This is a genomic window from Anoxybacillus sp. EFIL (assembly GCF_013096955.1).
GTDB lineage: Bacteria > Bacillota > Bacilli > Bacillales > Anoxybacillaceae > Anoxybacillus > Anoxybacillus ayderensis.
On record NZ_SDLH01000009.1, the window covers coordinates 56,739 to 101,479 of the forward strand.

The 44,741-nt window shown below is 42.3% G+C and carries 47 protein-coding genes and 1 pseudogene (1 of these 48 only partly in view); 6 read left to right on the forward strand and 42 right to left on the reverse strand.

The annotated features are described in order from the left end of the window. On the reverse strand, positions 1-195 hold the start of the coding sequence (locus ES017_RS12715) for a M20/M25/M40 family metallo-hydrolase (protein WP_171335179.1). It extends 930 nt beyond the left edge of the window; the window shows 195 of its 1,125 coding nt (coding positions 1-195); the start codon lies at positions 193-195; its stop codon lies beyond the left edge, outside the window. Between the two features lie 164 nt (positions 196-359). Between ES017_RS12715 and ES017_RS12720 the strand changes: the two genes are divergently transcribed. Beyond that, positions 360-1,697, forward strand: coding sequence for a PepSY-associated TM helix domain-containing protein (locus tag ES017_RS12720; protein WP_246346316.1), 1,338 nt, complete (start codon positions 360-362; stop codon positions 1,695-1,697). 46 nt (positions 1,698-1,743) lie between these two features. On the opposite strand, the gene ES017_RS12725 is transcribed toward ES017_RS12720, so the two are convergent. Both ES017_RS12725 and mce read right to left on the reverse strand, forming a co-directional pair. Beyond that, positions 1,744-3,291 carry an acyl-CoA carboxylase subunit beta gene (locus ES017_RS12725; RefSeq protein ID WP_171335181.1) on the reverse strand — a complete coding sequence of 516 codons (1,548 nt, stop codon included), beginning with the start codon at positions 3,289-3,291 and terminating at the stop codon, positions 1,744-1,746. Continuing rightward, positions 3,291-3,704: a methylmalonyl-CoA epimerase gene (mce, locus tag ES017_RS12730; protein WP_035063622.1), complete on the reverse strand. Its 414-nt coding sequence runs from the start codon at positions 3,702-3,704 to the stop codon at positions 3,291-3,293. The genes ES017_RS12725 and mce overlap by 1 nt, the downstream gene beginning before the upstream one ends. A gap of 143 nt (positions 3,705-3,847) precedes the next feature. On the opposite strand from mce, the gene prli42 reads away from it, so the two are divergent. Then, complete coding sequence (gene prli42 / locus ES017_RS12735; RefSeq protein WP_009373849.1) at positions 3,848-3,943, forward strand: stressosome-associated protein Prli42; 96 nt, start codon at positions 3,848-3,850, stop codon at positions 3,941-3,943. A gap of 125 nt (positions 3,944-4,068) precedes the next feature. Here the strand turns inward: prli42 and ES017_RS12740 are convergent, their stop codons facing one another. The 14 genes and pseudogenes from ES017_RS12740 to ES017_RS12805 all read right to left on the reverse strand — a co-directional run bounded on the left by ES017_RS12740 (position 4,069) and on the right by ES017_RS12805 (position 22,523). Beyond that, the gene (locus ES017_RS12740) at positions 4,069-5,286 is read right to left on the reverse strand and encodes an RNA-guided endonuclease InsQ/TnpB family protein (protein ID WP_042534336.1); all 1,218 of its coding nucleotides are present in this window, start codon (positions 5,284-5,286) and stop codon (positions 4,069-4,071) included. 133 nt (positions 5,287-5,419) lie between these two features. After that, a pseudogene (locus ES017_RS12745) lies at positions 5,420-5,917 on the reverse strand (L,D-transpeptidase); the annotation flags it as partial. Between the two features lie 50 nt (positions 5,918-5,967). Beyond that, a complete protein-coding gene (locus ES017_RS12750; protein ID WP_075038963.1) occupies positions 5,968-6,906 on the reverse strand; it encodes an aromatic acid exporter family protein in 939 nt (312 codons plus the stop codon). Positions 6,907-6,971: 65 nt separating this feature from the next. Then, positions 6,972-8,072 (reverse strand): methylmalonyl Co-A mutase-associated GTPase MeaB, encoded by a 1,101-nt coding sequence (gene meaB / locus ES017_RS12755; protein WP_021095270.1) that lies wholly within the window; start codon positions 8,070-8,072, stop codon positions 6,972-6,974. Continuing rightward, positions 8,069-10,258 carry a methylmalonyl-CoA mutase gene (scpA, locus tag ES017_RS12760; RefSeq protein ID WP_021095269.1) on the reverse strand — a complete coding sequence of 730 codons (2,190 nt, stop codon included), beginning with the start codon at positions 10,256-10,258 and terminating at the stop codon, positions 8,069-8,071. Before scpA ends, meaB begins: the two co-directional genes overlap by 4 nt. Beyond that, entirely contained in the window at positions 10,245-12,227 is a 1,983-nt protein-coding gene (locus ES017_RS12765) for a methylmalonyl-CoA mutase family protein (protein WP_021095268.1), read from the reverse strand. The genes scpA and ES017_RS12765 overlap by 14 nt, the downstream gene beginning before the upstream one ends. A gap of 159 nt (positions 12,228-12,386) precedes the next feature. Continuing rightward, positions 12,387-13,697, reverse strand: coding sequence for a dihydrolipoamide acetyltransferase family protein (locus tag ES017_RS12770; protein ID WP_021095267.1), 1,311 nt, complete (start codon positions 13,695-13,697; stop codon positions 12,387-12,389). Positions 13,698-13,709: 12 nt separating this feature from the next. Beyond that, on the reverse strand, positions 13,710-14,693 hold the full coding sequence (locus ES017_RS12775; RefSeq protein ID WP_003394199.1) for an alpha-ketoacid dehydrogenase subunit beta: 984 nt from the start codon (positions 14,691-14,693) through the stop codon (positions 13,710-13,712). A 2-nt stretch (positions 14,694-14,695) separates the two neighbouring features. Then, a complete protein-coding gene (locus ES017_RS12780; protein WP_021095266.1) occupies positions 14,696-15,694 on the reverse strand; it encodes a thiamine pyrophosphate-dependent dehydrogenase E1 component subunit alpha in 999 nt (332 codons plus the stop codon). A 14-nt stretch (positions 15,695-15,708) separates the two neighbouring features. Beyond that, a complete protein-coding gene (lpdA, locus tag ES017_RS12785) occupies positions 15,709-17,130 on the reverse strand; it encodes a dihydrolipoyl dehydrogenase (RefSeq protein WP_021095265.1) in 1,422 nt (473 codons plus the stop codon). 12 nt (positions 17,131-17,142) lie between these two features. Beyond that, positions 17,143-18,243 (reverse strand): butyrate kinase, encoded by a 1,101-nt coding sequence (buk, locus tag ES017_RS12790; protein ID WP_021095264.1) that lies wholly within the window; start codon positions 18,241-18,243, stop codon positions 17,143-17,145. Positions 18,244-18,305: 62 nt separating this feature from the next. Next, positions 18,306-19,409, reverse strand: coding sequence for a branched-chain amino acid dehydrogenase (gene bcd / locus ES017_RS12795; RefSeq protein ID WP_009373861.1), 1,104 nt, complete (start codon positions 19,407-19,409; stop codon positions 18,306-18,308). Between the two features lie 16 nt (positions 19,410-19,425). After that, positions 19,426-20,328 carry a phosphate butyryltransferase gene (gene yqiS, locus ES017_RS12800; protein WP_021095263.1) on the reverse strand — a complete coding sequence of 301 codons (903 nt, stop codon included), beginning with the start codon at positions 20,326-20,328 and terminating at the stop codon, positions 19,426-19,428. Positions 20,329-20,456: 128 nt separating this feature from the next. Continuing rightward, positions 20,457-22,523, reverse strand: a complete 2,067-nt coding sequence (locus ES017_RS12805; protein WP_021095262.1) for a sigma 54-interacting transcriptional regulator — start codon at positions 22,521-22,523, stop codon at positions 20,457-20,459. Between the two features lie 123 nt (positions 22,524-22,646). Between ES017_RS12805 and ES017_RS12810 the strand changes: the two genes are divergently transcribed. Then, entirely contained in the window at positions 22,647-22,901 is a 255-nt protein-coding gene (locus tag ES017_RS12810) for a DUF2627 domain-containing protein (RefSeq protein ID WP_021095261.1), read from the forward strand. Here ES017_RS12810 and ES017_RS12815 read toward each other — a convergent pair. Then, the gene (locus ES017_RS12815; protein ID WP_021095260.1) at positions 22,893-23,627 is read right to left on the reverse strand and encodes a glycerophosphodiester phosphodiesterase; all 735 of its coding nucleotides are present in this window, start codon (positions 23,625-23,627) and stop codon (positions 22,893-22,895) included. The two genes, ES017_RS12810 and ES017_RS12815, sit on opposite strands and share 9 nt — an antisense overlap. Before the next feature lie 55 nt (positions 23,628-23,682). On the opposite strand from ES017_RS12815, the gene ES017_RS12820 reads away from it, so the two are divergent. Then, positions 23,683-23,829, forward strand: coding sequence for a YycC family protein (locus ES017_RS12820; RefSeq protein WP_021095259.1), 147 nt, complete (start codon positions 23,683-23,685; stop codon positions 23,827-23,829). A 17-nt stretch (positions 23,830-23,846) separates the two neighbouring features. Here the strand turns inward: ES017_RS12820 and spo0A are convergent, their stop codons facing one another. The 23 genes from spo0A to ES017_RS12935 all read right to left on the reverse strand — a co-directional run bounded on the left by spo0A (position 23,847) and on the right by ES017_RS12935 (position 42,995). Further along, positions 23,847-24,626, reverse strand: coding sequence for a sporulation transcription factor Spo0A (gene spo0A, locus ES017_RS12825; RefSeq protein ID WP_009373870.1), 780 nt, complete (start codon positions 24,624-24,626; stop codon positions 23,847-23,849). A gap of 216 nt (positions 24,627-24,842) precedes the next feature. Continuing rightward, a complete protein-coding gene (spoIVB, locus tag ES017_RS12830; RefSeq protein ID WP_035063304.1) occupies positions 24,843-26,120 on the reverse strand; it encodes a SpoIVB peptidase in 1,278 nt (425 codons plus the stop codon). A gap of 113 nt (positions 26,121-26,233) precedes the next feature. Then, a complete protein-coding gene (gene recN / locus ES017_RS12835; protein WP_021095257.1) occupies positions 26,234-27,964 on the reverse strand; it encodes a DNA repair protein RecN in 1,731 nt (576 codons plus the stop codon). Between the two features lie 18 nt (positions 27,965-27,982). Further along, positions 27,983-28,432 carry a transcriptional regulator AhrC/ArgR gene (gene ahrC, locus ES017_RS12840; RefSeq protein WP_021095256.1) on the reverse strand — a complete coding sequence of 150 codons (450 nt, stop codon included), beginning with the start codon at positions 28,430-28,432 and terminating at the stop codon, positions 27,983-27,985. Positions 28,433-28,525: 93 nt separating this feature from the next. After that, the gene (locus tag ES017_RS12845) at positions 28,526-29,368 is read right to left on the reverse strand and encodes a TlyA family RNA methyltransferase (protein ID WP_021095255.1); all 843 of its coding nucleotides are present in this window, start codon (positions 29,366-29,368) and stop codon (positions 28,526-28,528) included. A 3-nt stretch (positions 29,369-29,371) separates the two neighbouring features. Beyond that, on the reverse strand, positions 29,372-31,264 hold the full coding sequence (gene dxs, locus ES017_RS12850) for a 1-deoxy-D-xylulose-5-phosphate synthase (protein WP_171335182.1): 1,893 nt from the start codon (positions 31,262-31,264) through the stop codon (positions 29,372-29,374). Between the two features lie 173 nt (positions 31,265-31,437). Next, positions 31,438-32,310, reverse strand: a complete 873-nt coding sequence (locus tag ES017_RS12855) for a polyprenyl synthetase family protein (protein ID WP_019416955.1) — start codon at positions 32,308-32,310, stop codon at positions 31,438-31,440. A gap of 3 nt (positions 32,311-32,313) precedes the next feature. Further along, positions 32,314-32,526: an exodeoxyribonuclease VII small subunit gene (locus ES017_RS12860; protein ID WP_009373880.1), complete on the reverse strand. Its 213-nt coding sequence runs from the start codon at positions 32,524-32,526 to the stop codon at positions 32,314-32,316. Beyond that, the gene (gene xseA / locus ES017_RS12865) at positions 32,523-33,872 is read right to left on the reverse strand and encodes an exodeoxyribonuclease VII large subunit (protein WP_019416954.1); all 1,350 of its coding nucleotides are present in this window, start codon (positions 33,870-33,872) and stop codon (positions 32,523-32,525) included. The genes ES017_RS12860 and xseA overlap by 4 nt, the downstream gene beginning before the upstream one ends. Before the next feature lie 14 nt (positions 33,873-33,886). Continuing rightward, complete coding sequence (folD, locus tag ES017_RS12870; protein ID WP_021095251.1) at positions 33,887-34,738, reverse strand: bifunctional methylenetetrahydrofolate dehydrogenase/methenyltetrahydrofolate cyclohydrolase FolD; 852 nt, start codon at positions 34,736-34,738, stop codon at positions 33,887-33,889. A 23-nt stretch (positions 34,739-34,761) separates the two neighbouring features. Further along, positions 34,762-35,148: a transcription antitermination factor NusB gene (nusB, locus tag ES017_RS12875; protein ID WP_021095250.1), complete on the reverse strand. Its 387-nt coding sequence runs from the start codon at positions 35,146-35,148 to the stop codon at positions 34,762-34,764. A 121-nt stretch (positions 35,149-35,269) separates the two neighbouring features. Then, positions 35,270-35,665: an Asp23/Gls24 family envelope stress response protein gene (locus ES017_RS12880; RefSeq protein WP_021095249.1), complete on the reverse strand. Its 396-nt coding sequence runs from the start codon at positions 35,663-35,665 to the stop codon at positions 35,270-35,272. 21 nt (positions 35,666-35,686) lie between these two features. After that, complete coding sequence (gene accC, locus ES017_RS12885) at positions 35,687-37,039, reverse strand: acetyl-CoA carboxylase biotin carboxylase subunit (protein WP_171335183.1); 1,353 nt, start codon at positions 37,037-37,039, stop codon at positions 35,687-35,689. 13 nt (positions 37,040-37,052) lie between these two features. Then, positions 37,053-37,553, reverse strand: a complete 501-nt coding sequence (accB, locus tag ES017_RS12890) for an acetyl-CoA carboxylase biotin carboxyl carrier protein (RefSeq protein ID WP_171335184.1) — start codon at positions 37,551-37,553, stop codon at positions 37,053-37,055. A gap of 190 nt (positions 37,554-37,743) precedes the next feature. Next, positions 37,744-38,307 carry a SpoIIIAH-like family protein gene (locus tag ES017_RS12895; protein ID WP_009373892.1) on the reverse strand — a complete coding sequence of 188 codons (564 nt, stop codon included), beginning with the start codon at positions 38,305-38,307 and terminating at the stop codon, positions 37,744-37,746. A 12-nt stretch (positions 38,308-38,319) separates the two neighbouring features. Then, positions 38,320-38,886 (reverse strand): stage III sporulation protein AG, encoded by a 567-nt coding sequence (spoIIIAG, locus tag ES017_RS12900; protein ID WP_171335185.1) that lies wholly within the window; start codon positions 38,884-38,886, stop codon positions 38,320-38,322. A gap of 6 nt (positions 38,887-38,892) precedes the next feature. Continuing rightward, complete coding sequence (gene spoIIIAF, locus ES017_RS12905) at positions 38,893-39,462, reverse strand: stage III sporulation protein AF (RefSeq protein ID WP_003394123.1); 570 nt, start codon at positions 39,460-39,462, stop codon at positions 38,893-38,895. Positions 39,463-39,477: 15 nt separating this feature from the next. Further along, positions 39,478-40,638 (reverse strand): stage III sporulation protein AE, encoded by a 1,161-nt coding sequence (gene spoIIIAE / locus ES017_RS12910; protein ID WP_003394121.1) that lies wholly within the window; start codon positions 40,636-40,638, stop codon positions 39,478-39,480. Between the two features lie 4 nt (positions 40,639-40,642). After that, a complete protein-coding gene (gene spoIIIAD, locus ES017_RS12915; protein ID WP_171335196.1) occupies positions 40,643-41,044 on the reverse strand; it encodes a stage III sporulation protein AD in 402 nt (133 codons plus the stop codon). 6 nt (positions 41,045-41,050) lie between these two features. Further along, the gene (spoIIIAC, locus tag ES017_RS12920; RefSeq protein ID WP_003394116.1) at positions 41,051-41,257 is read right to left on the reverse strand and encodes a stage III sporulation protein AC; all 207 of its coding nucleotides are present in this window, start codon (positions 41,255-41,257) and stop codon (positions 41,051-41,053) included. Between the two features lie 15 nt (positions 41,258-41,272). After that, positions 41,273-41,785, reverse strand: a complete 513-nt coding sequence (spoIIIAB, locus tag ES017_RS12925) for a stage III sporulation protein SpoIIIAB (protein ID WP_003394114.1) — start codon at positions 41,783-41,785, stop codon at positions 41,273-41,275. Further along, on the reverse strand, positions 41,786-42,709 hold the full coding sequence (gene spoIIIAA / locus ES017_RS12930; protein WP_171335186.1) for a stage III sporulation protein AA: 924 nt from the start codon (positions 42,707-42,709) through the stop codon (positions 41,786-41,788). It lies immediately after the preceding gene. A 13-nt stretch (positions 42,710-42,722) separates the two neighbouring features. Further along, positions 42,723-42,995 carry a YqhV family protein gene (locus ES017_RS12935; protein ID WP_009373908.1) on the reverse strand — a complete coding sequence of 91 codons (273 nt, stop codon included), beginning with the start codon at positions 42,993-42,995 and terminating at the stop codon, positions 42,723-42,725. Between the two features lie 199 nt (positions 42,996-43,194). On the opposite strand from ES017_RS12935, the gene ES017_RS12940 reads away from it, so the two are divergent. Together ES017_RS12940 and ES017_RS12945 are read left to right on the forward strand one after the other, a co-directional pair. Then, positions 43,195-43,500: a hypothetical protein gene (locus ES017_RS12940; protein WP_171335187.1), complete on the forward strand. Its 306-nt coding sequence runs from the start codon at positions 43,195-43,197 to the stop codon at positions 43,498-43,500. 311 nt (positions 43,501-43,811) lie between these two features. Continuing rightward, positions 43,812-44,477, forward strand: a complete 666-nt coding sequence (locus ES017_RS12945; protein ID WP_171335188.1) for a hypothetical protein — start codon at positions 43,812-43,814, stop codon at positions 44,475-44,477. Between the two features lie 150 nt (positions 44,478-44,627). On the opposite strand, the gene ES017_RS12950 is transcribed toward ES017_RS12945, so the two are convergent. Further along, positions 44,628-44,741 (reverse strand): transposase (locus tag ES017_RS12950; RefSeq protein ID WP_171334972.1); only part of this gene is annotated, 114 nt, incomplete at its 5' end.

Genomic DNA, 44,741 nt, shown 5'->3' on the forward strand with positions numbered 1-44,741 from the left:
TGTCGCTGGCAATGTGCAAATTAAATTTCCTGCTCCATGCCCTGTTTGCGCAGTCGTATCATCTTCAATGACGTGCAAACCGAGCGCTTCAAACTTCGCTTTCAACACATCCGCAATGTCGCGCTCATATTTCGTCTCTGAATCAATTTGCACAAGCTCTAAAAATTCTTCGACTAAACGCTGTTCGTTTACCATCTCGCATCCTCCTATGTATGTACTCATCTTTAAGTATAACGAATTTTCCTTCATATGGCGATGAACACATGCACATAATTTTTTTCTTCCGCTTCACACATTTGTCACAATTTCGTTATATCATTCACATTGAACTTCATTTCATAGTAAAACAGGAGGTTTTTATGAATTCATTATCAAACAAAGATTTATACAAGGCTATATGGCGTTGGCACTTTTATGCCGGAATTATTTTCGCACCTTTTTTAATTATTCTTTCCATCACCGGAGCTATCTACTTATTTAAACCACAAATTGAATCGTTTTTATACAAAGACTACTATTATATTGAAGAAGGGGAACATGAGTTGGCACCGAGTACCCTCATTGAAAAAGTTACAAATACGTATGAACATGCTACAGTCGTCAGCTATCGGCCAAGCGATGCTCCACACCGTTCGACTGAAGTTGGCGTCGTTTTAGATGGTGAAACATATATCGTTTTTGTTAACCCATATACCGGCGATATTCTTGGTAAAATCGCAAAAGAAGACAAACTCATGAATATCATTGTCAAGCTGCATGGTGAATTAATGGTAGGAACAATTGGCGACAGAATTGTTGAACTTGCTGCATGCTGGGCTGTCATTTTATTAATAACAGGATTATATTTATGGTGGCCAAGAAATCGTTCTTTATATGGCATTGTGAAAATTCGCTTTAATGAAGGAAAGCGCGTCATGTGGAAAGACATTCATTCCGTGATTGCCATTTGGCTGTCAGTCTTTATTTTATTACTTATTTTCACTGGTTTACCTTGGGCTGGGTTTATGGGCGATAAAATTAATCGTATTGCCACGGCAACACACACCGGCTACCCCCCTGGCTTATGGGACGGTCAAATTCCAGAATCCGTTATTCCAACGAAATCAGTAGCAGACGTGCCATGGGCGGCGGAAAACATGCCTGTACCTGAATCGAATCAAAACGGAACAATGACCATTCCAGTTGAATCAGTTATTCAAATTGCAAAAGAGCGACATGTTCATCAAGGTTTTTCCATTTACTTCCCTGAAGGAGAAAAAGGAGTGTATACCGTTTCGGTCTTTCCAAACTTGCCGCAAGATCAAGCTACATTGCATATTGATCAATATAGCGGCAAAGTGTTAGCCGATTTGCGCTTTAAAGATTATGGTTGGCTAGCTAAAGTAATCGAAATTGGTATTGCCCTTCACGAAGGTCGATATTTCGGCTTATTTAATCAAATGATCGGCCTTATCACTTGCCTCGGTCTCATATTCATTTCGTATAGCGGTGTTGTGATGTGGTGGAAGCGACGCCCAAAAGGATCGTTAGGTGTCCCATCTGCTCCACAAAACAAAAAAGCGATGCAAATCGTCACACTCATCATTATCATATTAGGGCTTATGATGCCTTTAGTCGCTCTTTCATTGGCCATCGCTTTTGTTCTCGATTGGATTGTTATTCGTCGCATTCCAAAATTACAAACATGGTTCTCATAAGAAAAAGCGAGCAGTACATGTACTGTTCGCTTTTTCATTGAACAATTTATAACGGAATATTCCCATGTTTCTTTTTTGGACGCTCTTCCTGCTTATGACGAAGCATATCGAGCGCTTGAATGAGCTTGATTCTCGTATCGCGCGGATCGATGACGTCATCAACCATACCGTATTTTGCGGCAACATACGGATTTGCAAATTTATCGCGGTATTCTTCAATTTTTTGCGTTCTTGTTTCTTCTGGGTTCGGACTATTTTCGATGTCGCTTGCGAAAATAATGTTTGCTGCCCCTTGTGGTCCCATAACGGCAATTTCTGCATTTGGCCATGCGTATACGACATCTGCTCCGATCGATTTACTGTTTAATGCAACGTATGCTCCACCATACGCTTTCCGTAAAATGACCGTTATTTTCGGCACCGTCGCTTCCGAATACGCATATAAAATTTTCGCCCCATGTCGAATGATGCCCCCGTGTTCTTGTTTGACTCCTGGGAAAAATCCCGTCACATCTTCAAATGTAATAATTGGGATATTAAACGAGTCGCAAAAGCGAATAAAGCGCGCCGCTTTATCCGATGAGTCAATATCAAGCCCCCCGGCCATAAACTTCGGCTGGTTGCATACAAGTCCGACAACTTCCCCTTTGATGCGGGCAAAACCGATGACAATATTTTTCGCAAAATCTTTTTGTACTTCCATAAACGAACCTTCGTCAACGACTTGCAACACGACGTTTCGCACATCGTATGGACGCACCGCATCAATAGGAATGGCATCCGCTAAATCGGGACGGTAATCGCTTTCCTTTTGTGCAGGTGCAACAGGCGGCTTTTCTTGACAATTTTGTGGAAGATAGCTTAATAGCCGTCGTACTTGCGCAAGCACCTCTTCTTCTGTCGCTCCTGAAAAATGAGCATTTCCGCTAATCGTATTATGAACGCGCGCGCCACCTAAATCTTCTGCGCTAATTTTTTCGCCTGTCACCGTTTCAATCACTTTCGGTCCGGTAATAAACATTTGGCTCGTTTTTTCGACCATAAATACAAAATCAGTAATGGCTGGTGAATAGACAGCCCCTCCTGCACATGGCCCCATAATGACGGAAATTTGTGGAACGACGCCCGAATAAATCGAGTTCCGATAAAAAATATGGCCGTATCCATCAAGCGACAACACGCCTTCTTGAATGCGCGCGCCACCAGAATCGTTTAATCCGATGATTGGAGCTCCTGTTTTCGCCGCTAAATCCATAATATTCGCAATTTTTTTCGCATGCATCTCCCCAAGCGCTCCACCGAATACAGTAAAGTCTTGCGAAAAGACAAATACTGTCCGCCCATCGATTTTACCGTATCCTGTGACAACTCCGTCACCTGGTCCTTTTTTTCCCGCTAATCCAAAATCGGTGCAACGATGTTCAATAAACGGATTTAACTCAACGAACGTCCCTTCATCTAATAAAAGATCGATGCGCTCTCTTGCTGTTAATTTTCCCTTTTCATGCTGCTTTGCAATTTTATCGTCGCCACCGCCTAACTCAATTTCTCGGCGGCGGTCATATAGCTCGTTGATTTTATCGTACATGTCCATTACTGCCCACCGACCTTTTCACAAAGCTCATATAACACGCCTCGGGCTGACTTCGGATGCATAAAAGCGATGTGTGCACCGCCTGCACCGCGCTTCGGTTGCTCGTGAATCATGCGAATGCCGTTATTTTTTAACTCTTCGATGCGCTGTTCGATATGATCAACCCCAAGAGCGACATGATGAATGCCTTCGCCTCGCTTTTCAATAAAAGAAGCAATCGGGCTATGTTCAGAGAGCGGCTCAAGCAGTTCAAGCTTGACATCGCCAACTTTTAAAAATGCTACCCGGACTTGTTCTGATTCGACTGTTTCAATGCCAATGCACGATAAGCCAAGCGTATCCGTATAAAACGGAAGCGCCTCGTCTAACGATTTGACTGCAATACCAATATGATCGACTTTTTTTACTTCCATAAACCCCAACCCCTTTGTTGTTCTCGGTTGCAAACCATCTATGTATTTCGACATCCTTTCTCTTTTTTCCTTCTTTTTTTGCATTTTTCCTGCTTGTTTGCCGCACAGCATGTTTGTACAATAGGAAGCAAGAGGTGAAGAACATGCATTCAAAAAAAGTGCAAAAAATTGTTGTTTATTTAATGCTCGGCTCGATGCTTTTAACTTCTTTGCTCGCTGGATTAAGCATGTGGATATAGAACAAGCTGACCATATTCGGTCAGCTTGTTCTTTGTTTTATTTCAGCGCCCCAGGTTATCAATTTTATTAAAATCATAGAATAATGATAAAGATTTTAACAAAATTGTTTATCCGTCCACGTCGTTTAAGCGACATGTACTCGGATCGGGTGTAACCCCACACCCGCTATCCCATTGGCAAACGCCTTTGGGAATACTTTTCTCATGATGTTGTATGCCCCATTGACATCTGCGTGGATAAGCGTTCCGTTTTCAGATTGAAACAGTCCACGCTTGATTCGTTTTCCTTTGTATTGTTTTTGCTTTTTGATTTCTTCCATGTCTAAAAAACTGCATTTGGATGTATAGCTTTCTTCTGTCACGATGACGCGAATCCCATGCTGTTTTGCTTTGTACTGCAACTGATGAAGAAACGTTTGATACGGAATGTGAACGAATGCTTGATTTGTGCGCTTTCCGAGATGGACTTCACGCTTCCAATCTTTATTCATCCCCACCACAATCGTATCGCAGTCTAAAGACAGCGCATGTTTCATGACAAAGGCACTCGCTTGGTGCATAAAGTTTTCTACGATGCGGTTTCGTTTTTCTGTCATTTTGCTCATTCGTTTTGTCCAATCGAGTCCATTCATCTGTTTCGCTACTTTGCGGTAGTGGCTCATTTGTTTGTTGTAGTATTGATTGACGGATTTTAGACCTTTACCATTGATCACGATTGGTTGTTTGCCCACATTGTTTACAATGGTTGCGAAGTTATCTAAACCCAAATCAATACTGATGTATCTGTTGTAATCTTGTTTTTGCGGTGGAATAGGGATTTTGTAAACGACTTCGACGATGATATGGCGGTGTTTTGGAATGAATCGGACTTGTTGTAGATTTCCTTTCATGTTTGTTTTTAACCGAAACCCTTGAAAACAGGCAGGAAACGTGATGTGTTCATCGACGACTTTACATGATTGATTCGTTAGCACAAGTACATATCGTCCGTCTTTTTTGAGATATTTGGGCGGTTTCGGTCTGCCTGTATATTTGTCTTTGTTTTTTGTCCAATCTTTTATCGACTTAAAAAATGATTGCCAATTTTGATGCAACATTCTTAACGTTTGTTGGGCACATTGAGCCATTGGCATCGCTCGATAGTCTGCATCCATCCCTTCTGTTTTCAGCAGTTTGTCTAGCTTGTTGTAAGAAAGATACGTGCCGTGCTGAAAAAACGTTTGCCTCACTTGATAGTTGGCGAAGTTGTACAAGTTTTTTGACCGAAAACAATACTCATCGATCATCGGATAATACGGATGGTTTGGATAAATGATGTGCCTTTCCACTCGATTCGCCATCATGATCGTTGTTCACCTCGCTTTCTCTTTTACTATATATGTTCATCAGAGAGCCATGCAATAAGATGTAAAAATAATCACGAAAGAAGTGTGATCTCAAATATATTTTATCAAAATTTTTACGATTGAATGAAAAAACAGAACCATACTTTTTACCGAGCTGTTGGAACGATTCATTTGTTTTTACAATCGCTACTTTCGTTCCTAGTGGCACGTTCGGATATAACGCCTCGACATCGCGATTGTGCATGCGCACACATCCTTCTGTTATATAACGTCCAATCGATGACGGTCGATTCGTTCCATGAATCCCATACGTTCGTCCATCTGTCCCGCGCGCATCAAATCCGATCCATCTTGTACCGAGCGGATTGTTCGGGGCGCCGCCTGGAATATTTTTCTTTCGATAGTACGGATTGACCGCCTTCACCGTAACGGTAAATAATCCTTCTGGCGTGAGCGCATTCGTTTTTCCTGTAGCAACACGATATATACGTTCAATTTTTCCATGGCGAATAAAAGCAAGTTGATTCGTTTGTTTGTTAACAATAATCATCGGATCACCAACACGCGGATTGTCTCCAAGCGGCCAAAGCGGTGAAAGAAAAAGAAAGAAAGCAAAAAGAAGCGGCATCATCTCACCCTTTTTCAATTATTGTGCGTAAAAAAAGGGCAACCATACCGCTACAATTGACTTTTGATAATTAAATATTGTTCCATCTCTTTCACAAAATGCAAAAGAGCCGCACGTTGTTCAAACTCCTCGCGCGTTTTTGGTAACGGCATTTGTTGAAACTGTTTTTTCATCTCCTCAAGTTGCCGAATAAAACGATCCGCTGTATTTCCCGGGTGAATCGCATCGCTTAGTTCATCGATAAAATCAGCAATCATATTGCGTTGCTCGACCGTATATGTCATGGAACTAATAAGCGGCAACATCCGCTCAATAATTTCAAATTGCCGTTCGCGCATACGAAAATATCGGTAATAATAATCTTCATTGCGCAAAAAATGATTTTCAATATTTTGCAACGCAAGCGCCTTTGCTTGCTTTAACGTATCGCTCGCTAACGCAATTTCTTTTCCGTCCCATAAACTTTCATTCGTCCGTAAATAATGAACAATTTCTTTAAAAATGATGCGAAATAAGTCTTCTACGATGCGTTGATATTCTTTTAAATCTTTTTCCACGCTCGGCATGTACATATTGACGAGCAAAGCGATGCCGATGCCGATGATCATTAACATCACTTCATTATATACGAGATGCCACGTCATCGCTTTCGCCATATATACATGCAAAATAATGACCGCACTTGTCGCAATTCCTTCCGTCACTTTCAACGAAACGGTCGTCGGAATAAAAAATAACAGCAATAAACCGATCGAAATCGGATGATAACGAAGCCCTTCAAAAAAGAAAAACGAAAACAACAAACCAACTAAACCAGCAACAAACCGAGCGCGCGCTGTTTGCAATGATTTTTTTTTCGTCACTTGAACGCAAAGTAATGTAATAATGCCAGCAGAAGCAAAATTTTCAAGATGTAACGATTGGGCAATCGCAATCGCGCTCGCCGTTCCGATCGCCGTTTTCGTCGTTCGATAACCAATTTTTAGCATAGCTATCACACTCCGCCCCTATTATAACACATTCAAATGTAAAAGGTGCCCATCACGGACACCTTTTACATTTGTTCATATAAACGAATTAATTGCTCGGCAGCCATCGTGACAGGCTGTTTTCCTGCCATCACCTCTTGTTCAATAGCCGGCAACTGTTGTTGTACAACTGGATGATGAAAAAAGCGGTTGTGTAAATAATCTTTAATCATCGCATGCAGCCAATCTTTCATCTGTTCTCTTCTTCTTTCCTCAAACACACCCGATTGTTTTGTCGTTTGCACAAACTGTTCGATCACTTCCCAAATTTGTTCAATTCCTTCTCCGTAAAGAGAAGAACATGTATAGGCTTTCGTTTCCCAACCTTTCGTTGCATGGCGCAAGTAGTGTAAAATTTGATTATATTCTTCTTTCGCTACTTCTGCTTTCTTTTTATTGTCGCCATCTGCTTTATTAATGACGATCGCATCGACGAGTTCCATCATTCCTTTTTTCATTCCTTGCAATTCATCACCAGCGCCCGTTAAAGCGAGCAATAAGAAAAAATCAACCATACCGCGCACCGCCACTTCGCTTTGACCAACACCGACCGTTTCCACAAGAATTACATCATATCCAGCTGCTTCACAAAGCAACATCGTCTCGCGCGTTTTGCGATGCACGCCACCGAGCGTCCCGCCTGATGGGGAGGGACGAATAAACGCACGAGGATGGCGCGCTAAATGTTCCATGCGCGTTTTATCGCCAAGAATGCTTCCTCCTGTAATTGAACTGCTCGGATCGACAGCTAATACGGCAACACGATGTCCTTTCTCACATAAAAATTGTCCAAACGCTTCAATAAACGTACTTTTTCCTGCTCCCGGCACACCGGTGATACCAATGCGAATGGAGCGCCCGACATATGGAAGAAGTTCATGCAAAATGCGCTGAGCTTTTTCGGTATGTTTTGCTGCATTGCTTTCAATAAGCGTGATCGCTTGCGCTAAAATGGTGCGATCATGATTCAATACACCTGCAACATATTCCTCAACGGAACGTTCTTTTCGTTTGACCGATCGGTTTTCTTTCGCTAAATGGGCACGATCGTTTCCTTTCACATACGACGTTGCAAACATCTTGCCGTCATCAGCCCATTCAGGCCGAGATGTCCGTTCTTCGCTCATTCACTCACTTCCTCGTAACCGAGTCGCCGATAAATTTCATGCAATACTTTTTGTGCTGCTACCGGGATGATTGTACCTGGTCCAAAAATTGCAGCTGCACCATGTTCATATAAAAATTCGTAGTCTTGTGGTGGAATGACTCCACCAACGACAACGATAATATCTTCACGACCTAATTTTCGCAACTCTTCAACAAGTTGTGGCAACAACGTTTTATGCCCCGCAGCAAGCGAGCTCATGCCGACGACATGGACATCGTTTTCAACCGCTTGCCGAGCTGTTTCTTCTGGTGTTTGAAAGAGAGGACCGATATCGACATCAAACCCTAAATCAGCAAATGCCGTCGCAATCACTTTTGCTCCGCGGTCATGTCCATCTTGTCCCATTTTTGCGATTAAAATGCGTGGTCGTCTTCCTTCTAGCTCGTAAAATTCATCCGTCATTTTTTTGACGCGGGCAATTTCTTCTTCGTTTGTAAACTCGGAACTATATACGCCGCTAACGGAACGAATGACGGCTTTATGCCTGCCTGCTACTTTTTCAATCGCATCAGATATTTCTCCTAACGTCGCCCGAGCGCGCGCTGCCTCTACCGCCAATTCAAGCAAGTTTCCTTCACCTGTTTCTGCTGCTTTCGTAATCGCACGTAGCGTTTGTTGAACGCGTTCTTCATCACGAGAAGCGCGCAACTGTTTTAATTTTTCAATTTGCCGCTCTCTAACGGCCGTATTATCCACTTCTAAAATATCGATCGGTTGTTCTTTTTCTGGACGATATTTATTCACGCCGATAATCGTCTCCGCACCGGAGTCAATTTTTGCTTGCCTTCTTGCCGCAGCTTCTTCGATGCGCATTTTTGGCAAACCTGTTTCAATCGCTTTCGCCATTCCGCCGAGATTTTCGATTTCTTCAATATGAGCCCATGCACGCTTCATTAATTCGTTCGTTAACGTTTCCACATAATACGAACCTGCCCATGGGTCAATGACTTGGCAAATGCCTGTTTCTTCTTGTAAATAAAGCTGCGTGTTGCGTGCGATGCGAGCGGAAAAGTCCGTCGGTAATGCAATTGCCTCATCAAGCGCATTTGTATGAAGCGACTGCGTATGTCCCATCGCTGCGGCATGCGCTTCTAAACATGTGCGCACGACATTATTAAACGGATCTTGTTCAGTTAAGCTCCATCCCGATGTTTGCGAATGCGTGCGAAGGGCGAGCGATTTTTGGTTTTTCGGGTTAAATGTTTTCATCATTTTCGCCCAAATGATTCGCGCTGCCCGCATTTTTGCTACTTCCATAAAATAGTTCATCCCAATCGCCCAGAAAAACGATAGGCGCGGAGCAAATGAATCGATGTCAATGCCTGCTTTTAGTCCTGTGCGCACATACTCTAATCCATCCGCAAGCGTATAAGCGAGTTCAATATCTGCAGGTGCTCCTGCTTCTTGCATATGGTAACCTGAAATGCTTATGCTGTTGAATTTCGGCATATGTTTGGACGTATACGCAAAAATGTCTGCAATAATACGCATGGACATTTCTGGTGGATAAATGTACGTATTCCGCACCATATATTCCTTTAAAATGTCATTTTGAATCGTTCCAGATAGCTGTTCTTGTTTTACTCCTTGTTCTTCAGCCGTCACAATGTAAAACGCCATAATTGGCAATACGGCACCGTTCATCGTCATCGACACCGACATTTGGTCAAGCGGGATGCCTTCAAATAACGTTTTCATATCTAACACAGAATCAATGGCGACCCCTGCCTTGCCGACATCCCCGATAACGCGCGGATGGTCGGAGTCGTATCCTCGATGTGTTGCAAGATCAAAAGCGACAGACAGCCCTTTTTGACCCATCGCTAAGTTGCGACGATAAAATGCATTACTTTCTTCCGCTGTCGAAAAGCCAGCGTATTGACGAATCGTCCATGGGCGATTGACGTACATCGATGGATATGGTCCACGAACGTATGGCGGAATGCCCGGCATATAGTCAAGAAAATCGAGGTCTGCTATATCTTCTTTCGTATATAGCGGTTTGATCGCAATATGTTCGTTTGTTTGGAATACGAGTTCATCGAATGTTGCTCTTACTTTTTGTTCGATCGCTTTTTTCCACGTTTGTTCATCAACTGGCTTTCCATATTGTAACGATCGATTGGCAAAATTAATTTTCCCCATCCACGTTCACTCCCATATCTTTCATAAATGCGAAAATCGTATCGTAGCAGTTCGAACCGATATGAATGAATCCATTGACGCCCGCTTCTATAAACGTTGCTTCAATATGTGATGGTAGCTTTCCTGCGACATATATGCGAACATCGCTTTTTTCCGTTTTTACTTGACGCACAATATGCGGAACGGCATCTACATAATCATCATCTGTCCCGCAAATGATATAATGCGTTCCGTTTGCTTCAAGTATGCCGTTGACGGCTTCCTCTATCGTCATATAACCGTCATTTTTTACGACCGTAAATCCTCCCGCTTCAAAAAAGCCTGTCATAAAATCAGCGCGCGCTTTATGTTTTGGAATGGAACCGAGATTTACAAGATGCACAGTTGGACGCTGACCGCTTGTTTCTGCATGGCGTTCCGATGCTTTGCGAAGCTGTTCAAACGGCTCAGATAAACGCCATTGTCGAATCGGTGACACAATCACGGCTGAACTTTCCTTTTCATGTATAACATGTTGAGCGATCGCTCGACGTTTAACAAGCGAAAGCGCCTCTTCCATTGTTTTTATATCGATATACATATGATTGCTTCCGTAAGCAGTGTACGTATGTTTCGGTGCTGACGGCTCAGCGATGTTTGCATATACGTTCGTTCCGACGATCTTTTCTTTTCTTTCTTTCACATGTTGTTCACGTTGTTTTGCTACGTTTTCAATTTCCTTTTGCACAAATCCACATTGAAGCGCTTTTGTCATCCCGCCTTGCGCTTCGATTTGTTGAAATAATTTCCAAGCTTCTTCTGCTATTTGTGCTGTCAACGTTTCTACATAATACGATCCGCCAGCTGGGTCAATCACTTTTCCGATATGGGCTTCTTCTAACAAAATAAGTTGTGTGTTTCTAGCGATGCGCTCTGCAAATTCATCTTCTGTTGCAAACGGTTCGTTAAATGGTGAAACATGAAGGCTGTTTGCTCCACCGACGATCGCAGCAAACGCTTCTGTCGTTGCGCGAAGCATGTTGACGTACGGATCGTATACCGTTTTCGTAAAATACGACGTACGCGCATGAATGGATAGTTTTTGCGCTTGTTCGCTTCCTCCGAACGCTTGCACAATGTTTGACCAAATGAGCCGCGCAGCACGTAGCTTCGCAATTTCTATAAAGAAATGTGAGCCAACTGGGAAAGAAAAATCGATACGGTTGGATACGTCATCAATCGTTAATCCACGCCCGAGACATTCGTTTACATACTCTACGGCTGAGGCAAAAGTAAATGCAAGCTGTTGAATCGCATGCCCTCCCCCATTATGATACGGATCGGCATGAACGAGAATTGTTTTCACATGTGGCATATGTGTTTTCGCCCATTTCGTCACATCTGCCATGACATCGTATAAAGTAGAAAGCGACATAGGAAGCTTTCCTGTGATCGTCAATGAATGAAGTGGATCCATTCCGATCGTCCCGCGCATGCGACTAAGCGGCTGTTCACTTTCCTCAATATATGCGACAAAAAGCGGAAGAAACGGAAATGCACATGCCCCTGTATCGATGCGAAGCGAGTAATTTTCTAAAGAAATGTTTGAAAACATCGTTTTTATTTGTTCTATCGTTTCAATAACAAATTTTAGCTTCGGCAATACGACATGAATTTCTGTCTGTCCACGTTCAAGTTGATGTTTCATCAGCTCATTCCATCGTTCAGGTGTCGAAGCCTCGCACTGTTGACTGACTTCCCACCCTTTTTTTATATATCCTTCTACTTCTGTTCCGCGCACATATGAAGGAAAACCTGGATATTGTTCAATAGGCAACCCCTCTACATCAGCGCGTGTATAAATCGGTTTTAATTGAATTTGCTCATATGTTGTGGCGTATAATCGATCAAATGGCTTCCCTTTTAGCGATTTTTCCACTTCTTGTTTCCATTCGTCGTAGCTTGGAATCGGAAACGATATTTGTTTCATTGTGGCACCCCATCCCCCTTTTTTGTTAAAACGCTTTCTTTTCTTATTTTTGAAAATATTCGTTACATTTTTTATTGTAGTACATCGTCGAAAGGAAGAAAAGAGAAATCGTTGATATAAGAAGAAGAGGATAACTATTCGTTACCCTCCTCATCATCATTAGTAAATTGGTGTGTTTTCTTTTGTGACATGCTCTAAAATTTCTTTGACACGCGCTAAAAAGCGACCGCAAATTAAACCATCGAGCACGCGATGATCTAGCGATAAGCAAAGGTTAACCATATCGCGAACCGCAATCATACCGTCTTTGACAATCGGGCGTTTCACGATCGATTCAACTTGTAAAATCGCTGCTTGCGGGTAGTTAATGATTCCCATCGATTGCACCGAACCGAACGAACCTGTGTTATTGACTGTAAATGTGCCCCCTTGCATATCTTCCGGACGGAGCTTACCTGCGCGCACTTTTGCGGCTAATTCAGCAATTTCACGCGCAATTCCTTTAATTGATTTTTCATCAGCATGTTTAATGACTGGAACGAATAAGGCGTCATCTGTTGCTACGGCAATTGAAATGTTAATATCTTTCTTTTGAACAATTTTATCTCCTGCCCACATCGAGTTCATTTGTGGGAATTCTTTTAATGCTTGAGCCACCGCTTTTACAAAAAACGCAAAATACGTTAAGTTAAAGCCTTCGCGCTTTTTAAATTCGTCTTTAATCGAATCGCGATAAGCAACTAAGTTTGTTACATCGACTTCAACCATCGTCCATGCGTGCGGTGCTTCATGTTTGCTACGAAGCATATTTGTCGCAATCGCTTTTCGAACTGGTGTCACTGGAATTTCAATATCGCCTGGTTGAAGCGGTACGTTAGGCGCAGCGGCTTGTTTCGGTGCTGCCGCAACTGAAGCTTCCGCTTTTGGCGCTTCTTGTACCGACTGCACAGGCGCTTGAACCGGAGCGGTTGGCGTTTGACTTGGCGTTGGAATGTTGCCGGATTCGATCAATTTCAACAAGTCTTTGCGCGTAATGCGTCCGCCCATGCCTGTTCCTTGTACTTGTTCAAGGTCGATGTTGTGCTCTTGGGCAAGGCGAAGAACGGCTGGCGAATAGCGGCCTCTTTCTCCCGCCGGTTTTTTCGGCGCTGCTGCTTGTGCTGGCGCTGCCGGAGCTTCCGCTTTCGGTGCTTCTTCTTGTTTCGTTTCCGCCGTTTCTATGCCTTCTCCTTCGACTTCAATCGTACAAATGACGGCGCCAACTGGCAACGTTTCCCCTTCTTTTGCGATAATTTCTTTAATGACACCAGCAAATGAAGATGGAATTTCTGCATTCACTTTATCTGTCATCACTTCGGCAAGCGGATCATATTTGTTGACACGAGTCCCAACAGATACGAGCCATTGACTAATCGTCCCTTCCGTTACACTTTCCCCAAGCTGTGGCATCGTAATTTTCTCAATCGCCATCGTGACTCCTCCTTAAAACTGCGCCAATTCGCGCATCGCCTTTTCGACTTTATCTGGGTTGACCATAAAGAATTTTTCCATCGTTGGCGCATATGGCATAGCTGGAACGTCTGGACCAGCTAGTCGCATAATTGGTGCGTCTAAATCGAATAAGCAATGTTCTGCAATAATCGCCGCTACTTCGCTCATGACGCTTCCTTCTTTGTTGTCCTCTGTCACAAGCAATACTTTTCCTGTTTTGCTTGCTGCTTCAATAATCGCTTCTTTATCGAGCGGATAGACGGTACGCAAATCTAAAATGTGAGCGGAAATGCCTTCTTGCGCCAATTTTTCAGCAGCTTGCAGAGCAAAATGAACGCATAAGCCGTACGTAATAACTGTAATGTCTTCTCCTTCACGTTTGACATCTGCTTTACCGATCGGCAGCACATAGTCGTCTGTTGGAACTTCTCCTTTAATGAGACGATATGCTCTCTTATGCTCAAAGAACAACACTGGATCTTCATCACGAATCGCCGCTTTTAATAATCCTTTCACATCGTACGGTGTAGACGGCATAACGATTTTTAATCCCGGCTGATTTGCAAAAATCGCTTCAACAGATTGAGAATGATATAACGCTCCGTGAACACCGCCACCATATGGAGCACGAATAACAATCGGACAATTCCAATCGTTATTCGAACGATAACGAATGCGCGCCGCTTCCGAAATAATTTGGTTGACAGCAGGCATAATAAAATCCGCAAATTGAATTTCAGCAATTGGGCGTAATCCGTACATCGCTGCACCGATCCCGACACCAACAATCGCAGATTCCGCTAACGGCGTATCAATGACTCGCTCTTCCCCAAATTGATCATAAAGCCCTTGCGTCGCTTTAAATACGCCCCCTTTTTTTCCAACATCTTCTCCAAGTACGAATACGCGCGGGTCACGTTCCATTTCTTCGCGAATGGCCATCGTAACGGCATCGATATATGAAATGACAGGCATGTTTATTCCTCCTCTGCGTACACGTATTTCAACGCATGTTCTGGTTGTGCGTATGGTGCTTTTTCGGCGTAGTCTGTCGCTTCGTTCACTTGTTTCATCACGCGATCAACAATTTCTTTTTCCAGCTCATCCGTTAATACGCCTACTTCTTTTAAGTAGTTCGCAAATAAATAAATTGGATCTTTTGATTTTGCTTCTGCAATTTCTTCTGGCGTACGATATGCACGATCGTCATCGTCTGATGAATGCGCTGTTAAACGATAAGCAACCGTTTCAATTAATGTTGGTCCTTCACCACGGCGCGCACGATCTGCTGCTTCTTTTACGACGCGATATACTTCAAGCGGATCTGTACCGTCTACTGTATATCCTGGCATGCCATAGCCGATCGCACGGTCTGACACTTTTTCGCATGCTAATTGTTTTTCAATTGGAACAGAGATGGCATATTTATTGTTTTCGCACATAAAGATGACCGGCAGCTTATGAACGCCTGCAAAGTTTGCTCCTTCGTGGAAGTCACCTTGGTTCGAAGACCCTTCTCCAAATGTAACGAACGATACGAAATCTTTTTTCTCCATTTTTGCTGCTAACGCAATGCCAACCGCATGTGGCACTTGTGTTGTAACAGGGGAAGAACCTGTGACGATTCGGTTTTTCTTTTTCCCGAAATGCCCTGGCATTTGGCGACCGCCAGAGTTTGGATCTTCCGCTTTCGCAAATGCTGAAAGCATCAATTCTGTCGGTGTCATACCGAACGTTAATACAACACCCATGTCACGATAATACGGCAAGATGTAATCTTTCGTGCGATCTAAAGCGAATGCCGCCCCTACTTGCGCCGCTTCTTGTCCTTGGCAAGAGATAACGAACGGAATTTTACCTGCGCGGTTTAACAACCACATCCGCTCGTCAATTTTACGCGCTAACACCATCGTTTCATACATTTGTAAAACGGTTTCATCGCTTAAACCGAGTTGTTTATGACGATTTTCCGCCATCATTCATTCCTCCTTTAAAAATGAATCGCTTTTCCGTCAACAGCAAGCGCCGCTTCCATCATCGCTTCTGACAGCGTCGGATGCGGATGAATCGTGTGGGCAATTTCCCAAGGTGTTGCATTGAGCACACGCGCTAATCCAGCTTCAGAAATCATATCCGTTACATGTGGGCCAACCATATGCACACCGAGTACATCATCTGTTTTTGCATCGGCGACGATTTTTACAAATCCTTCAGCTTCCCCATACACAAGCGCTTTGCCGATCGCTTTAAACGGAAATTTGCCGACTTTCACGTCATATCCTTTTGTTTTCGCTTCTTCTTCTGTTAAACCAACGCTTGCCGCTTCAGGACGACTGTAAATACATTTTGGCACCATCGTATAATCGAGTGGATGAACAGTATTTCCAGCAAGATGTTCAATCGCGATGATTCCTTCATGTGAAGCGACATGGGCAAGTTGCAAACCGCCGATCACATCGCCAATCGCATAAATATGTTTTTCTTTCGTTTGATAATACTCGTTTGTTTGAATAAATCCTTTTTCAATAACAACATCGGTATTTTCCAATCCGATTCCTTCAACGTTCGCTTGACGTCCGACGGAAACGAGCATTTTTTCAGCTGTAAACGTTTCGTTTTGTCCATTGATCTCTGCTTCAATGCGTACACCGTTCTCAACAACGAGCGTGTCAGGCAATACTTTTGCCTTCGTAACGATGCGTACACCACGTTGTTTTAATATTTTTTCTATTTCTTTTGATACGTCGCGATCTTCCGTTGGTAAAATGCGATCAGCATATTCAACGACGGTGACATCTACGCCAAAATCGTTTAACATTGACGCCCATTCAATTCCAATGACTCCGCCACCGACGATGATAATGGAAGCTGGCAACGTTTCCATGCGCAACGCTTCATCGGACGTCATAACGAATTGTCCATCAATGGTTAACCCCGGTAACGTGCGCGGACGAGATCCTGTTGCAATCACGACATATTTTGGTACGAGCATTTCATTTTCCGTTCCATCATTCATCTCAACAGAAATCGTTCCAGGCATCGGTGAAAAGATGGAAGGTCCTAAAATGCGTCCTGTTCCTTCATATACATCGATTTTTCCTTTTTTCATTAACATGTGGATCCCTTTATGCAGTTGATCAATGATCGCCTGTTTGCGCGCTTGTACTTGAGCAAAATCTAAACGCACTTCCCTAGCAAACACGCCAAACGTTTCGCTTTGTTTCGTTTGAGCATACACTTCTGCGCTGCGCAATAACGCTTTGCTCGGGATACATCCTGCATGCAAACACGTTCCCCCAAGCTTTCCTTTTTCAACAACCGCTGTTTTTAAACCGAGTTGGGCCGCACGAATAGCGGCAACATATCCGCCCGTTCCACCGCCAAGTATCACGACATCGTACTCTTTAGCCATCGTTTCATCCCCTTAAACTGTTGTTTTGACCGCTTGTGGATATTGTTTCGCTTCTTCTTCTCCACGCAACACGCGAAGTGCCCCTTCAGCAAGTGCCTGCAATTCATTTTCCCCTGGTTGCACGATGACATCGGCAATCCATTGTACCCGATCAGCAATTTCTTTCACAAACTGTTTTCCGTATGCTAAACCACCCGTTAAAATGATGGCATCCACTTTCCCGGCTAACACTGCGCTTGCAGCTCCAATTTCTTTCGCTACTTGGTATGCCATCGCGCTATAAACGAGTTTCGCTTTTTCATCACCATTTTCAATCATTTTTTCAACTTTCACCGCATCATTCGTCCCTAAATACCCAACAAGACCTCCTCCTCCAACGAGCATGCGCATCACTTCTTCACGATAATACTCACCAGAGAAACAAAGGGAGACGAGATCGCCAGCTGGAACAGTCCCAGCACGTTCCGGGCTAAACGGACCTTCCCCATCTAATCCGTTATTGACATCAATGACGCGCCCACATTTATGCGCGCCAACAGTAATTCCACCGCCCATATGTGCGACGATGAAATTGACTTCTTCATACGCTTTCCCCATCTGTTTGGCGACGCGACGAGCAACCGCTTTTTGATTTAATGCATGGAAAATGCTGCGACGCTCGATTAACGAGAAACCGGAAATGCGAGCGATCGGGTCCAGTTCGTCTACAACGACTGGGTCGACAATAAATGCTGGGATATTTAATGCAGAAGCAATTTCGTGAGCTAAAATGCCCCCGAGATTTGACGCGTGCTGACCAGAGTATCCACGTCTTAAGTCTTGTAACATTATCTCGTTGACAGCATACGTACCGCCTTCGATCGGGCGAAGTAAGCCTCCGCGTCCGCATACCGCATCGAGCTTTGAAATATTTATCCCTTCATGATCAAGCGTTTCTAAAATCGTTTGTTTACGAAATTCATATTGGTCAATGATTTTTTTATACGCTCGTAACGCCTCTGTATCATGACGAATCGTTTTTTCAAAAATGGAGCGTTCATTATGAAAAACGCCAATTTTTGTTGACGTCGATCCCGGATTAATGACTAAGATGCGAAATGAATGTTCCTGCAATGTTTGCCCCTCCATTTTTTATCATCGACAAAGCGAGAACGAACGTCCTCGCTTTGTTATGTTTAACGTGTGCGACGACGGCTTAAAATGTGTTGACCGTTTTGTAAAAATTGGCTGCGTGATTGACGCATTTTTGCAATGCGCTCTTCAGCTAAACGGTCTGCTGCTTGGTATGTCGGAATGCCGTCACGCTTCGCAATTTCGATGACTTTTTCAATATTGTTATAAATTTGTTCAACTTTTTTCATCGCGCGTTCGCGGTTATATCCGTATAGCTCATCCGCTACGTTAATGACACCGCCCGCGTTAATCACATAGTCTGGCGCATAAACGATACCCATTTCATGAATGATATCGCCATGTCTTGCTTCGCGCAATTGGTTGTTCGCAGCGCCTGCAATGACTTTCGCTTTTAATTGAGGAATCGTTTGATCGTTAATCACACCGCCAAGGGCACACGGAGCGAAAATGTCGCAGTCTACGCTGTAAATATCGTTCGGGTCAACGGCTTGTGCGCCAAACTCTTCAACAACGCGTTGCACCGCTTCTTTATTAATGTCTGTAACGATAAGCTTCGCCCCTTCTTCATGAAGATGACGACATAAATTGTAAGCGACATTACCGACTCCTTGTACCGCGATCACTTTTCCTTCAAGTGAATCGCTACCGAAAGCCTCTTTCGCTGCTGCTTTCATGCCACGATAAACGCCGTACGCAGTAACCGGAGAAGGGTTTCCAGACGAACCGAATGCTGGTGAAATCCCTGTTACATAGTCTGTTTCCTCGTAAATAATATCCATATCAGCAACGGTTGTACCAACATCCTCCGCTGTAATGTAGCGACCGTTTAACCCTTGAATAAAGCGACCGAACGCACGGAACATCGCTTCGTTTTTATCTTTCCGCGGATCCCCAATGATGACCGCTTTTCCACCGCCAAGATTTAACCCAGCTGCTGCGTTTTTATACGTCATCCCACGCGCTAAACGAAGCGCATCTTCAATCGCTGCATCTTCTGATTCATACATCCACATGCGCGTGCCGCCTAATGCTGGTCCAAGTGTTGTATCATGAATAGCGATAATCGCTTTCAATCCTGATTCTTTATCTTGGCAAAATACTAATTGCTCATAGTCGTATTGCTCCATATATTTGAAAATCTCCATCTTTCGTTCCCCCTTGTTATTCGTTCGTTGCACAAATGGCTAATGCTAATGAATACAATTTACTTTCTGCTGAATCCGCGCGCGATGTTAATACAATTGGTGCTTTCGCGCCAGCAATGATCGCTCCGACTTGCGCGCGGGCAAAATAGACGAGCGATTTATATAGCACATTCCCTGTTTCAATGTTCGGTACAACTAAAATATCAGCATGTCCTGCCACCGAACTTTCAATGCCTTTATGTTGGGCAGATTCAACGGAAATGGCATTATCTAAAGCGAGCGGGCCATCGACGATGCAATCTTTTAGCTGTCCGCGTTGATTCATAAGCGACAACGCTGCTGCATCAATCGTAGCTGGCATCGCTGGATTCACAACTTCAACAGCGGCGAGCGGCGCAACTTTCGGTGTATGAATACCAATCGCTTTCGCCACTTGTACCGCATTCATAATGATTTCTGTTTTTTGTTGCAAATCAGGCGCAATGTTCATCGCGGCATCTGTAACGAGAATCGGCCGTCCATAATGTGGCACATCAAACAAAGCAACATGTGATAACACACGGCCTGTGCGAAGTCCATATTCTTTATTGAGCACTACTTTTAAAATCGTTGCTGTCGGTACGTTCCCTTTCATTAAGACGCTTGCTTCTTTTCCATGTACCGCTTTGACGGCCATGTGAGCTGATTCTTCTTTTGTCGAAGCATGAACGATGCGGATGGCATCGCGATTTTCGTCTTGAACATATTCGGGAACAAGACGCGATAAAACGGATTCATCGCCATATAAAATAAATCGCCCGAATCCTGCTTGTAACGCTTGTGCGACTGCTTTTAACACCTCTTCGTCTTCAGCTGCCGCAACAGCTATGGTTGCTTCAGGAAATTGGGTTGCTTTGGTGATTAACGATTGTAGCTTCATCTCATCTGCTCAACCCCTTTGTTTTTTCGTCACTTTTTATTCTTGCAAAAAGCATGCCAACTTTTTTGTTATTGAAAACGCTTTATTTTATTTATTTTTTCATTGCAACTTTTTGCATACTATGAATATTATTGCATGCTTTTTTTATCAAGTCCATACTTTTCAAGCTTGTAGTATAAATTTCGAATCGAAATGCCTAGTTGTTTGGCAGCTGCGGTTTTATTTCCTTGGCACGCTTGTAAAACGTTCTCAATGACTTTCGCTTCGTATTGCTCCACGAGCTCGTTTAGCGGTTTACGCCCATAAGACAATTCATGGGACGAAAGATGTTCTGGCTCTTTCGATTTGTGCAACAATGAAATATGCTTTCGTTCAATGATCACTTCATTATATTTCATAAAAATCATCGCGCGTCCTAGTACGTTTTCTAGTTCACGTACATTTCCCGGCCAATCGTACGACAGTAAATAAGCAAGGGCATCATCCGTAATTCCCTCCACATTGCGCCCGTAATCTTGATTTAGTTTTTGTATGAGCCGTTCACATAACGCAGGAATATCTTGCTTTCGTGCACGCAACGGAGGAATGTAAATCGGCATGCGATTGAGCCGATAATATAAGTCTTCACGAAATGTCCCGTCGGCAATCGCTTTTTCCAAGTGAACATTCGTCGCAGCAATGACGCGCACATTAATTGGAATTGGCTTCGTGCCACCGACGCGCACAATTTCTTTTTCTTGTAACACACGCAACAATTTCGCTTGCATATTGGCGGATAATTCGCCAATCTCATCTAAAAAAATGCTTCCGTTGTTCGCTTCCTCAAACAATCCTTTTTTCCCTCCGCGCCTTGCGCCTGAGAACGCTCCTTCCTCGTAGCCGAACAATTCACTTTCAAGCAACGATTCGGAAATGGCGGCACAGTTTACACGAACAAATTTATGATATTTTCGATCACTAGCATTATGAATGGCGTGGGCAAACAGTTCTTTCCCTGTTCCCGACTCCCCGCGAAGCAAAATCGTTGCAGGTGTTTTCGCCGCTAATTTTGCTTGTTCAATCGCTAACATCATCTCTTCTGATGTGCCGACAATATCATCAAATGAGTATTTTGCTTCTAATGTACGAATAATTTGGCGGGCGCGTTGTAACTCAGAAGTCAACTGTTCAATTTCTGATACATCATGAATGACACCGACGCTTCCTTTTAACGTGCCGTCGACGATAATTGGCGCAACATTAACAACGACATCGCGCTTTTTCGGACCGACTTTCATGCGCACTCCTCTGACCGGCCGCCGCGTTTTCAACACTTTCATATGCATGCTTTCTCCTTCAGAAATGTCCGCTGTCGCCGGTTTTCCGATCACTTCTTCTTCTGTTAACCCTGTTAATTTTGTATATGCAGGATTAATTAAAATGCCGTTACCGTATTCATCAACAACAGAAATCGCTTCTTCTGAAGAGTGAATAATCGCTTCTAACATCGTGCGAATTTCTTTTAAATTCGTTACTTCTTCTGCTAGATGGACAACTTCTGTAATGTCTTTAAATACAGCGAAAGCACCAAATAATTTTCCAGTTTCATCAATAAGCGGGATGCGTGTCGTAATCATTTTTTTTCCGTTTTCTAATATTAATTCTTGATTCAACTCAACTTCTCTCGTTTGTAATACACGCGGCAATCCGCTAGCTGGAATAACACGCAAAATATGCGTGCCAATGACTTCTTTTTTTCTTTTTCCAATCATTTTTTCTGCGCTCGGATTCATATGAGTGACAAAACCACGTTCGTCAATGACGATCATTCCGTCATGCGTAGAATGAAAAATTAAATCGTGTTTCGTTGTTGCTGTTTTTAACGTCGCAATGAGTTGCTCTTTTTCTTCCACAAGCTGCGCAATAATGTAAGCGATATCACCAGGAATAACGACCGTATGCCCCGGACTTTCTTTGCGCAACGCAGTAAACACTTCATCATCTCCTGTGACCTCAACGATAATGTCAAGATCATCTGTTAACACATCGCGCCAATGTTTGCTCGTTTGGATCCCCATTTCGCGCGCAGCTTTTATCCCAGGGGCATCTTCGTTTCGATCCACAATCGCCACGACATCCATCAATTTCGTTTCATGAAACATTTTTAATAATGCACTTCCACCTTTGCCTGCCCCAACAATTAATACTTTTTTCATTCCCATCACCTATTCGTTTGCAATTTTTTGCAGACGCTTTCATCATACATTGTTTTTCCCTTCTTGACAAACAAACAAAAACATTTATGATGAAAACAGAACGAATGGAAAGGGTTTTGTTTTATGCAACGAATGATTGCCCTACTCATTTTACTTATTCCAGGATTTATCGCAGCGCTAGGGATTAAATGGATGCGCGATACGGTGTTTGGTATTTTGCACGCACCGATCCCTTCACTTGTCATTCAATTTTTGCTCGGTTTATTTTGTTTTATCATCGGTCTTAGCTTTATTGCAGGATTTATTTTGCACCGCGATCGAAAACGAAACAAAGTGCAACCACGTTTTCAAAAAAAGAAACGCTTCGATTCACAATGATCGAAGCGTTTTTTCGCGCACGTTTTTTGCTTTTTCAGGAAAATCTGTAAATATCCCATCAACTTCATATTGAAACATCGTTTTCATCTGTTCTTCTTTATTGATTGTAAAAGGACGAATGAGCAATTGATTGGCATGAGCTGCTTCAACAAACAATCGATCTACAGCGCGATGATACGGATGAAGCGCCAAAGCGTGTAAAGTATGGGCATAATCCCACGGCTGATGCAATTTTTCCATATATAGCAGCGCTGTTTCAATATGAGGAGCTAATTGATGACATGTTGCCATACTTTCATGGTTAAACGATGAAAAAATGACGCGCGATGCTAAACGATATTGCTCGACAAGTTCAATTGTTTTTTCTTCTAGTCGTTCGTAAGGTACAAGATTGTTTTTTAATTCTATATTAATAAGCAACGATGTGTGTTGTGCCCACTCAAGCACTTCTTGTAACGACGGAATCGGACAAAACCCGTATTGTTTAAATTTATAGTTGGCGTTTAATTTTCGCAATTGCCGATACGTCATTTGTCCAACCCATCCTGTTCCGTCTGTCGTCCGATTGACTGTTTCATCATGAATGACGACGACGACTCCGTCTTTTGAAAGTTGTACATCAAGTTCAATCCCGTCCGCATGAACACGTGCTGCTTCTATAAAAGAGGCCATTGTATTCTCTGGATGCGTCCCAGCTGAACCGCGATGAGCAAAAATATGTGTCATCCTTTTCCCACCTTTAAAAACGTTTTATACTTAACATATGAAAGGAGTGGAACTCATGCGACCGTTACAAATTTCGTTAGAAACAGCGCAAAAGCTCGCTAAAGCATTGAACGTGCCGCTAGAACAAATTATGCACATGCCTCAGCACATATTAGTCCAAAAATTGCTTGAAGTCGAAAAAAACGAGCAACAAAAAAGGTAGTCGCCCGACTACCTTTTTTAACTTGCTTTATGTTCAAGTCTTAACCGATCTGCAACCATCGCAATAAATTCTGAGTTTGTCGGTTTCGCTTTTGACATGCTGACCGTATGGCCGAACAAAGAAGAAATGGATTCTAAGTTTCCGCGGCTCCATGCCACTTCAATTGCATGACGAATCGCTCGCTCTACGCGACTAGCTGTCGTATTATATTTTTTCGCAATGTCTGGATAAAGAACTTTTGTAATCGATCCGAGCAACTCGACGTCGTTATACACCATCGCAATCGCCTCGCGTAAATATAAATATCCTTTAATGTGGGCTGGGACACCAATTTCGTGAATGATGTTTGTAATGCTCGCGTCTAAATTTTTCGGCTTGCCGTCGCGAATTGGCGAAAGAAGCGGTCGTTTGAATACGGCTGGTTTTTTGCCACATACTTGACGAATTTGATTCACTAAATGTTCGATGTCAAACGGCTTTAAAATAAAGTAAGAAGCGCCGAGTTCAACCGCTTTTTTCGTTACATCCTCCTGTCCAAACGCCGTTAACATAATGACGTTTGGCAATGGCTGTTTCATCATGCGCAACTTTTCTAGCACAGCTAAACCGTCTAAATGCGGCATAATAATGTCGAGAACGAGAACATCTGGATCGCGATCGCGAAGCAATTGCAAGCAATCTTGCCCGTTATATGCAACGCCAATGACTTCCATATCCCCTTGGCTTGTAATGTATTCTTCAAGCAAATGCACTAATTCTCGGTTATCATCTACAATGCAAACTTTTATTGTACTCACGAAATCTTCCTCCCTAAAGCAATGATCTTTTGTCACATACGTGCTTAATTCGACGCAATGGACAAAAATCCTTTTTTCTTTGCAAAATTAGTCAAATAATTTGTATTTTTCATAAAACATATGTGCACGTTTTTTCTTTCATTTTACACTACATGTTTACGCCGTGTCATGATAAAATATGACAAATTGCGTGGAAAAACAAAAAGCAAGCCAATATTAGCTCGCTTTTTGTTCGCTTTTATCATAAATGTTAATTCCGGCTTCGTGCAACATCCATTCAATGTGCACACCATACCCAGATGTCGGATCGTTGACAAATACATGCGTCACAGCCCCAACGAGTTTTCCGTTTTGAATAATCGGGCTCCCACTCATCCCTTGAACGATGCCACCTGTTTTTTCTAACAAACGTGGATCCGTCACTTTAATGACCATTCCTTTTGTCGCAGGGAATTTTTGCGGAGTGACACTCACGATTTCAACATCAAACGCCTCGACACGATCTTGTTCGACGACGGTTAATATTTTTGCCGGTCCTTTTTTCACATCTGTCGATAAAGCAATCGGCATCGGTTTATCAAAAATACCGTTTTGAATCGGCTGTGAAAGCTTACCGAAAATACCGAACGGGCTGTTTGTTTTAATGTCACCAATCACTTGTTTATCGCTTGAAAATCTCGCTAATTTTTCACCTGGACTTCCATTTCTCCCTTTATCAATGGCCGTTACCGTCGATTTGACGATCGTTCCACCACGAACGACGATCGGCTTTCTCGTATCCATATCAGAAATGACATGTCCGAGCGCCCCGTATATATTTGATTTCGGATCAAAAAACGTCATCGTTCCAATTCCTGCCGCTGAATCGCGAATGTACAATCCGATGCGATACACTTGATCATGTTTATCTTTTAATGGGGTCAAGGTCGTTTCAAACGTATGACGATCACGCGCAACAGTGAGTCGTAAAGGCTTGCCTGTTTTTCCCGCTTCTTCAATAAACGGAGAGACATCTGTCATCTTTTCGATTTTTTTTCCATTAATATGTGTAATGGCGTCTCCGACTTGAATGCCAGCCGTTTCACCGGGGGATTGTTTTCCTTGTTCTGTCTCCACTAAATGATGGCCGACGACAAGAACTCCAACTGTATTTAATTTCACACCAATCGATTGACCGCCAGGAACGACTTTAAAATCCGGTAATACTTTTACGTTTACTTGTTTAATCGGGAATCCTGCCATTTGTAAAATGACATCGCTTTCTCCGACATGTTCCCCGCTAATCGCTAATTTTTCTTTTTGCTGAACAGAAACAGCGCCTGTCGTTATCGTTTGAACAGAACCAAATACAGGTACATGCGCCGTTTGTCCTTGAAATAACATAAGTTGTTTCGGAATGTTTACATATTTTTGAAATGGTGTTGTCATACTTAGAACGATAAAAGAAACAAGGAGAAATGCACCTATTCCTTTTCTTAATTTGTCAAAATCCAAAGTCTTCACTCTCCTCGTTCCTACGTACACACCGAATCCTACACTATTTAATGTTGCCTGAAACAAATGAAATATAACCGAATAAAACGAAAAAACAATGCCAATGTTGGTATTCATACTGTTTCATTTTTGATTTTTTCCGCTAATTGTAACAACTCACGTGCATGCTGTTTCGTCAGTTCTGTAATTTCCACCCCAGAAATCATCCGGCTTATTTCGTTAATTTTTTCTTCTTCGTTTAACGCCTCGACAGTCGTCTTCGTCCGTCCATCGATCGTTTCTTTTTCGATAAATAAATGCGTATCTGCCATCGCTGCAACTTGCGGCAAGTGCGAAATGCATAATACTTGAGAATGACGTGCGACGCGATAAATTTTTTCCGCAATGGCTTGAGCGACGCGCCCACTTACTCCTGTATCTACTTCATCAAAAATAATGGATGTCACACCTTGATGTTTAGAAAAAATACTTTTCAAAGCAAGCATCATGCGCGATAACTCCCCACCCGATGCCACTTTCGCAAGCGGCTTTAACGGTTCTCCAGGGTTTGTCGAAATGTAAAACTCAACTTCATCCATTCCGTTCGCCTGCAACTTGACAGGTGTTCCATCGAGCAGCGGATCATCGTACGATCCTTGACGTTTTCGAAAAACGACATCAAACGTCGTTTTTTCCATGTATAAATCTTTTAGCTCTTGATGAATGTCATCGATGAGTTGTTTCGCATATTGCATGCGCAATTCGCTAATATGTTTCGCTTCAACGAGCAAATCAGCCGTAATGGATTGAAGTTCAGTCTGTAATTTATGAATATGATCGTCGCGATGCTGAATCGTTTCGATTTCCTCTTCTACTTTTGCGGCATATTCTAAAATGTCGCGCACCGTTTGACCGTATTTTCGTTTTAAATGATTAATTTCATTTAAGCGACTTTCAATTTCGTCAAGTCGAAGCGGATCGTATTCTAACTGATCTAACTGTTCACGTAGTTGGTGAGCGACTTCTTCTAACAAGTAATAACAATTCGATACGACTTCTTGAGCTTGTTTCACTGATGCATCGATATCGCTCACATGATCTAAATGGTTCATCGCTAATCCAATCCAATCTAGTCCACGTTGCTCCCCATAAAGCGCCTCATAACTGCTTTGTAACGCCTCGTATATTTTTTGGAAGTTAACGATTTTTCGGCGTTCTTCCATCAGCCGTTCATCTTCATCTATTTGCAAATCTGCTTTTTGAATTTCATCTAACTGAAATGTTAACAAATCTAATCGATGTGCCATTTGTTGCTCATTTTCATTTAATTTTTGCAGTTGACGCTTCACTCGTTCATATGTAGCATATAATGCTCCGTATTCTTCTAACGCGTCACGAATATGCTCGCCCCCATATTCGTCTAATAAGTGTAAGTGTTTACTTTCATCGAGCAACTCTTGATGCTCATGTTGCCCGTGAATATCCACGAGCGTTGAACCAATTTCGCGCAACGTCGCAATCGTTACTAATTTTCCATTGACCCGGCAAACACTTTTTCCGTTTACTGTTAGCTCTCGTCGAAGCACAATCATGCCGTCGCTTATATCGATGCCGAGCTCCGCACATTTGCTATAACACGGATGGTCATCTTGTTCAAGCAAAAACAATCCTTCAATTTCCGCTTTTGTTTCCCCGTATCGAACAAACTCTGCGGAACCTCGTCCGCCAATTAATAAATGAATCGCATCAATAATAATCGATTTTCCCGCTCCCGTTTCCCCTGTTAAAACCGTTAATCCTTTTTCAAACGAAAGCGAGAGCGATTCAATAATCGCAAAATTTTTAATGGATAACTCTGCTAACATGTCACATTCACACCTTTATTACAGCATGTCCAACAATCGTTTAGAAATGACTTCTGTATCTTCTGGCGTGCGGCAAATAATTAAACACGTATCATCGCCACAAATCGTTCCAACAATTTCATCCCACTCTAAATGATCAAGAAGCACACCAATGGCATGTGCATTGCCCGGCAACGTCTTCATGACAAGCAAATGACCAGCTCCATCAATTTTCACAAACGCATCCATCAGCGCTCGCTTTAATTTTTGCAGCGGATTAAATCGTTGATCAGCAGGTAGGCTATATTTATACCGCCCATCCATCATTGGGACTTTCACTAAATGAAGTTCTTTAATGTCTCGAGACACGGTTGCTTGTGTCACGTTAAAGCCTTCTTTGCGCAACATATCCACAAGTTCATCTTGTGTTTCAATCTCATGATTTGAAATAATTTCACGAATTTTAATATGACGTTGTCCTTTATTCAACGAAAACACCTCTTTCGCATGTATAACATATGCATATTTATACTTCTATGTTACCGAACGATAGACGGGCAAACAAGAGGGAATAACCGATCGTTATTCCCCCGCATGTTCTTTATTTTCTTTCAGTTCATCATGCGCCCTAGCAACAACTTCTTCTGGAGAAACCGTCAAGCGATTTTCTCCTACTTCTTTGCCTTCCCAACGTAAATGAAGTAAAAATTCAATATTGCCATCACCGCCTGTGATCGGCGAGTGCGTTAATCCGATGATATCGTACCCTTCTTGTTGAGCAAATGCCGTAATCGTATGCAGCACGTGGACGTGAATGCGCGCATCGCGAACGATTCCTTTTTTTCCAACGAACTCTTTTCCCGCTTCAAACTGTGGCTTGACTAAAGCGACAACATCGCTATGCGGCACTAAAATCGTCTTTAAAACAGGGAGAATGAGCTTTAATGAGATAAACGACACGTCAATTGTTGCAAAGGTTGGCAAGCCGTGCTGAAAGTCGCTCGGCGTCACGTAGCGGAAGTTTGTCCGCTCCATGACAACAACACGCTCATCTTGACGCAGTTTCCACGCAAGCTGATTGTATCCGACGTCAAGAGCGTACGACAACTTCACCCCGTTTTGCAACGCACAGTCTGTAAACCCGCCGGTCGATGCACCAATATCGAGCATCACTTTATCTTCGACATGAAGCGAAAACGCTCGTAACGCTTTCTCGAGTTTCAGTCCCCCGCGACTGACATATGGGATCGCATGTCCTTTCACCGTTAGCGGAATGTCAACAGGTACTTTTTCTCCCGGTTTATCAAGCCGCATTTCATTCGAATATACAAGACCGGCCATAATCGTCCGTTTCGCTTTTTCACGCGTTTCAGCTAATCCACGTTCGACAAGCAATACATCTAAACGTTCTTTCTTCCCTTTCATCTCTCATGCCCTTTTTCTTTTTTTCGGAGTTAATAAATAAATGCGTTCCATTACATGTTCTGTCGTCAATCCAATTTCTTCTAGAAGTTGTGACACGCCACCATGTTCAATAAAACGGTCCGGAATGCCCATTCGATCGATAATCGCTCCATGATATCCATGATCATGAGCAAATTCAAGTACCGCGCTACCAAATCCACCTTGCAACACCGCTTCTTCAATCGTGAGTAACGGCATATTTTTTTGTAGCAACGTGTGCAACATTTGTTCATCTAGCGGCTTAATAAAACGAGCATTCACAACTTGCACAGAAATGCCGTCATTCGCCAAGCGCTCAGCCGCTTGAAGCGCCATCGGAATCGTCGTACCAAACGTTAAAATGGAAACATCTGTTCCTTCACGCAACACTTCCCATGTGCCAATCGGAATGTTTTTTAATTGTTTATCCATCGGCACACCGAAACCGTTTCCGCGCGGAAAACGCATCGCAATCGGGCCATCATCGTATTGAATGGCTGTATATACCATATGTTGCCCTTCATTTTCATCTTTTGGCATCATTAATACGATGTTTGGAATGTGACGTAAAAAGGCGATATCAAACACACCTTGGTGCGTTTCCCCGTCAGCACCAACAAGCCCCGCTCGGTCGATTCCAAGAAACACGTTTAAGTTTTGGCGACAAATATCGTGAACGACTTGGTCATATGCGCGTTGTAAAAAGGTTGAGTAAATCGCTAAAAACGGTTTCATCCCTTGCGTGGCTAAACCGGCAGCCATCGTCGCCGCATGTTGTTCAGCGATACCGACGTCATACATACGCTCCGGAAATTCACTTGCAAACCCTTCTAATTTTGATCCAACCGGCATCGCAGGCGTGATGGCAACGATGCGGCGATCTTCGCGCGCTAATTTACGTACCGTTTCACTAACGAGCGCACTCCAAGAAGGAGCAGATTGCTTTGATTGGATGAAATCACCTGTTTCAATTTTATACGGTCCCGTTCCGTGCCACGTTCCCACTTTATCGTTTTCTGCTGGATGATATCCTTTTCCTTTTTTCGTAATGACATGAACAAGAACAGGTCCTTTCGTCTTTTTCGCATAATGTAAGTTTTCAAATAAATCTTCAAAATCATGGCCATCTACCGGTCCGAAATACGTAAAGCCTAACTCTTCAAAAAACACACCTGAAACGAGCAAATATTTAATGCTATCTTTGACTCGTTCCGCCGTTGCTGCAAGCTTTCCACCGACAGCTGGGATTTTCTTTAATAACATTTCTAATTCATCTTTTACCCAATGGTACTTTCCTGCTGTTCGCAGACGACCAAGCACGTTGTGGAGCGCACCGACGTTTGGAGCAATTGACATTTCGTTATCGTTTAAAATAACGATGATATCTTTTTTCTCATGTCCGATATGATTTAACGCTTCTAGTGCCATTCCGCCCGTTAATGCACCATCTCCAATAATCGGAACGATATATTCGTCTGTTCCTTTTAAATCGCGCGCAATCGCCATTCCCATAGCAGCGGACAACGATGTCGAGCTATGTCCTGTCTCCCATACGTCGTGCTCACTTTCACTTCGTTTCGGAAAACCACATAACCCTTTATATTGTCGCAACGTATCAAACTGATTTGCACGACCTGTTAAAATTTTATGCACGTACGATTGATGACCAACGTCCCAAATGAGCTTATCTTTTGGGCTGTCGAACACTTTATGAAGCGCAATCGTCAATTCGACGACCCCTAAATTCGGGCCAATATGTCCACCTGTTTTTGATAATTTTTCAATTAAAAATTGTCGAATTTGCTCACTTAATTGAACGAGCTGTTCGTTTGACATGTGCTTTAAAAAATTCGGATTTTGAATCGCTGTAACATCCAACGCGACCACTCTCTTTCATGTAAGCTATTACAAACTTATATCATACAGCTTTTTGTATTTTTAATTATACAGACAAACATGTGCACACGCAAAAAAGAGCCGCTTACACAAACGTGTGAACGGCTAACATTTCTTTTCCACTATATCACATGTTGCTTTTTTCCTCAATGCTATTAATGATCGCGCGTTTCGATGACATCGCAAATGTAATGTAATAACGACGCATCGATTTTAGCTTCGTCAAGAAGTTTTCGTGCTTCTTTCATATGATCGTGAAGTTTTTTCTTTGCTCCATCAAGCGTCAAAAGAGAAGGATACGTCGATTTATCATTTTCGATGTCGCTCCCCACTTTTTTCCCGATTTTTTGTTCGTCTCCTTCAATGTCTAAAATGTCGTCACGAATTTGAAACGCTAAACCGAGATGATCGGCAAACGTCGTCAACAATGTTAATTGTTGTTCCGTTGCTTCTCCTAATATCGCACCTGCCCGAACGCTGTATTGCAACAACTTTCCTGTTTTATGACGGTGAATGTATTCTAGTTGCTGCAAACTAATCGTTTTTCCTTCTCCTTCAAGGTCAGCTACTTGTCCCCCGACCATTCCTTCAGGTCCAGCCGCTTTCGCTAATTCCGAAATGAGGCGAACTTTTACATCTGGTGAAATGACTTCGTCATCTGCTACAACTTGAAAAGCGTATGTCAGCAACGCATCGCCCGCTAAAATGGCGTTCGCTTCACCGAACACTTTATGGTTTGTCGGTTTACCGCGCCGTAAATCGTCGTTATCCATACTTGGCAAATCATCATGAATGAGCGAATACGTATGAATCATTTCGAGCGCACAGGCCGTTGGCAGCCCGATGTGTACGGGCTTCTGAAACGCTTGTAACGTTGAAAGCAATAAAAGAGGACGAATGCGCTTTCCGCCTGCTTGCAACGAATATAACATTGCCTCTTTGATCGTTTGAGGCGCTTGTAACGATTCAATATAAGCAGGAAGCTGCTGTTCAATTTGTGATTTATATTGTCGCAATAACACTTCCAACGTCTATTCCTCCTGCACCGTAAACGGTTCAAGCTGCCCATCTTCTCGTAAAATAAATTCCATTTGTTTTTCTACTTGTTGTAGTTTGTCGTGACAAAACTTCGACAATTTCATCCCCTCTTGGAAAAAGTGAATCGCTTCTTCAAGCGGAACGTCTCCTTCTTCTAACTTTTGCACAATTTCTTCTAGTTTACTCATCGCTTCCTCAAATGTCATATTTTCTCCTCCTCAATATTCGATACAATGCAATGTGCACGTCCATCTTGAAAACGGATATGAACGCGGTCCCCTTCTTGCAGTTGTTTTACTGTCTTAATGAGCGTTTCTTGCTCATCGTATGCAAGGCTATATCCGCGCTCCATAATTTTTAGCGGACTGAGCGCATCGAGTTTTGCCATCGCTGTGGCAAGCGACCATTTTTTTTGTTTAATTACATCGTTCATATGGCGAACGATCGTCTGTTCTAACGTGCGGACACGATCGACCGCTTTTTCGACTCGCGATTGTGGATGATGAGCAAATAACGTAAGCTGCAATTGTTGAAGCTTATGTTCTTTTTGTTTGAACATATCATTCATTTGTCTTTGCAATCGATCAACTAGCATATCTAGCTGTTGTTCCTTTTGTTCATACAGCCGTTTCGGATAGCGAAACGCATACGATGAACGTAACGATTGCAACCGTTTTTGCTCCGCGTTCATTCGCTCTTTCATCGCTCGAATGAGGCGAGCTTGTTGGTCCGATACACGCAAAAGCAAATCAGCGACATGCGGCACAGCAAGCTCTGCTGCCCCCGTCGGTGTCGGTGCTCGCAAGTCGGCAACAAAGTCAGCGATCGTATAATCCGTTTCATGTCCGACAGCAGAAATAATCGGAACGCGCGAATGAAAAATCGCGCGCGCTACCATTTCTTCATTAAACGCCCAAAGCTCTTCAATCGAGCCGCCACCACGACCGACGATCAGCACATCGATATATCCGATGTCATTCGCTTTTTGAATCGATTGAACGATCGATAACGGAGCTTGTTCCCCTTGAACGAGCGTCGGAAACAAAATGACTTTCGCTAGCGGATAGCGGCGACGAATCGTCGTTAAAATATCGCGAATGGCCGCTCCTGTTGGCGATGTGACAACGCCAATATGTTGCGGAAATTTCGGAATCGGCTTTTTATGTTCCTTAGCAAATAATCCTTCTTGTTCTAGTTTCTTTTTTAATTGCTCATACGCTAAATACAGCGCGCCAACACCATCCGGCTGCATCTCTTTTACATATACTTGATACGTTCCGCTCGGCTCGTACACGGAAATTTCCCCGCGCACAAGTACGGTCATTCCGTTTTCCGGTTTAAATGTTAACTGTCGATTATATCCCGCAAACATGACCGCTTGAATGCGCGCTTGTTCGTCTTTTAAAGTAAAGTACATATGCCCACGCGAATGATATGTAAAGTTTGAAATTTCCCCTTTAATCCATAAATCTTGCAAATGAGGGTCGACTTCAAATTTCCGCTTAATATATTTCGTTAACGCTGCAACTGTTACATATCTCATTTCTGCCACAAAAATAACCTCGCTTATTTATGTAGTTCCCGCGCAGCTTGTATCGTGTTGTGCAACAACATCGTAATCGTCATTGGTCCAACTCCTTTTGGTACAGGAGTAATGTAGCTTGCTACTTCTTTTACATCGTCAAAATCGACATCCCCACACAATTTTCCGCTTTCTAATCGATTGACGCCAACGTCGATCACAATTGCTCCTTCTTTCACATATGGTGATGTAATGAGCTTCGGTTTGCCGACAGCGACGATTAAAATATCCGCTTGACGCGTAATCGCCGCTAAATCGTTTGTGCGCGAATGACAATATGTGACCGTTGCGTGTTCACGTAAAAACAGCTGTCCAACCGGTTTACCGACGATATTGCTACGACCGACAACAACGACATGTTTTCCCGCAATATCGACTTGCAAAGATTGAACCATATATAAAATGCCGTACGGTGTACAAGGCAAAAACGTTTTCTGCCCCGTCATCATTCGTCCAATATTTAGCGGATGAAACCCATCGACATCTTTTTCTGGTGCAATCGCTTCAATGATATGTAGTTCATTCATTTGTTTTGGTAGCGGCAATTGAACTAAAATGCCGTGTACCGATTGGTCTTCGTTTAAACGAGCGATTTGCTCTAGCAAAAACTCCTCAGATATGTCGTTTGGGAAAGTAAGTAAAATCGAACGAATGCCAATTTCTTCACATGCTTTTTGCTTCGCTTTTACATACGATTGTGAAGCGGGATGATCTCCAACGAGGATGACCGCTAATGCAGGCTCAATGCCTTGTTGTTTTAACTGCTCGACTTCTTTTGCTAATTGTGCGCGTTTTTCTTTCGCTAGTTCAAAACCGTTAATGATTTGTGCTGCCATAAATCCTTCTCCCCCTTATTCGTTTAAGACAATGTTTCTTTTATTTTCGCAAGTACGCCGTTAATAAAGCGACTTGATTTTTCATCGCCAAACACTTTTGCTAATTCAATCGCTTCATCCATGCTTACATTGAACGGGATGTCATCCATATATTTCATTTCAAATACAGCCATGCGTAAAATGGAACGATCGACATTCGCCACGCGCTCTAATGTCCATTTTTCTAAATGTTGACGCAATAAGTCGTCAATTTCTTTTTGATGTTCCACCACGCCGAAAACAAGCATTTCCATAAATGGATCGGTCTCTTCTTCAGCGACGTTTGCAATCGCCGCATGTGGTTCAATGCCTCCCACGTCAATTTGAAACAATGCTTGCAACGCTTTCTCTCTTGCTGTATGCCGTTTCATGACCAAAACCCTTTCTATTCGTAATGTCGAAAATTATACCATGATCATAACACATTTCGACGAAAGAAAACACTCACCCATCGAAAAAGGGCGATCTCATAAACGAGATTGCCCCTTTTCTTTACTCGACTTCTGCCTCTGCTTTGGACGATTCGAATTGAACGCCAACAACATGAACGTTCACTTCCGCTGTCTCTAATCCTGTCATCGTCAACAATGCTTGGCGGACGTTTTCTTGAATTTTTTGCGAAACCGTCGGAATCGATACGCCAAAATTCATTACACAATAAATGTCAATGACAATCCCGCGGTCCGTTAAGTCGACTTTTACGCCTTTGCCATGATTTTTTTTTCCTAATCGCTCCACGACACCTGCCGCAAAGTTGCCGCGCATTTGCGCTACTCCTTCAATTTCAGATGCCGCAATCCCTGCGATGACTTCAATCACTTCTGGCGCAATTTCTACCTTCCCTAAGCTATTATGACCGTTTTCCATTTCTAATACATGTTCAGACATAACGGATTCCCTCCTTTATCATTAAGAGTTCATTACATCGTATGTTTCTAAAAACTTTGTATTAAAGTTTCCTTCGACAAACTTTTCATGCTCAAGCAATTTTAAGTGAAACGGAATTGTTGTATGAACTCCTTCAATAACAAACTCACTTAAGGCGCGTTTCATGCGGGCAATCGCTTCTTCACGCGTCGGTGCGTGAACGATCAACTTTGCAATCATCGAATCATAATATGGTGGGATTGTATAACCCGGGTAAACAGCTGAATCTACCCGCACGCCAAACCCTCCCGGCGGCAAGTACATTTGTATTTTTCCGGCCGATGGCATAAAGTTTTTCGCAGGGTTTTCCGCGTTAATTCGGCATTCGATAGACCAACCGTTAAAAGTGACATCCTCTTGTTTCAACGTCAATTTCTCACCTGATGCCACGCGAATTTGTTCTTTAATTAAATCGACACCTGTCACCATTTCCGTTACTGGATGTTCAACTTGAATGCGCGTGTTCATCTCCATAAAGTAAAATTGGCGATTGCGGTAGTCGTAAATAAATTCGACCGTTCCCGCTCCTGTATACTGCACCGCTTGCGCCGCTTTGACAGCTGCTTCTCCCATTTTTTGACGCATTTCTTCATCAAGCACAGGGGATGGTGTTTCTTCTAATAATTTTTGTAAGCGGCGTTGAATTGTACAATCGCGCTCGCCGAGATGAATGACGTTACCATACGAATCGGCTAACACTTGAATTTCAACATGTCGGAAATCTTCAATGTACTTTTCAATATATACGCCCGGATTTCCGAACGCAGTAGCCGCTTCTTGTTGCGTAATCGTAATTCCTTTTCTAAGCTCTTGCTCATCTCGAGCGACACGAATTCCTTTTCCGCCTCCACCTGCGGTTGCCTTAATAATAACAGGATAACCGATTTCATTCGCTAGCGCAATCGCTTCATCGATACTTTCAATAATTCCTTGCGAGCCTGGAACGATCGGCACCCCAGCTTGTCTCATCGTTTCACGTGCAACATCTTTCGTCCCCATTTTTGTAATCGCTTCCGGGCTCGGTCCGACAAACGTCACGTTGCATTCCCGACAAAGCTCAGCAAAGTCTGCGTTTTCAGCTAAAAATCCGTACCCCGGATGAATAGCATCACACCGAGTTAATGTTGCCACGCTCATCACATTTGTAAAATTCAAATAGCTTTCTTTTGACGTTTTCGGACCGATACAATATGCCTCGTCCGCCATTTGAACATGAAGTGCTTCACGATCCGCTTCAGAAAATACAGCGACCGTCTCGATGCCAAGCTCTTTGCACGCCCGAATAATCCGAACAGCAATTTCCCCACGATTGGCAATTAACAATTTTTTTATCATAACTATCGCTCCTTTATTCAGGCTTCACAAGGAATAAAGGTTGTCCATATTCAACGAGCTGGCCGTTTTTGACAAGCACTTCTACAATTTCCCCATCGACTTCCGCTTCAATTTCATTAAACAACTTCATCGCTTCAACAATACATACAATTGTATCTTTTTTCACTTTATCACCAACTTTTACGTACGGTGCAGCATCTGGCGATGGAGCCGCATAAAACGTACCAACCATCGGTGATGTAATTGTATGTAAGTTTTCTGCTGGAACAACTTGTTTTTCCGGCTTTACTTCCTCTTTCACTTCTACCTTTTCAACAGCCGGTGTCACCGGTACTTGTTGTTGAACGACAGCTGTTTGTGGCACGTCTACTTTTGGTGCAGCAACAACAACTTGTTCCGTTGCTCCAGCTTTTTTCATTTTAATCTTTGAGCCATCATGTTCATAGACGAACTCGACAATGTTTGACTCATTTACTAATCGGATTAATTCGCGAATTTCTTGGATTTTCAACATTGACTTACACCCCTCGCCCCATCATTTGTAGAAAAAGATTATACAATACCATGATACGACACACCTTTTCCATTATTCAATAAAATGATAAGAAAATGTTAGAAAATTTATATCTGGTCATAAAAACAATTATTATTATATAGTATTATAAAATTCGTTTTCAACCGAAAAAAAATAACCGGTCTCCCGGTTATTTTTGGAAACGAACAGCTACATCTTGCACGCGGCCAAGCTCACTTTGAACGAGCTGAATAATTTCGTTCGCTGCTTTTTTCGAATGTTCTTTTGCTTTCACTGTAATATGCACTTGATTTTCATGGACACGAACAAGCGCATCGTCGTATCCTTTCGATTTAATTAACGTTTCTAACACCGCTTCTTTTTCTGCAATATTCGATAGTTGTTGTAATTGATCGATCGCTTTACTTTTTTCTTCGGCAGATACGTTATTGGAAGCGACAATCGCATTTAACTCTTGACGCAACTTGCTTCGTTCATCTTCAATTTCAAGGCGAAGGGCAGTAAATAAATCATCGCTTGCGGTATTTGTTTGTTCAACTGTCACTTCTTCTCCGTTTGCGATTTCTTCTTTCATCGCTTCATCTGTCGGTTTTAAGTCTTTTCCATTATTCGCTTCCTCTTTTTGCTCAAACGCCACTTGTTCTGTCACTTGAGGACTTGTAACATAGTACACCGATAAAACGACAACTAAACTAAACATTGTTAATAACCAAACGGTTTGCTTTTTCAACATATGTTCTCCCCCTTACTTTTTTGGTAAAACAGCGACGCGATGGCTCGGAACGTTCAACGTTCGCGTCACTGCTTCAACAATCCATTTTTTTACTTGTACTTGATCGGCCCCTTTCGCAACAACAAGCACCCCACGAATGTCTGGCTTTTTCGTTTGTAAAACGAGCGGTGTTTCTTCGTCCCCTTTGCGCACGATCACAATTTTTTCGTCTGTTGATTCATCTTCGATTTGACGTTTTCCGCCTTCTTTATCTTCTTCCATCGTTCGTTTTTTTTGAACGGTCGCATTTTTTTCAAGTACGTTTTGTTCCGTTGCATCGACATTGACGATCACTTTGACTTCACCAACGCCAACAATCGCTTCAAGCGCTTCTTTTAATTGTTGTTCATACCGTTCTTCGTAATCTGCAATTTGTTTTAGTTTTTTCTCTTCATCGGTTTGACGAAATACTGTTTCAGCTCGTTCCTGCGGCACTTCTTTTGACGATGGAAATTTGAACACGTTGCCAAATAGCATAAATGACAAGCCAACTACTAAAGTAAGCGCGATGAGGCCGTTTTTTTCAATCCATTGTTTCACCCCTCCTTACTCCCTCCTCTCGAGATGAACTGTAATCATTTGCGGGTCAACTTCCCACATGTTTGCTAAAAAGCGAGCGATGTCATCATGTCGATCTGTCGGTGGCGTCGTCGATTGAATGCGAATCGGCTTTACGACAGAAGCTGCTTCCTCGGCTAACTCAACCGTAATTGACTCAATCGGAGGGGGATTTTGTTCCGACTCCCCGATCGTGAATGAAATGTCTGTAACGATTAAACCATATGTGCGCATCAACTCCTCAGCCGCTATGTTTTTCAGCTGGACAGCCATTTGTTCTAAAATATATGCACGTTGTGAGGCTTGTATTTCTTTTTTCTTTTTTTCTATGTCATTTTCAAACGTTTCGTTTGGTTGTTGCTGAATGGAAGCAAGCCACGTATCTACATCTCCGTGAAATAACCGAAAAAGCGGAGAAAACAAGATGAAAATAAATAACAAACCGACGACCATTTTGACATACTTTTGGAATGAACCGTTTGGCAAAATAAGTTCAATGACGACAGCGAGCAAAATAAATGTAATGATGTGCGAAATCCATTCAGTCAATAGTCCCACAGTCCCATTCTCCTCTCAACGAACCATCATCGTTAAATTTCCTGCTGCAATGATAACGGTCATACTTAAGAAAAACATAAGCGATACGATCATGAGCGCCACGAGCACATACATGATGCTTTTACTCATCACGCTCAAGCAGGAAATGACGATGCCTCCACCTAACGGTTGTAATATCGCTGCAGCTAGTTGATAAATAAGAGCGATGACTAAAATTTTGATTGCCGGAAACGCTGCGATAAGAAGCAGTAACACAACACCAAACAAACCCACTGTATTTTTTAATAAGACAGAAGCTGTTACGACTGTGTCTGCCGCATCGGTAAACATTCGTCCGATAATAGGTATAAAGTTTCCTGTCACAAATTTTGCTGCCCGTATAGCAACCCCGTCGGCAATTGCTGTCGTAGTACCTTTAACAGACAGCACGCCAAAAAAAATGGTAAGCATCATACCGAGCGAACCGATGCTAATGTTGCGCAACAAATCTGCCAATTTGGTCGCTTTATAATGTTCACTTAATAAACTGACGATGCTTAAAATTGTCGCTAAAAACAAAAGTGGTAACGAAAAATGTTCAATCATCGTTCCTGTCATATTCATAAAAAACAAGACGATCGGATGAAAAAAAGCTACGGATACAATGCCACCTGACGACGCCATAAGCGCAAGTAAAATGGGCAAAAGAGCGATCATAAAACTTGTCATCGTCTGAATAGCTTCCTTTGCGTATGTCACGGCAACATGAAAACTATTTAACGCGATAATCATAAGTACCATATAAACAACCGCATGTGCGACTTTACTGACAGCATGATGTGAAAAAGCGTTTTGTAGCGACTGTAAAAACAGGCTAAACACCGTCAATAAAATAAGCGTGCCAAGCAACTTTCCATTCGCCATAAGCTCGTACAATAAAAATTTGATAAACGCTCGCAACCATTCGCTTAGCGACAGCTCTTTCTCCCCATTTATAAACTGCCAAAAAGAACCTTTTTGACTTTCTGGCAACAATCCTCCATACTGTTGAACAATATGGTCCCAATATTGTTTAATCGACTCTACGCCCACTTGTTCCGCTTGTCGTTTCACTAGCTCATTCGTCGTTGGTGATGCTTGTACAATACAAGGCAAGAAAAAAAAGAGAAAGAAAAATAAAATTGGAGCGCGCCTCATATCATCACCCCTTCATCGGAAGAAAACTTAAAATCGTTTCAATGAGAGCAGTCAAAATCGGAATGGCCATCGCTAAAATTAAAATTTTTCCACCAAGTTCAATTTTCCCAGCAATCGCCCCTTGTCCGGCATCTTTTGAAATTTGTGCGCCAAATTCAGCAATGTAAGCGATACCGATAATTTTTAAAATCGTCTCGACGTATACGGTTTGAACGCGCGCTTCGTTTGCTAACGTCTGAACCATACGAAAAATATCTTGAATGCGATCAAGTAAAAATAAAAAAATAACGGTCCCGACAAATACGGTCAACAAAAGAGAAATGTTCGATTTATGTTCGTTTAAAATCGTTACTAAAAACGTCGCAATTAATCCAAGCCCGACAATTTGTAAAATATCAATGGGTATTCCCTCCTAACTTTGAAACAAAAAAACCGATTTAATTTTTTGAAATAAATCTTGAACGATCGAAATGACTAAAAACAAAATGTAAATAAAACCTAATAATGTCACCCATTGAGCATATTCCTTTTTTCCGAATCCTTCTAAAATCGTATGCAACAGCGCAACGACTATGCCTACTCCAGCAATGCGGAAAATTAAATCGACGTCAACACCCATTTTGAATGTCCTCCTCTATATGAGTAAAAGCACGATGAGAATGCCCGTTAATACACCTAAACTTTTCATCATTTTTTCGTAGCGTTGTTGTTTTTCAATCGCATCCCCTTCTTCTCTCTCTAAATGAACCATCGTTAAACGAATATAATTTTGTTGAATTTCATGATCGTATTGTCCGAGCGTCTCGCCAAACTGTCTCATAATTTCGAGCTCGCCTTCTTTCAATGCAGTCATTTTCCATACTTCCTGTAAACTTTCTTCCCATGCTTGACGGGCGCTCATCGTTCCTTCTTGTAACTTTTGTGCAAATGTTTCAAATAACCATGACAGCGGTCGTGATAGTTGTTGTGAAAGTCGTATAGCCGCTTCCGTTAACGGCGTATGTCCGTACATAATTTCCGCCTCAAGCGATTGCAACGCCATTTTTAATTGGCGTAATTGCCTTGTACGCTCACGCAAAAGGCGGGACGCTTCAAACCCTGACCATGTTGTCGCTAATATAATACACACAGCTCCGATCCATTTCATTTACATCACGCTCATCTCTCGGTATATGTCGCGCCCGCTACGATCGCGAATCGCTTGAATTGTTCCGGGGAGACCGACATTTGTTAATTCCACAAAGCGCTCAAACACAGCTTGTTCCATAATCGGGCGCAATGACGGGCGCTTCATTATATCGTCTATATGTCGACCGTGCGCTGTCATAAATAAGCCCACTCCTGCATGAACCGCTTCTAAAATCGCGATACAATCTGCTTCGCTCCCAATTTCATCAACAACAAGAACGTCCGGGCTCATGGAACGAATCATCATCATCATCCCTTCTGCCTTTGGACACGCATCGAGCACATCGACGCGATAGCCGAATGTAAATTGCGGAATACCTTTAACACAGCCGGCAATTTCTGACCGTTCATCGACGATGCCGACTTTTCGAGGAGCAATACGCCGATCTGTCACCCCGCTGCTGACGATGCGTGCAATATCACGAAGGAGCGTTGTTTTTCCTGTTTGTGGTGCCCCGATAATCATCGTATTGAGCCATCGTCCATCGTATAAATAAGGGAGAAGGGGAACAGCCATGCCGATTTGCTGCCGAGCCATTCGAATATTGAACGATGTAATATGTCGAATCGCTTTTACTTTTCCGTCTTCTACAATCACTTTTCCAGCTAAACCAACGCGATGTCCACCTTGAATAGTAATGTAGCCTTTTTTCAGCTCTTCTTCGATTGTGTAGAGAGAATATTGGCTTAATTTATTTAATAGTTCGATTCCTTCTCCCATTTGTACGACATGCGGACATATGTACGATCTCCCACCAGCAATGACTTCAAGCGGTCGTTCAATACGAATGCGAATTTCTTCAATCGTAAATTGAGAAGCGATAGGCAATGATTGAATCGCATGAACGATCCCCTTAGGCAACAGATCAAACACCGCTTGCATCCTCTTTCCTCCCTTACTTCACGACATATATGCCTATGAATATACATATGACTCCAGCACCAATCCATACGAGCTTAAACAATGACAGCTCGTTCGCCACTGCAACAAGACCTATCATCATAACGACTAAAAAAATGGTCGGACCAACGACGGCAAGCAATGTATTGACGGCAATCGCCTTTTTTACATCATTAAGCGACAACATGACAATCGCTGCACATAATTCAATAGCGGCAGATAAAAAACGTAAACTCGCCATCGTCCAAACAGTTGCATCAATTTTCATCGCATCCTCCTTGTACAACGGTGCTAGTACAACGTATGCGGAAATGGAACAATTCAGAAGTACAGAGGGAGGGAATTTATAAAAAATTAAACCTCCCCCGAAAAATCAATTTTCTAAAAAATATTTACAAAAAAAAAAAAAAGAGTAAAATGTTAATCGAAATCTAAAATTTAAAATTTAAGGATCTGGAGGTGCTTATATGTCTTTAAACCAAATTTCATATAAACTAGGTATCACCGAAAAGGCAAATAGCCTTTATCATGAAATTGACAGACGAATAACAACTCCTATTTCTAATGCTATTAAAGACTCTTTTGGAATTCCTACAATTACTGGTGCAGGTGGGAGTTATGTTTACAGTAAGTATGTTCAAAAGGCATCTACAAAAGTCGCAGTAAAATCTGCAGTTGGTGGAGGAATAATATCATCATTAATGGAGATAGGGGTAAGAAGCGTTAACAACTTATATAATGCCAACAAAGATATTATCCGAGGTTACAAGTAGGTGTAGCAATTGAGATGGACATATTTACTTACAATAATATCATGTGTTATTTTATCAATTCCAATTATCCGTCTTATTTTAGAAAAGGTGAGTAATTCGAATATACGTTCAAAAACTATAGATATATGGCTTTTTCTCAACTTGCCTATCGCCCTGTATGTGTATTTTCTTTACATTAAGCACACAAGTAAGCTTCCTTTAACGCATCTTTTAATAATTGCAGTTTATTTTCTACTTTTGATTACTCTGTTCATCGCTAGTGCTATAAAAGGAGGCATTGCAAAAAAAATGATCCAACTCTGGAGAGATATATGGAAATAAAAACTGTTGTATATGATCCAAAGGATTTACCGATTTACAACGTTGGTGCATATTCCATAGTTACCAGAAAGACATACCCCTTGATACCAGAAGGGGATATATGGATATTAGAGTTGACAGACTCCTTGAAAACAGAGCTAAAACTCTATCAAATACTAATTAACGATCAATTTTTCGTCTCGGATCCCACAAAAAAATGTGTTATATGGGATAAAACTATTGTATCCGTGCTAAATGGGACTCAAGATATAAGTATACCACCTAAAATTTATCAATTTTCTTTATCAAAAAATATCTCTATAAATAAAGAGGAAAAAACAATATATCCATTAAAACAGTCTTTAAAATTCAACTCTTTAGATCAACGTTTACACTGTGTTTGTAAGCTGAAAAATGTAAAAATTGATTTTCCTATCGTGGCAAAAATATATGATAAAAATCAAATCTTATATATTTTTGATGAATGGATAGAAAAATCGGACTCACACAACAAATTTGAAAGGACATTTTATTTTAGTGTAAATACTACACAATTCTCAAGTGGACTCTGGAACATTGAATTAGAAACTCCTTTTGAAAGATATATTTCGCAATTTGAGTTCTGCTGTTTTGGTCACACTTGGTCATCATCTAGTCTTTTTGACACGATTATTTAAGGACATCAAAAACGTATAAAAGAAAAAGGTGCCCCATTTGCTTTAGGGGCACCTTTTTCCATAGGAAATATGTTTGCAGATAAAAAGGATAAATCATACAATAATAGTCTATTTTTGGTTCATCACCAAAAGATGTGCTTGCACCTGCCATTAAAGTATGTTAGTCGTTTCTAACCGAACCCGTAATGCAAAACGCTGGATATTTCTGTATCCATATCCCCGACGTTTGATCAGCTTGATCTTGTTATTCGTTCCTTCCATTTT

Coding starts and splice junctions, on each gene's coding strand:
- ES017_RS12720 (WP_246346316.1), top strand. CDS start 360: ATGAATTCATTATCAAACAAAGATTTATACAAGGCTATATGGCGTTGG.
- ES017_RS12725 (WP_171335181.1), bottom strand. CDS start 3,291: ATGGACATGTACGATAAAATCAACGAGCTATATGACCGCCGCCGAGAA.
- mce (WP_035063622.1), bottom strand. CDS start 3,704: ATGGAAGTAAAAAAAGTCGATCATATTGGTATTGCAGTCAAATCGTTA.
- prli42 (WP_009373849.1), top strand. CDS start 3,848: ATGCATTCAAAAAAAGTGCAAAAAATTGTTGTTTATTTAATGCTCGGC.
- ES017_RS12740 (WP_042534336.1), bottom strand. CDS start 5,286: ATGATGGCGAATCGAGTGGAAAGGCACATCATTTATCCAAACCATCCG.
- ES017_RS12750 (WP_075038963.1), bottom strand. CDS start 6,906: ATGCTAAAAATTGGTTATCGAACGACGAAAACGGCGATCGGAACGGCG.
- meaB (WP_021095270.1), bottom strand. CDS start 8,072: ATGAGCGAAGAACGGACATCTCGGCCTGAATGGGCTGATGACGGCAAG.
- scpA (WP_021095269.1), bottom strand. CDS start 10,258: ATGGGGAAAATTAATTTTGCCAATCGATCGTTACAATATGGAAAGCCA.
- ES017_RS12765 (WP_021095268.1), bottom strand. CDS start 12,227: ATGAAACAAATATCGTTTCCGATTCCAAGCTACGACGAATGGAAACAA.
- ES017_RS12770 (WP_021095267.1), bottom strand. CDS start 13,697: ATGGCGATTGAGAAAATTACGATGCCACAGCTTGGGGAAAGTGTAACG.
- ES017_RS12775 (WP_003394199.1), bottom strand. CDS start 14,693: ATGCCTGTCATTTCATATATCGATGCCGTTACGATGGCCATTCGCGAA.
- ES017_RS12780 (WP_021095266.1), bottom strand. CDS start 15,694: ATGGCGGAAAATCGTCATAAACAACTCGGTTTAAGCGATGAAACCGTT.
- lpdA (WP_021095265.1), bottom strand. CDS start 17,130: ATGGCTAAAGAGTACGATGTCGTGATACTTGGCGGTGGAACGGGCGGA.
- bcd (WP_009373861.1), bottom strand. CDS start 19,409: ATGGAGATTTTCAAATATATGGAGCAATACGACTATGAGCAATTAGTA.
- yqiS (WP_021095263.1), bottom strand. CDS start 20,328: ATGAAGCTACAATCGTTAATCACCAAAGCAACCCAATTTCCTGAAGCA.
- ES017_RS12805 (WP_021095262.1), bottom strand. CDS start 22,523: ATGAAAAAAGTATTAATTGTTGGGGCAGGCAAAGGTGGAAGTGCATTA.
- ES017_RS12810 (WP_021095261.1), top strand. CDS start 22,647: ATGCAACGAATGATTGCCCTACTCATTTTACTTATTCCAGGATTTATC.
- ES017_RS12815 (WP_021095260.1), bottom strand. CDS start 23,627: ATGACACATATTTTTGCTCATCGCGGTTCAGCTGGGACGCATCCAGAG.
- ES017_RS12820 (WP_021095259.1), top strand. CDS start 23,683: ATGCGACCGTTACAAATTTCGTTAGAAACAGCGCAAAAGCTCGCTAAA.
- recN (WP_021095257.1), bottom strand. CDS start 27,964: ATGTTAGCAGAGTTATCCATTAAAAATTTTGCGATTATTGAATCGCTC.
- ES017_RS12845 (WP_021095255.1), bottom strand. CDS start 29,368: ATGAAAGGGAAGAAAGAACGTTTAGATGTATTGCTTGTCGAACGTGGA.
- ES017_RS12860 (WP_009373880.1), bottom strand. CDS start 32,526: ATGACATTTGAGGAAGCGATGAGTAAACTAGAAGAAATTGTGCAAAAG.
- folD (WP_021095251.1), bottom strand. CDS start 34,738: ATGGCAGCACAAATCATTAACGGTTTTGAACTAGCGAAAGAAAAACGC.
- nusB (WP_021095250.1), bottom strand. CDS start 35,148: ATGAAACGGCATACAGCAAGAGAGAAAGCGTTGCAAGCATTGTTTCAA.
- ES017_RS12880 (WP_021095249.1), bottom strand. CDS start 35,665: ATGTCTGAACATGTATTAGAAATGGAAAACGGTCATAATAGCTTAGGG.
- accC (WP_171335183.1), bottom strand. CDS start 37,039: ATGATAAAAAAATTGTTAATTGCCAATCGTGGGGAAATTGCTGTTCGG.
- accB (WP_171335184.1), bottom strand. CDS start 37,553: ATGTTGAAAATCCAAGAAATTCGCGAATTAATCCGATTAGTAAATGAG.
- ES017_RS12895 (WP_009373892.1), bottom strand. CDS start 38,307: ATGTTGAAAAAGCAAACCGTTTGGTTATTAACAATGTTTAGTTTAGTT.
- spoIIIAE (WP_003394121.1), bottom strand. CDS start 40,638: ATGAGGCGCGCTCCAATTTTATTTTTCTTTCTCTTTTTTTTCTTGCCT.
- spoIIIAC (WP_003394116.1), bottom strand. CDS start 41,257: ATGGGTGTTGACGTCGATTTAATTTTCCGCATTGCTGGAGTAGGCATA.
- spoIIIAB (WP_003394114.1), bottom strand. CDS start 41,785: ATGAAATGGATCGGAGCTGTGTGTATTATATTAGCGACAACATGGTCA.
- spoIIIAA (WP_171335186.1), bottom strand. CDS start 42,709: ATGCAAGCGGTGTTTGATCTGTTGCCTAAGGGGATCGTTCATGCGATT.
- ES017_RS12935 (WP_009373908.1), bottom strand. CDS start 42,995: ATGAAAATTGATGCAACTGTTTGGACGATGGCGAGTTTACGTTTTTTA.
- ES017_RS12940 (WP_171335187.1), top strand. CDS start 43,195: ATGTCTTTAAACCAAATTTCATATAAACTAGGTATCACCGAAAAGGCA.
- ES017_RS12945 (WP_171335188.1), top strand. CDS start 43,812: ATGGAAATAAAAACTGTTGTATATGATCCAAAGGATTTACCGATTTAC.